At 61.8% G+C, this 52,296-nt stretch carries 51 protein-coding genes, 1 tRNA gene and 1 pseudogene (1 of these 53 only partly in view); 36 read left to right on the top strand and 17 right to left on the bottom strand.

Going from position 1 to position 52,296, the window contains the following annotated elements; translation table 11 throughout:
• Positions 1–1,198 (top strand): CTP synthase (locus tag AAC029_RS06340; protein ID WP_339745253.1); only part of this gene is annotated, 1,198 nt, incomplete at its 5' end.
• A 124-nt stretch (positions 1,199–1,322) separates the two neighbouring features.
• Positions 1,323–1,964: a head GIN domain-containing protein gene (locus AAC029_RS06335; protein ID WP_339745251.1), complete on the top strand. Its 642-nt coding sequence runs from the start codon at positions 1,323–1,325 to the stop codon at positions 1,962–1,964.
• Here AAC029_RS06335 and AAC029_RS06330 read toward each other — a convergent pair.
• Positions 1,961–3,358 carry a pyridoxal-dependent decarboxylase gene (locus AAC029_RS06330; RefSeq protein ID WP_339745248.1) on the bottom strand — a complete coding sequence of 466 codons (1,398 nt, stop codon included), beginning with the start codon at positions 3,356–3,358 and terminating at the stop codon, positions 1,961–1,963. The genes AAC029_RS06335 and AAC029_RS06330 overlap by 4 nt on opposite strands.
• Positions 3,359–3,743: 385 nt before the next feature.
• Entirely contained in the window at positions 3,744–4,118 is a 375-nt protein-coding gene (locus tag AAC029_RS06325; protein WP_339745246.1) for a hypothetical protein, read from the bottom strand.
• Between the two features lie 75 nt (positions 4,119–4,193).
• Here AAC029_RS06325 and AAC029_RS06320 point away from each other — a divergent pair, with 75 nt between their 5' ends.
• The 12 genes and pseudogenes from AAC029_RS06320 (at position 4,194) to AAC029_RS06265 (ending at position 13,931) form a co-directional block, all read left to right on the top strand.
• Positions 4,194–4,430 (top strand): hypothetical protein, encoded by a 237-nt coding sequence (locus AAC029_RS06320; protein ID WP_339745244.1) that lies wholly within the window; start codon positions 4,194–4,196, stop codon positions 4,428–4,430.
• Between the two features lie 195 nt (positions 4,431–4,625).
• Entirely contained in the window at positions 4,626–4,808 is a 183-nt protein-coding gene (gene rpmF, locus AAC029_RS06315; RefSeq protein ID WP_091767016.1) for a 50S ribosomal protein L32, read from the top strand.
• A gap of 183 nt (positions 4,809–4,991) precedes the next feature.
• Positions 4,992–6,263 carry a phosphopyruvate hydratase gene (gene eno, locus AAC029_RS06310; protein ID WP_339745242.1) on the top strand — a complete coding sequence of 424 codons (1,272 nt, stop codon included), beginning with the start codon at positions 4,992–4,994 and terminating at the stop codon, positions 6,261–6,263.
• 27 nt (positions 6,264–6,290) lie between these two features.
• On the top strand, positions 6,291–7,073 hold the full coding sequence (locus AAC029_RS06305; protein WP_339745239.1) for a class I SAM-dependent methyltransferase: 783 nt from the start codon (positions 6,291–6,293) through the stop codon (positions 7,071–7,073).
• A 193-nt stretch (positions 7,074–7,266) separates the two neighbouring features.
• On the top strand, positions 7,267–7,572 hold the full coding sequence (locus AAC029_RS06300; protein WP_339745237.1) for a septum formation initiator family protein: 306 nt from the start codon (positions 7,267–7,269) through the stop codon (positions 7,570–7,572).
• Positions 7,573–7,825: 253 nt separating this feature from the next.
• Positions 7,826–8,842: a pyruvate dehydrogenase (acetyl-transferring) E1 component subunit alpha gene (gene pdhA / locus AAC029_RS06295; protein ID WP_339745235.1), complete on the top strand. Its 1,017-nt coding sequence runs from the start codon at positions 7,826–7,828 to the stop codon at positions 8,840–8,842.
• A 2-nt stretch (positions 8,843–8,844) separates the two neighbouring features.
• Positions 8,845–9,255, top strand: coding sequence for a hypothetical protein (locus tag AAC029_RS06290; protein ID WP_339745233.1), 411 nt, complete (start codon positions 8,845–8,847; stop codon positions 9,253–9,255).
• A gap of 38 nt (positions 9,256–9,293) precedes the next feature.
• A complete protein-coding gene (locus AAC029_RS06285; RefSeq protein ID WP_339745230.1) occupies positions 9,294–10,670 on the top strand; it encodes a pyruvate dehydrogenase complex E1 component subunit beta in 1,377 nt (458 codons plus the stop codon).
• 517 nt (positions 10,671–11,187) lie between these two features.
• The gene (locus tag AAC029_RS06280; protein ID WP_339745228.1) at positions 11,188–11,610 is read left to right on the top strand and encodes a GFA family protein; all 423 of its coding nucleotides are present in this window, start codon (positions 11,188–11,190) and stop codon (positions 11,608–11,610) included.
• 15 nt (positions 11,611–11,625) lie between these two features.
• Positions 11,626–11,796: pseudogene (locus tag AAC029_RS06275) on the top strand (biotin/lipoyl-containing protein); the annotation flags it as partial.
• 197 nt (positions 11,797–11,993) lie between these two features.
• A complete protein-coding gene (locus tag AAC029_RS06270) occupies positions 11,994–12,911 on the top strand; it encodes a 2-oxo acid dehydrogenase subunit E2 (RefSeq protein ID WP_339745226.1) in 918 nt (305 codons plus the stop codon).
• Between the two features lie 237 nt (positions 12,912–13,148).
• A complete protein-coding gene (locus tag AAC029_RS06265) occupies positions 13,149–13,931 on the top strand; it encodes a hotdog domain-containing protein (protein ID WP_339745224.1) in 783 nt (260 codons plus the stop codon).
• 74 nt (positions 13,932–14,005) lie between these two features.
• On the opposite strand, the gene AAC029_RS06260 is transcribed toward AAC029_RS06265, so the two are convergent.
• Positions 14,006–14,425 carry a phage tail protein gene (locus AAC029_RS06260; RefSeq protein ID WP_339745222.1) on the bottom strand — a complete coding sequence of 140 codons (420 nt, stop codon included), beginning with the start codon at positions 14,423–14,425 and terminating at the stop codon, positions 14,006–14,008.
• 98 nt (positions 14,426–14,523) lie between these two features.
• Entirely contained in the window at positions 14,524–15,204 is a 681-nt protein-coding gene (locus AAC029_RS06255) for a 2OG-Fe(II) oxygenase (protein ID WP_339745220.1), read from the bottom strand.
• A 141-nt stretch (positions 15,205–15,345) separates the two neighbouring features.
• On the opposite strand from AAC029_RS06255, the gene AAC029_RS06250 reads away from it, so the two are divergent.
• From AAC029_RS06250 to AAC029_RS06235, 4 genes are all read left to right on the top strand, one after another.
• Positions 15,346–15,717: a cupin domain-containing protein gene (locus AAC029_RS06250; RefSeq protein WP_339745217.1), complete on the top strand. Its 372-nt coding sequence runs from the start codon at positions 15,346–15,348 to the stop codon at positions 15,715–15,717.
• Positions 15,718–15,786: 69 nt separating this feature from the next.
• Positions 15,787–16,374, top strand: a complete 588-nt coding sequence (locus AAC029_RS06245; RefSeq protein WP_339745215.1) for an HD domain-containing protein — start codon at positions 15,787–15,789, stop codon at positions 16,372–16,374.
• Between the two features lie 90 nt (positions 16,375–16,464).
• Positions 16,465–17,865 (top strand): dihydrolipoyl dehydrogenase, encoded by a 1,401-nt coding sequence (gene lpdA / locus AAC029_RS06240; RefSeq protein WP_339745213.1) that lies wholly within the window; start codon positions 16,465–16,467, stop codon positions 17,863–17,865.
• Between the two features lie 99 nt (positions 17,866–17,964).
• Entirely contained in the window at positions 17,965–18,645 is a 681-nt protein-coding gene (locus tag AAC029_RS06235; RefSeq protein WP_339745210.1) for a hypothetical protein, read from the top strand.
• Positions 18,646–18,684: 39 nt separating this feature from the next.
• Here AAC029_RS06235 and AAC029_RS06230 read toward each other — a convergent pair whose 3' ends face one another.
• Positions 18,685–20,343 carry an AMP-binding protein gene (locus AAC029_RS06230; RefSeq protein ID WP_339745208.1) on the bottom strand — a complete coding sequence of 553 codons (1,659 nt, stop codon included), beginning with the start codon at positions 20,341–20,343 and terminating at the stop codon, positions 18,685–18,687.
• A gap of 257 nt (positions 20,344–20,600) precedes the next feature.
• On the opposite strand from AAC029_RS06230, the gene AAC029_RS06225 reads away from it, so the two are divergent.
• The 4 genes from AAC029_RS06225 (at position 20,601) to AAC029_RS06210 (ending at position 25,813) form a co-directional block, all read left to right on the top strand.
• Complete coding sequence (locus AAC029_RS06225) at positions 20,601–21,383, top strand: hypothetical protein (protein ID WP_339745206.1); 783 nt, start codon at positions 20,601–20,603, stop codon at positions 21,381–21,383.
• A 72-nt stretch (positions 21,384–21,455) separates the two neighbouring features.
• On the top strand, positions 21,456–22,793 hold the full coding sequence (locus AAC029_RS06220; RefSeq protein ID WP_339745204.1) for a hypothetical protein: 1,338 nt from the start codon (positions 21,456–21,458) through the stop codon (positions 22,791–22,793).
• 66 nt (positions 22,794–22,859) lie between these two features.
• The gene (locus tag AAC029_RS06215) at positions 22,860–25,295 is read left to right on the top strand and encodes a M1 family metallopeptidase (RefSeq protein WP_339745202.1); all 2,436 of its coding nucleotides are present in this window, start codon (positions 22,860–22,862) and stop codon (positions 25,293–25,295) included.
• Positions 25,296–25,297: 2 nt separating this feature from the next.
• Positions 25,298–25,813, top strand: a complete 516-nt coding sequence (locus AAC029_RS06210; RefSeq protein ID WP_339745200.1) for a DUF6702 family protein — start codon at positions 25,298–25,300, stop codon at positions 25,811–25,813.
• On the opposite strand, the gene AAC029_RS06205 is transcribed toward AAC029_RS06210, so the two are convergent.
• Positions 25,810–26,997: a GGDEF domain-containing protein gene (locus AAC029_RS06205; RefSeq protein ID WP_339745198.1), complete on the bottom strand. Its 1,188-nt coding sequence runs from the start codon at positions 26,995–26,997 to the stop codon at positions 25,810–25,812. The genes AAC029_RS06210 and AAC029_RS06205 overlap by 4 nt on opposite strands.
• 149 nt (positions 26,998–27,146) lie before the next feature.
• Positions 27,147–28,334 carry a GGDEF domain-containing protein gene (locus tag AAC029_RS06200; RefSeq protein ID WP_339745196.1) on the bottom strand — a complete coding sequence of 396 codons (1,188 nt, stop codon included), beginning with the start codon at positions 28,332–28,334 and terminating at the stop codon, positions 27,147–27,149.
• Between the two features lie 264 nt (positions 28,335–28,598).
• Between AAC029_RS06200 and lipA the strand changes: the two genes are divergently transcribed.
• Together lipA and AAC029_RS06190 are read left to right on the top strand one after the other, a co-directional pair.
• Positions 28,599–29,606 (top strand): lipoyl synthase, encoded by a 1,008-nt coding sequence (gene lipA, locus AAC029_RS06195; protein ID WP_339745259.1) that lies wholly within the window; start codon positions 28,599–28,601, stop codon positions 29,604–29,606.
• On the top strand, positions 29,603–30,106 hold the full coding sequence (locus AAC029_RS06190) for a type II toxin-antitoxin system RatA family toxin (protein ID WP_339745194.1): 504 nt from the start codon (positions 29,603–29,605) through the stop codon (positions 30,104–30,106). The genes lipA and AAC029_RS06190 overlap by 4 nt, the downstream gene beginning before the upstream one ends.
• Here AAC029_RS06190 and AAC029_RS06185 read toward each other — a convergent pair.
• Both AAC029_RS06185 and AAC029_RS06180 read right to left on the bottom strand, forming a co-directional pair.
• Positions 30,068–30,574 (bottom strand): CinA family protein, encoded by a 507-nt coding sequence (locus tag AAC029_RS06185; RefSeq protein WP_339745192.1) that lies wholly within the window; start codon positions 30,572–30,574, stop codon positions 30,068–30,070. The two genes, AAC029_RS06190 and AAC029_RS06185, sit on opposite strands and share 39 nt — an antisense overlap.
• Positions 30,571–31,725 carry a bifunctional 2-C-methyl-D-erythritol 4-phosphate cytidylyltransferase/2-C-methyl-D-erythritol 2,4-cyclodiphosphate synthase gene (locus AAC029_RS06180; protein ID WP_339745190.1) on the bottom strand — a complete coding sequence of 385 codons (1,155 nt, stop codon included), beginning with the start codon at positions 31,723–31,725 and terminating at the stop codon, positions 30,571–30,573. Before AAC029_RS06180 ends, AAC029_RS06185 begins: the two co-directional genes overlap by 4 nt.
• An 84-nt stretch (positions 31,726–31,809) precedes the next feature.
• Here AAC029_RS06180 and dusB point away from each other — a divergent pair, with 84 nt between their 5' ends.
• The 10 genes from dusB to hflX all read left to right on the top strand — a co-directional run bounded on the left by dusB (position 31,810) and on the right by hflX (position 44,210).
• On the top strand, positions 31,810–32,814 hold the full coding sequence (dusB, locus tag AAC029_RS06175) for a tRNA dihydrouridine synthase DusB (protein WP_339745187.1): 1,005 nt from the start codon (positions 31,810–31,812) through the stop codon (positions 32,812–32,814).
• Positions 32,811–33,866, top strand: coding sequence for an ATP-binding protein (locus AAC029_RS06170; protein ID WP_339745185.1), 1,056 nt, complete (start codon positions 32,811–32,813; stop codon positions 33,864–33,866). Before dusB ends, AAC029_RS06170 begins: the two co-directional genes overlap by 4 nt.
• The gene (locus tag AAC029_RS06165) at positions 33,863–35,119 is read left to right on the top strand and encodes a response regulator (protein ID WP_339745183.1); all 1,257 of its coding nucleotides are present in this window, start codon (positions 33,863–33,865) and stop codon (positions 35,117–35,119) included. Before AAC029_RS06170 ends, AAC029_RS06165 begins: the two co-directional genes overlap by 4 nt.
• Before the next feature lie 81 nt (positions 35,120–35,200).
• Positions 35,201–37,438 carry an ATP-binding protein gene (locus AAC029_RS06160; protein ID WP_339745181.1) on the top strand — a complete coding sequence of 746 codons (2,238 nt, stop codon included), beginning with the start codon at positions 35,201–35,203 and terminating at the stop codon, positions 37,436–37,438.
• A 3-nt stretch (positions 37,439–37,441) separates the two neighbouring features.
• Positions 37,442–38,854 (top strand): sigma-54 dependent transcriptional regulator, encoded by a 1,413-nt coding sequence (locus tag AAC029_RS06155; RefSeq protein ID WP_339745179.1) that lies wholly within the window; start codon positions 37,442–37,444, stop codon positions 38,852–38,854.
• Positions 38,851–40,224, top strand: a complete 1,374-nt coding sequence (gene trkA / locus AAC029_RS06150; protein WP_339745177.1) for a Trk system potassium transporter TrkA — start codon at positions 38,851–38,853, stop codon at positions 40,222–40,224. Before AAC029_RS06155 ends, trkA begins: the two co-directional genes overlap by 4 nt.
• Positions 40,225–40,229: 5 nt before the next feature.
• Entirely contained in the window at positions 40,230–41,633 is a 1,404-nt protein-coding gene (locus tag AAC029_RS06145; RefSeq protein ID WP_339745174.1) for a potassium transporter TrkG, read from the top strand.
• Between the two features lie 4 nt (positions 41,634–41,637).
• The gene (locus AAC029_RS06140; protein WP_339745171.1) at positions 41,638–42,486 is read left to right on the top strand and encodes a D-amino-acid transaminase; all 849 of its coding nucleotides are present in this window, start codon (positions 41,638–41,640) and stop codon (positions 42,484–42,486) included.
• A gap of 108 nt (positions 42,487–42,594) precedes the next feature.
• Entirely contained in the window at positions 42,595–42,870 is a 276-nt protein-coding gene (gene hfq, locus AAC029_RS06135) for an RNA chaperone Hfq (protein ID WP_339745168.1), read from the top strand.
• Positions 42,867–44,210 carry a GTPase HflX gene (gene hflX / locus AAC029_RS06130; RefSeq protein WP_339745166.1) on the top strand — a complete coding sequence of 448 codons (1,344 nt, stop codon included), beginning with the start codon at positions 42,867–42,869 and terminating at the stop codon, positions 44,208–44,210. Before hfq ends, hflX begins: the two co-directional genes overlap by 4 nt.
• On the opposite strand, the gene mazG is transcribed toward hflX, so the two are convergent.
• On the bottom strand, positions 44,207–45,034 hold the full coding sequence (gene mazG / locus AAC029_RS06125) for a nucleoside triphosphate pyrophosphohydrolase (protein ID WP_339745164.1): 828 nt from the start codon (positions 45,032–45,034) through the stop codon (positions 44,207–44,209). The two genes, hflX and mazG, sit on opposite strands and share 4 nt — an antisense overlap.
• Positions 45,035–45,096: 62 nt before the next feature.
• Here mazG and AAC029_RS06120 point away from each other — a divergent pair, with 62 nt between their 5' ends.
• A complete protein-coding gene (locus AAC029_RS06120; protein WP_339745162.1) occupies positions 45,097–46,146 on the top strand; it encodes a CPBP family intramembrane glutamic endopeptidase in 1,050 nt (349 codons plus the stop codon).
• Positions 46,147–46,248: 102 nt separating this feature from the next.
• Here the strand turns inward: AAC029_RS06120 and AAC029_RS06115 are convergent, their stop codons facing one another.
• The 6 genes from AAC029_RS06115 to AAC029_RS06090 form a co-directional block, all read right to left on the bottom strand.
• On the bottom strand, positions 46,249–47,103 hold the full coding sequence (locus AAC029_RS06115) for an MBL fold metallo-hydrolase (RefSeq protein ID WP_339745160.1): 855 nt from the start codon (positions 47,101–47,103) through the stop codon (positions 46,249–46,251).
• Positions 47,100–47,882, bottom strand: coding sequence for a TatD family hydrolase (locus AAC029_RS06110; protein ID WP_339745157.1), 783 nt, complete (start codon positions 47,880–47,882; stop codon positions 47,100–47,102). Before AAC029_RS06110 ends, AAC029_RS06115 begins: the two co-directional genes overlap by 4 nt.
• A gap of 8 nt (positions 47,883–47,890) precedes the next feature.
• Entirely contained in the window at positions 47,891–48,937 is a 1,047-nt protein-coding gene (locus tag AAC029_RS06105) for a DNA polymerase III subunit delta' (protein ID WP_339745155.1), read from the bottom strand.
• Positions 48,934–49,569 (bottom strand): dTMP kinase, encoded by a 636-nt coding sequence (gene tmk / locus AAC029_RS06100; protein WP_339745153.1) that lies wholly within the window; start codon positions 49,567–49,569, stop codon positions 48,934–48,936. Before tmk ends, AAC029_RS06105 begins: the two co-directional genes overlap by 4 nt.
• Position 49,570: 1 nt before the next feature.
• The gene (locus AAC029_RS06095) at positions 49,571–50,740 is read right to left on the bottom strand and encodes a D-alanyl-D-alanine carboxypeptidase family protein (RefSeq protein WP_339745151.1); all 1,170 of its coding nucleotides are present in this window, start codon (positions 50,738–50,740) and stop codon (positions 49,571–49,573) included.
• 132 nt (positions 50,741–50,872) lie between these two features.
• Positions 50,873–51,775, bottom strand: a complete 903-nt coding sequence (locus tag AAC029_RS06090) for a septal ring lytic transglycosylase RlpA family protein (protein WP_339745148.1) — start codon at positions 51,773–51,775, stop codon at positions 50,873–50,875.
• Positions 51,776–51,902: 127 nt separating this feature from the next.
• Here AAC029_RS06090 and AAC029_RS06085 point away from each other — a divergent pair.
• Positions 51,903–51,990 (top strand) — tRNA-Ser (locus AAC029_RS06085).
• Between the two features lie 11 nt (positions 51,991–52,001).
• On the opposite strand, the gene AAC029_RS06080 is transcribed toward AAC029_RS06085, so the two are convergent.
• Positions 52,002–52,296, bottom strand: the 3' end of a protein-coding gene (locus AAC029_RS06080) for an AraC family transcriptional regulator (RefSeq protein WP_339745146.1). The gene runs 878 nt beyond the window's last position; the window shows 295 of its 1,173 coding nt (coding positions 879–1,173); its start codon lies beyond the right edge, outside the window; its stop codon occupies positions 52,002–52,004.

The raw sequence follows: 52,296 nt of genomic DNA, 5'->3' as shown, positions 1-52,296 counted from the left end.
CGGCGATATCGAGGGCCTGCCTTTCTTCGAGGCGATCCGCCAGCTCGGCCAGGAACTCGGCCATGAACGCGCCGTCTTCGTCCACGTAACCCTGCTGCCTTTCATCAAGGTTGCCGGAGAGATGAAGACCAAGCCGACCCAGCACTCGGTCAAGGAATTGCGCTCGATCGGCATTCAGCCCGATATCCTGCTCTGCCGCTGTGAAATGCCGATTCCCGCTGGCGACAAACGCAAGATCGGCCTGTTCTGCAATGTGCGCGAAAGCGCCGTCATCGAAGGCATGGATGCATCCTCGCTGTATGACGTCCCACTAGCCTACCACAAGGAAGGCCTGGATCGCGAAGTGCTGCGATGCTTTGGCATTGCCGATGCACCCGCGCCGGATCTGACCAAATGGCTGAAGATCTCCAAGACGATCGCTGAACCTGACGGCGAAGTGACGATCGGGATTGTCGGCAAATATGTTGGCCTGCTCGACGCCTATAAATCCTTGATTGAGGCGCTCGCCCATGGCGGCATCGCCAATGGCGTCAAGGTCAAGCTGAGATGGCTCGATAGCGAGCAGTTTGAAAAAGATGATCCGTTCGGCCCACTCGAGGATGTACATGCTGTGCTGGTGCCCGGCGGCTTTGGTGGCCGCGGCGCTGAAGGCAAGGTCGCCGCAGCGCGCTTTGCCCGTGAACGCAAAGTGCCCTTCTTCGGGATTTGCTACGGCATGCAGATGGCGGTGCTCGAAGCGGCGCGCGATCTCGCGGGTATTCCCGATGCCACCTCTAGCGAATTTGGTGACGGCGGCGAAGCGATTGTCGGCCTGTTGACCGAATGGTCACGCGGCAATGAAGTCGAGACCCGCTCGGAAGCCGACGACAAGGGCGGCACGATGCGGCTTGGCGCCTATCCGGCTGTGTTGGCCGAGGGCAGCCATGTGCGCGAGATCTATGGCACCAGCCATATCGAAGAGCGCCATCGCCATCGCTATGAAGTGAATATTGCGTACAAGCAGCAGCTTGAAGACGCTGGCTTGGTCTTCTCCGGCATGTCGCCCGATGGCATCCTGCCGGAGATCGTCGAGATCAAGGATCATCCTTGGTATATCGGCGTGCAATTCCATCCCGAGCTGAAATCGCGTCCGTTCGAGCCGCATCCGCTGTTTGCCAGCTTCATCGCTGCCGCGCTTGAACAGAGCCGGATGGTTTAGGCCGCATCGCGCCAGAGCGACCCTGCGCCTCCTTTCGGGCGGGATGCATCCAAACACGATCCCACATGCATCAAGGGTGATGGATGATAGTGTGTTCCTCATGGACACGCGATGGGAGACGCAAATGCGCAATATGATTTTAGCGGCCCTGGGCGCCGCAGCATTCTCGGCTGGTCTGGCTTCGGCCGAGGACGTGCAGCCGCTTGATCTGACCGGATTCGACCGCATCAATGCGGGCGGCGGTTATCACTTGGTCGTCACGGTCGGCGAGAGCTGGTCGGTCGATCTTGAGGGCGATGCGGATGATTTCGATCAGCTTGAATCGCGGGTCAGCGATGGTGAATTGGTGCTGCGTCAGCACAACCGGATGTTTCGCCAACGTCGTGAGCTCGACCTGACTGTGCGGGTCACCCTGCCAGCCGTTGAGGCGCTTGATTTCCACCGCGGTATCAAAACTGAAGTTTCCGGTATCGCGGCCGGCGCGCTTGAAGCCGATGTCAGCACCGGCGCCGAAGTGACGATGTCCGGCACGTGCGGCGCGCTGGCGTTGGATCTGTCGACCGGCGGCGTGCTGCGGGCGGGCGATCTGGTCTGCCAATCGGTCGATATCGACTCTTCAACCGGCGGCGAAGCCCGTGTTTTTGCCAGCGACAGCGCCAAAGTCCGCGCTTCGACCGGAGCCGTAGTGCGGATATTCGGCTCACCAACCCATCGCGACACCCGATCCTCAATGGGCGGCGATATCCGCTTTGATGCCGGTAACTAAGCCGTCAGCTCAGCCAGTACATCGACGGCCATCATCACGTCCTCGCGGTTGCAATCGAACTGGCCGACCTGAAAGCGGATGACGAACTGGTCGTTATGCACGGTCTGGGTCAGATAGGTGCGGCCATCGGCATTGACGCGGTCGAGCAGGTTTCGCGTTGCCGCGGCGGACTGGTAGGCGAAGGTGAACAGCGAGAAGCGGCACGGCGTCACAAGCCGAAAGCCGGGCAGGGCGGCGATTGCGGTCGCGGCCTCATTCGCCCAAGCGATATGGTTGCGGATGCGGGTGCGCAGGCCTTCCAGCCCGTAGGCGCGGATCAGGAACCAGAGCTTGAGCGCGCGGAAACGGCGCCCGAGTGGCACGGTCCATTCGCTGTAATTGACCAGCCCCTCCGCCCCGCCATCATCAAGACCGGGCGTTTCGAGATAATCCGGCCGCAGACCGAGCGTGCGCACTTGCGGGCCCGGGTCGGCGAGGAATTGGATTGAGCAATCAAATTGCGCGCCGAGCCATTTGTGGGGATTGAAGACGATGGAGTCGGCGCCCTCCACGTCGGCCCAGATGTCGCGCAATTCCGGACAGATCATCGCCGATCCCGCCCAAGCCGCGTCAACATGGCTGTAGAGGCCTTCGGCGGCGGCGATGGCGAGGATGGCGGCAATCGGGTCAGAGGCGCCCACCGAGGTCCCACCGACGCACAACACCACTCCGGCGGGCGTATATCCGGCGGCGCGGTCGGCAGCGATGGCGGCGCTCAGGGCGTTCGGGCGCATCGAATCATCCTCATCGGTGGCGATCCTGACCAGATTGTCCTGGCCGATGCCGGCAATACGCACCGCCTTGTCGATCGAGGAATGCGCTTGGGCCGAGGCGTAGATTCGCAGGCGGGGCTGGCTGGACAGACCGGCGGTATTGCCAGACCAGCCAAGGGCACGCTCGCGCATGGTCAGGATAGCGGCGAGGGTGGCCGAGGAAGCGCTGTCCTGGATGACGCCGCGAAAGCCGTCCGGCAGGCCGAGCGCTTGGCGCATCCAGTCGACCATGCGGGTTTCCATTTCGGTCGCCGCCGGTGAGGTCTGCCACAGCATGCATTGCGCGCCCATCGCGGCGGTGATCTGTTCGGCCAGCATCGAGGCGGGAGCCACATTGGCGGGGAAATAGGCGAAAAAGCGCGGATGCTGCCAATGCGTCATGCCGTCAGGCACGATGGCCTCGAAATCGGCGAAGATGCGCTCCATCGTTTCAGCGCCTTCCGGCGGCGCGGCGGGGAGCTGGCGCAAGATGTCGCCCGGCTGCGTCTGGGCCCGCACCGGGCGATCACGCAAATTGGCGAGGTAATCGACCGTCCAGTCGGCGATCCGCTTGGCCCAAAGGTCGTATTGTTCCAGATCCATGGCCTGTCCTGCCTGTGACGGTGTCTCTTGGGCCCAATTCGCAAAATTGGAATCGGTTGGGTGAGGGGTCTTACTACTACTATGACTACAGCGAGGATGCGTAGAGGGCAGCGCGCTGATGCCGGACGGGTGGACGCAATCCGGCGGGGATTGAGTTTGGGCTAACGATGTCAAAGAGCGATGTTGGGGAGAGTATAGCCTGGTGCGGCGGGGGGCGGATAAGCGCGAGGATGGCACGGGGGAGACATCCGTATCCGCGGGCCGCGGCGGGATTGGAAATTCAATCGATCTTATGGATGCTTGGCTTTTGGAAATGGGTGCCGGTCACCACTTTTTTGATGTGCGCTAACTGTGCCTGTCTCAATTTCTTCAGCCATTTAAATTGCTACCAATAGGGCTCAAGGCCATTTCTGTGCCTTCTAAAAATCGCAAAAAGCGCTAACAAGTACAAGACGGATGCTACCCCGGTTCCCCACCAATAGGGCGCTGAAACCGCAACACCACCTTGCTCAAGCATCGACTGCACACGATGTGAGAACACCACATAGCCAAAAACCGTGAATTGCAACGCATAGGCTTGACGGCCGCCTTTAAAAAGCAGCTCAATTACGACCACTGACACAGCCGCGTATATGACCAACACCCAGATAACGCCAGCCCAATTCAGGTAGCCAGCGATTGTTATCAGGATAAAGCATGATTTCTGGAGAATCGTAGCTATCCCGACGACGCTCAAAAACTCCAATATCTTGGCTTTCATCAGACACCGCTCCTACGTTGACATTTTGGAACCCAGAATAGCGTCCACTCGCGCAATGCTGACTATCTGAATTAATTGGGACAGACACAATTATCAGGGCAGCGAGGACAGATTAATTGTGTCTGCCCCGATTATTTCCGCGAGGCCGTCACCATCTCCGTCGCTTTCGGCGACACCTCTTCCATCAAGGAAGAGGAGGGCGATAGTGGTGGCCGCAAAGCGGCCGGAGCTGGTGACGATGGCGGACGCAACGGACCTGATCCGGCACATATTGAGGAGAAAAAGGGCGGCGTCGTTCTGCAGTCGACCTAAGTTCAATGAGTGTTCGTGTCTCGTGATCGTGCGGTCTGCGGCGTCGCCCACAAAAGGTTAATACGCCTGTTGGCCGCGAATGTCACGAACAAGCGTCCCGAACGCTTGCGTGGCCAGTTCGAAGCGGCTATATGGCGCGGCTCTAACGGGTGGTTCGCACCATCTCTAACCGTATTTAGCATCGTGGAGAGCCTGATGGCCGTCCCTAAAAGAAAAACTACGCCGTCCAAGCGCGGCATGCGCCGCAGCCACGACGCCCTGTCCAACCCTGTCTATGTCGAAGACAAGGATTCCGGCGAGCTGCGTCGTCCGCACCATGTCGATCTGAAGTCCGGCATGTATCGCGGCCGCCAGATCCTCGACGTCAAGGACGACTGATTCGTATCGCCGCAGCGCCGCTGGTGCTGTGGGCATGAATTTCCACAGGCGCGTTCCGGAAACCGGGACGCGCCTGTTGCGTTTCAGCCCCGATTGGACCGGGCCTGCCAAGTTGGGCTTTGCCTGACGCCCGGCTTTGTCTATGAAGCGCCTCAACGCCATCCGCCCCGGAGCCTGACCCTCATGACCGCCATCACCGATATTCTCGCCCGTGAAATCCTCGACAGCCGCGGCAATCCAACCGTTGAAGTCGATGTGCTGCTGGAGGATGGCAGTTTTGGCCGCGCCGCTGTGCCTTCCGGCGCTTCGACCGGCAAGCATGAAGCGGTCGAGATGCGCGATGGCGGGGATCGCTATGGCGGCAAAGGCGTGCTCAAGGCGATCGCGGCCATCGAAGGCGAGATTTTCGAGACCATTGGCGGCTTTGATGCCGAAAATCAGCGCCGGATCGATGCCGCCCTGATCGAGCTCGACGGCACGCCCAACAAGGCGCGGCTCGGCGCCAATGCGACCCTGGGCGTCTCGCTCGCTGTGGCGCGCGCCGCAGCGGAGAGCTTTGGCCAGCCGCTCTATCGCTATATCGGCGGGCTCAATGCCCGCGTTTTGCCGACGCCGATGATGAATATCATCAATGGCGGCGCCCATGCCGACAATCCGATCGACTTCCAGGAATTCATGATCATGCCGGTCGGCATGGAAAGCTTTTCCGAAGCTTTGCGTTGCGGCGCCGAGGTTTTCCACGCCCTCAAGGCGCGTCTGAAGGCCGACGGCCTCAACACCAATGTCGGCGATGAGGGCGGTTTCGCCCCCGATATCGCCACCGCTGAACAGGCGCTCGACGTGATCATGAAAGCCATCGAATCAGCCGGTTACAAGCCGGGCGAGGATGTCGCCCTGGCGCTCGACCTCGCTTCGACCGAGTTTTACAAGGACGGCAAATATGTGCTGGCCGGCTCCGGCAAGACACATGATTCCGAGAGCTTCTCGGCCTATCTCGAAACCCTGGTCAACAACTACCCGATCATCTCGATCGAAGACGGCATGGCCGAGGATGACTGGGAGGGCTGGAAAGCCCTGACGACGCGCCTCGATGGCCGCTGCCAGCTGGTCGGCGATGATCTCTTCGTCACCAATCCGGAACGCCTCGCCCACGGCATTGAAGTGGGCGCCGCCAATTCCATCCTCGTCAAGGTCAACCAGATCGGCACGCTGTCGGAAACCCTCGATGCCGTCGATATGGCACTGCGCTCCGGTTATTCCGCCGTGATGTCACACCGTTCCGGCGAGACCGAGGATTCGATCATTGCCGATCTCGCCGTCGCGACCAATTGCGGGCAGATCAAGACCGGATCGCTGGCCCGCTCCGACCGTACCGCCAAATACAACCAGCTGCTGCGGATCGAATCCGAGCTGGGCGATATGGGCGTTTATGCCGGCGGCAGCGCGATCAGCTGAGGCTGCGCCGGGCATTGGAGGGTGCGCATGGATATTCACCGCCACAATGCGTCCGCTTGGAATACTGAATCCGATCGCGGAGACAGTCCCTGGTGCCAACCGGTCAGTGCCGACGTGATCGCTGCGGCACGGCGCGGCGAATGGTCGGTGATTCTGACGCCTAACAAATCCGTCCCGCGTGACTGGTTCGGTCCGCTGCAGGGCGCGCGTGTACTCTGCTTGGCCGGGTCGGGCGGGCAGCAGGCTCCGGTGCTCGCAGCGGCGGGGGCCGATGTGACCGTGTTGGATATTTCCGCGGCGCAACTGGCCAAGGACGTGTTTGTGGCCCAGCGCGACGGCCTCGACCTGACTGTGACCGAAGCGGATATGACGCGCCTGTCCGAGCATGTCAGCGGCGGGTTCGATCTGATCTTCCACCCCACCTCCAATCTCTTCATTGCCGACCTTGCGCCAGTCTGGCGGCAGTGCGCGGAAGTCCTCAAGCCGGGCGGGCGATTGCTTTCGGGTTTCGTCAATCCGGATTTCTGGTTGTTTGATCATGCTGCGGTCGAGGGCGGGGCTGCGTTGCAGGTTCGCTATAAATTGCCGTTTAACGCGGCGCGGGATCTGCCCGAGGCGCAGGTCCAGGCCCGAATCGAACAGCGAGAGGCGTTGGAATTCAGCCACAGCCTCGAATCCCAGATCGGTGGGCAGATCGAGGCGGGTCTCCTGATTGCCGGTTTCTACCAGGATGACTGGTCTGACGAGGCTACGCCGCTCAACGCCTATATGCCGACCAGTTTCGCCACGCTGGCGCTCAAGCCGGGTTGATCGATCAGCATGATGCCCATCCATGCCGGTCCCAACGCGCCTGGCAGAACCGGTGATGATGGCGATTTCTGCCGCATTTGCGGCCCGTATCTTACCGGGGCCTGAATCCCGGATTCACGCTTCCTAAAGCCTGATCGTGTTCAATCATCCTCATCGAACAGGCCGAAAAGGCCGAAGATCAGGGTGTGTGGCATTGGACGCGATCAAGCGTATTCTTCCCAGCTGTTTCCTCGCGGTCGCGATTGCCTATTTCGGCTATCACGCGCTGACGGGCGAGCAGGGGGTGCTCAACTGGATCGTCGTCAAGAACGATCTCCACGCCGCCGAAATCGAACTCGCCGAAGCCCAATTCGAACGCGAGGCGCTTGAAACCACCGCAGCGCGCCTGCGCTCTGACAGTCTCGACCTCGACTATGTCGAGGAACGCGCCCGCACCATCCTCAATGTCGCCCATCCGCGCGACTTTATCGTCGAGATCACCACTGACGACGGCCGCTGAGCGGGCTTCCACCCGCTTCCCCTCATCCTCACCAAACATGTTCGTCTTCCTGACGTAAGTCAGGACCTCGATATCATTGAGCTCTACGGCGTCGAGCTCCTGACTTACGTCAGGAAGACGCAGTGGTTGTTGCAGGCCTGCGGGCCGCTCAGCTTTCCCCGCACTGGCGAGATGTCGCGCCGCCGCTTGCCCCTGACAGGCGATTTCTGATACATGGCGATAGCGACAAAGAGGAGCGCGAAACATCTGTTTCGTGTACGAAATAATGGCCGCCAAGCGCAAAACCGCCACGACCACCGTTAAAGCTGCCGGCAAGGACCAGCTGCTGCAATACTATTCGGAAATGCTGCTGATGCGGCGTTTCGAGGAAAAGGCCGGCCAGCTTTATGGCATGGGTCTGATTGCCGGCTTCTGCCATTTGTATATCGGCCAGGAGGCCGTGGTGGTCGGCGTCCAGGCGGCGCTTGAAGAGGGCGACCAGGTCATCACCGGCTATCGCGACCACGCCCACATGCTCGCCAAGGGCATGGACCCCAATGGCGTGATGGCCGAGCTAACCGGGCGCGCCGGCGGCTATTCGCGCGGCAAGGGCGGCTCGATGCACATGTTCTCTCGCGAGAAGCATTTCTATGGCGGCCACGGCATTGTTGGTGCCCAGGTCTCGCTCGGCACCGGCCTCGCCTTCGCGGATCGCTACAAGGACAACGGCAAGATCTCGGTCGCCTATTTCGGCGATGGCGCCGCCAATCAGGGCCAGGTCTATGAAAGCTTCAACATGGCCCAGCTCTGGCGTCTGCCGGTGGTCTATGTGATCGAAAATAATCAGTACGCGATGGGTACTTCGGTCGGACGCGCTTCGTCCGAGACCAAGCTGCACAAACGCGGCGCCTCCTTCGGTATTCCCGGCATTGAAGTCGACGGCATGGATGTCGAGGCCGTTCGCACGGCTGCCGAGATGGCCGCCAAACACGCCCGCTCCGGCGACGGGCCCTTCATTCTGGAAATGAAAACCTATCGCTATCGCGGTCACTCGATGTCGGATCCGGCCAAATACCGCACCCGCGAGGAAGTCGACGATATCCGCAGCCATCACGACCCGATCGATCTGATCAAGAAACGCCTCATCGAAGGCGGTCACGCGACCGAAGACGATCTCAAGGCGCTCGACAAGGAGGTCAAGGTCATCGTCAACGCCGCCGCCGAATTCGCCAAAACCTCGCCGGAGCCCGATCCGAGCGAGTTGTGGACTGACGTGTTGGTGGAGGCGTGAGCATGACCCCGCAAGTGAAGCATTTCATCGAGAACTGGCATGCCGCCGTGCGCGACCGCGACCGGGCCAAGCTGGCCTCGATTGTCGCCGAAGGCTGTGAGCTGCACTCGCCGGTGATCTGGAAGCCGTCGGACGACAAGCATTACATCCTGCATATCCTGATGGGCGTGATCTCGATCGTCGAGGATTTCGACTATCGCCAGCAATGGGTTGACGGCAATGAGGTGATCCTCGAATTCACCGGCACGGTCGACGGCATGGGCCTGGTCGGGTTTGACCGCATCACCGTCAATGACAATGGCGAAATGGCGCGGATCGAAGTTCTGATCCGCCCGCTCAACACGCTGATCGAATTTGCCAATCGCATGCGCACCCACGCGCTGCGCTACAAGCCGGAAGCGGCCAATAATTGAGCGCCTCGCTCGCTCTGACCACTGACAGGAATTGACCGATGTCGATTGAAATCCTCATGCCCGCCCTTTCGCCGACCATGGAAGAGGGCACGCTCGCCAAGTGGAATATCAAGGAGGGCGATAGCGTCACCTCCGGCATGGTGATCGCCGAAATCGAGACCGACAAGGCGACGATGGAAGTCGAAGCCGTCGAGGAGGGCGTGGTCGCCAAATTGCTCGTCGCCGAGGGCACCGAGAATGTGAAGGTCAATGCCGTGATCGCCGTTCTGGCCGAAGAGGGCGAGGATGCGAGCGCTGTCGAGGCGGCGCCGGAGACCAAGTCGGCACCCGCTTCCGCCGAGCCCAAAGCCGCTGCAGCACCGGCCGAGGCGCAATCTGCACCCGCCGCAGCGCCGGCCATGCACGATCCCGAAATTCCCGCCGGCACCAAGATGACCTCGACCACCGTGCGCGACGCCCTGCGTGACGCCATGGCGGAGGAAATGCGCCGCGACGAGACCGTCTTCGTGATGGGCGAGGAAGTGGCCGAATACCAGGGTGCCTACAAGGTCACGCGTGGCCTACTCGATGAATTCGGCGCCCGCCGCGTCGTCGACACGCCGATCACCGAGCATGGCTTTGCCGGCCTTGGCGTTGGTGCGGCCTTCAACGGTCTTCGCCCCGTGGTTGAATTCATGACCTTCAATTTCGCCATGCAGGCGATTGACCACATCATCAATTCCGCCGCCAAAACGCTCTACATGTCCGGCGGCCAGATGGGCTGCCCGATCGTCTTCCGTGGCCCCAATGGCGCTGCCAGCCGGGTCGGTGCCCAGCACAGCCATGATTACGCGTCCTGGTATGCCAATGTGCCGGGCCTGAAAGTCGTCGCGCCCTATGATGCCGCCGACGCCAAGGGCCTGCTCAAGGCCGCGATCCGTGATCCCAATCCGGTTGTCTTCCTCGAGCATGAAATGATTTATGGCGAGAGCTTCGATGTACCGGATCTGGACGACTGGATCGTCCCGATCGGCAAGGCCAAAGTGCGCCGTGAAGGCACAGACGTGACGATCACCGCACACAGCCGGATGGTGGGATACGCCCTGCAGGCCGCTGAGATCCTCAGCCAGGAGGGCATCTCCGCCGAAGTGATCGATCTGCGCACCCTGCGTCCGCTCGACACGGATACCGTCGTCGCCAGCGTCAAGAAAACCAATCGCATCGTCTGCGCCGAAGAGGGCTGGGGCCGGATGGGCGTCGGGGCCGAGATTGCCGCCGTCGTCACCGCCGAAACCTTCGATTATCTCGACGCCCCGCCAGCGCGCGTACACCAGAAAGACGTGCCTTTGCCCTATGCCGGCAATCTGGAAAAGCTCTCGCTTCCGGGCGTTGAGGATATCGTGCAGGCGGTGAGGGCCGTCTGCTATACGGAGTAGGGGCGGTGTCAGAAATTGGACTTATCGAGAAACGTTTGGGTGATCGATGCGATGCGATCATCGCTTTACCCTTGGCCGGCGAAGTCGGACCTGAGCTCCTCTTGGAGTTGGATCAGGATAGAGTCTTGCTTGGCGGAGGAGCGGCCGTCCGATTTGAATCCGGGGAATACCTATATTTTACTTGGGCGAATACGAACGATCACCATCTGGCGGTAACCGCGACGCTGGACGGGTGGCGTGAGGACAGCTTGGCCCGACTTCCGTTGGGTGGTCGTGGTGAGTGGCACAGGTTTGTAGGCGCGTCACTCATGACTATTCGAACTATCGGCGCTGAGAGCCTGTTTGGCGTCGAGCTGGATTTCCTTCGCGAGGGAGTGAGTTCTCAGCTGATGATCGCCACCGGGGCAGGTGAAGCGCGTCCCACCCATTCGGATGATATCATACTTAGCAATGGCTGTGCGAGGCCAATCGATTGGATTTGCGCGCCGGAAGTTTTCCGAACCTTGGCAGTTTCCTCATGACCAACTCCCAAGCCAAACGCCCTCGTCACGGCGGCTGCCATTGCGGCGCGGTGCGCTTTGCGGCCATCCTGCCGGACAATGTCGTGGCGTTGTCGTGCAATTGTTCGATCTGCGCCAAGGCGGGCTTTATCCATGTCATCACGCCGGGCGCGGACTTCCGCATCATGCACGGCGAGGACATGCTGACCGAATACCGTTTCAACACCGGCACGGCGAAGCATTATTTCTGCCGCCAGTGCGGCGTGGAAGCGTTTAACGTGCCGCGTTCGCATCCCGACGACTGGTCGGTCAATTTGCGCTGTTTCGATGCCGATGCCGGGCTTTTGCCCCGCTTCCAGGAATTCGACGGCGCCAATTGGGAAGCCCATGTCGCGACCATCAATCCAGAACTGGCCCCCGATGGGGCCAATGACGCCTGAGGCGAGGATCCAATCATGTCGATCGAAATCACCATGCCCGCCCTGTCGCCCACGATGGAAGAGGGCATTCTCGCCAAATGGCACGTCAAAGAGGGCGACAAGGTTGAGAGCGGCATGGTTCTGGCCGAGATCGAGACCGACAAGGCAACGATGGAAGTCGAGGCCGTCGATGAGGGCGTGATTGGCAAGATCGTGGTCGCTGAAGGCACGGAAGGCGTCAAGGTCAATGCCGTGATCGCCATTCTGCTCGAGGACGGTGAGGACAAAAGCGCGATGGACAAGGCGCCCGCTGCCGCGCCTGCCCCTGCGGCCCCCCGGCAAGCCGAGGAGGAAGTGCTGACAAGCCAGTTTCTTCCCCCATTTCCGGGGGAAGTGGCCACGCAGTGGCCGATGGGGGCGACCGTCTCAAAGCCTCCCCACTCGCCAAACGCATCGCCGCCGAGAAAGGCCTCGACCTCTCAGCGATCACTGGCTCAGGCCCACATGGCCGCATCGTCAAGCGCGATGTCGAGAACGTGGCGCCCGGCGCTGCCAAGCAAGCCGCTGCACCCGCCGCAGCCCCGGTCGAGATCGATCACGACGCGCCGCTGGCCCGCTATGGCATCGCCGCTGACCGCTATGACGTCGTCAAGGCCGATGGCATCACCAAGATCGCTGCCAAACGCTTGTCGGAAAGCTTCCGCGACATCCCGCACTTCCCGCTCAATGTCGATTGCCGCATCGATGCGCTGCTCGATTTCCGCAAGCGCATCAATGAAGCCGCCGGCGAGGGCGTGAAGATTTCGGTCAATGATATCCTGATCAAGGCAGCCGGGCTGGCGCTGAAGAAAGTGCCCGCCGCCAATGCCTCCTGGATCGAGGATGGCCGTATCGCCCTGCACAAGCATGCCGATGTCTCGATGGCCGTGGCGATCGAGGGCGGGCTGATCACCCCGATCATTTTCGACGCCGACACCAAGGGCCTGGTCCAGATCTCGACCGAGAGCAAGGATCTCGCGGCCCGCGCCCGGAGCCGCAAGCTCAAGCCGGAAGAATTTCAGGGCGGCACCTTCTCCCTGTCCAATCTGGGCATGTTCGGCATCCAGTCCTTCTCCTCCATCATCAACCCGCCTCAGGGCATGATCCTCTCGGTCGGCGCCGGCGAACAGCGCCCGGTGGTCAAGAATGGCGCCCTGGCAATCGCCACCGTGATGACGGTGACGCTGACCTGCGATCACCGGGTTGTGGACGGCGCGACCGGCGCCAAATGGATCGCGGCGTTTAGAACCTTCGTTGAAGATCCGATGACCATGCTGATGTAGGGCACCACCCCTCATCAAAACAAACCCTTGTCATCCCTGACGGATGCCCCGCGAATGCGGGGCGCAGATCAGGGACCCAGACGCCCGACGTATCGCAATCCAGACGTCGTCGCACCGAATTTCGCCCACCCAGCCAGCTGGTTTTGCCTTGGCGTTTCTGGGTCCCTGATCTCCGCCCCCGATCAAGTCGGGGGCATCCGTCAGGGATGACAGCGTAAATTGGAGTAGGATAGCGTCATGACCCAATCCGCCCAACTCGGTGAAATCCGCCATGTCGATCTGGTCCAGCCCAACCAGGCCAATCATCTGGGCAGCTATTTCGGCGGCGCCGCGATGGCGCAGATGGACAAGATCGCCTCGCTCGTGGCGGCGCGGCATGCCCGGCGGCCCTTCGTCACGGCGTCCTGCGACCGGATCGATTTTCGCGCACCGGTCTTTGTCGGCAATCTGATCGAGCTGACCGGGCGGGTGAATTTGGTCGGGCGCACCTCGCTGGTGGTCGATGTCGAACTCTCCGCCGAAGACATGGCGACGGGCGAGCGTCACATCTGCACCCAGGGCGCCTTCACCATGGTCGCCCAGGACCGCAAGACCAATCCGGAGCGCCTGCCACCCGCACCCGACCGGCTGATCGATTTCGCGGCCTCGCCAGCGGGATCAGCGCGGGTGCTGGAGCTCGTCTTCCCCGGCGACACCAATTCGCTCGGCCAATTGCTCGGCGGCAATGCGATGTCGTTGATGGGCAAGGCGGCGCAGATCGCCGCGTCGCGCCACACCCGCAGCCAGGTTGGCATGGCGGCGTCCAACAAGATCGACTTCATCGCTTCGACGTTGGAGGGCGAATTGCTCGATGTCACCGGCCAGGTGATCTCGGTCGGACGCACCTCGATGCGCGTGGCGGTGCGCGCCAACGCGGAAAATCTGATGTCCGGCGAGCGCCGCCTGGTCGGTGAGGCGGAATATGTGATGGTAGCGCTGGATGAAGCAGGGCGCCCGACGCCGGCAAAGCCGCTGGGCTAGATTTCGGATCAGCCTGTCCAGCTGCGGCACCCGGCCGGCCGCACGCTGCGGGGCCGGGTGCACAGATGTTGAGGCTAGTTCCGTGTCGGAAATTCACCGCGAACCGCGATGCAGTTGAGCAGCGCCAGGGTTGGCGTCGCCAGTGCACCGCCGGTGTCGCCGGTTCCACCGCCGATCTCACCCGCTTGACCCTGCCGGATCGACATCCGCCCCGGCGAGTTGCCAGCGTCGAGCACGGCGCGTCCGCGCGTGTCCGGCAGGCGGAACGTGTTGACGTTGTCGCCGCCATACCGATTGCCCAACAGGGAGTGCAGTGCTGCATTGGTCGAGACGGCCATCAATTGCCCATGCATGGGAACCCAATTGCGCGGGCAGAACTGCGCCGCGGTGGTCATGACCTGGCCGAGATAGGCGTGCGTCTGAGCCCCAGCGGATTGAGTTGTGCCGACCATGGCGCACAGCCCCACTGCCAGTGTGGCGAAAAAATGTTTCATGATATCCTCAAGATGGCCGGCACGAACTGTGCGAGCCAAGAGGGGTAGCACCGCTCCGCCGGTCGAGGAAATCTAATCGCGAAGCGCTGCGGGACCGGTCATGCCGCCGCGATCGGCAGCACCTTGGCCTGCAGCGCCGGGGCGCGGCCGAGATCATTACAGCGATGCCAGCCGGCAATGGAGAAGCGCGGGGCGAGGGCGGGCGTCACCTCGTGCGGGATTTCCTCGCTCAGGAAGACGGCGAAAGTGCCGAATTCGGGCACGATATCGGTGATGACGTGTTCATCGCCCTCATCATAGAGCCGCAACAGTCCGCCATTTCTGCTCTTCCAGCCGGGATTGAGGTAGAGCACCGAGGACAGGATACGATTGCGCGCCCCGCGAAAGCTGTCGAGATGTTTGCGATAGAAACCGCCCGGCTCGTAAACGGCGTAATGCGCCTCAAAGGAAAACAGGCCGAGCGCCAGGCGTTGGTTGAGGTCAAGACGCAGGTCCTCGGCGAAATCGAGCCAGCCGCGCTGGGCCGGGCTGGCGCCGTCGAACCAGCGCGTTTTGTCGCGGCGGATCTCGCGCACCAGCTCATGATCGCTGGCTCGGCCGATACCGGCCCGGTGCAAGGCATCCGCGCGCCACAGGGCCTCGGCTTCATCGCGCAGGGCTGTGAGCAGGGCGGTATCGGTCAGGCTTTGCTGCGACCAGCCCTGCCGGGTGAGATCCGCACACAGGCTCGCGACATCGAAGGCGGGGAGGCCAGGCGGGATGGCGGTCTGCAGGGTCAAGATCAAGGGTCCGATCAGTGGGAGCGCGGCGCTTAAGCCCGCCATGAGTGCGGGTCAATCGAATTGTGTGACAGCGCGCGACTTGCCTCGCTCCCCACCACGCGGGACTGTAGCGTAAGATAGTTCGAATCGGAGGGGTTCATGGCGGTTGAAACGATTTCCCTGGTGGGTAAGCATGCTTTGTTTGACGATGTCTGGGCGCCCAAACGCATCGCAAAGCTCGATAATTACGAGGTCAAGCTGGCCAAGGGGACAGGCGCGTTCGACTGGCACACTCATACTGATGCCGACGAGTTGTTTCTGGTAACGCGCGGCAATCTGCGCATCGAGATCGATGGCCAGGACCCGATTATTCTCGGGCCGGGTGAGCTGTGTGTGATCCCCAAGGGCGTGCGGCACCGGCCGGTCTGCCTGACCGATGAGGTTCACCTGATGCTGCTCGAGAAAGCCGGGATCGTGAATACCGGCGACAATCCCGACAGCGATCTGACCCAGACGATCGAGGATATCTGACTTGCCGCCGGGCTTGATCGTTGGCCAAGCGGCGCGCAATCTGGCTGGACGATAACGGGAGAGCAAAGCATGGACGACGCTTCAGGGCCGCAGGCCAAATTTCGTGCCATGCAAGAGGGCACCGCCGAAGATTGGGCCGCGATTGCCGGCGCGTTCGGACCGTTCGCCTCGGCCTTGCCGGACCGGGTCTTGACGCATTTGCGCCTGCTCGACGGCGATTATGGCGGCTTCCCGATCGACCGGCTGCAACACTCGCTGCAAACCGCGACGCGGGCCCATCGCGATGGCCGCGACGAGGAATATGTCGTGATGGCGCTGCTGCACGATATCGGCGACACGCTGGGCAGCTATAATCACCCCGATATCGCCGCCGCCATCCTGGCACCCTTCCTGTCGGAGGAAAATAACTGGATCGTTGCCAAGCACGGGATTTTCCAGGGCTATTATTTCTTCCACCATCTCGGCATGGACCGCGATATGCGCGAGCAATTCCGCGACCACAAATATTTCGCGGCCTGCCAGCAATTCTGCGAAAAATACGACCAGTCCGCTTTCGATCCCGATTACGCCAGCGAGACGCTGGAATTCTTCGAGCCCATGGTGCGCCGGGTGATGGCGGCTCCGAAACGCTCCATCTATGCCGCAGCGCTGGAATAGTCAGGCGAGATTGATCCGGCCGCGGGCAAATGATACGCCGCAAGCTTGGAACATCCAGCCGTTTCGCAAGCGAATGAAAGAGGCCCGCGCATGACCGCCAACAGTTTCGACCTCATCGTGATCGGCAGCGGTCCGGGCGGCTATGTCGCGGCGATCCGGGCGGCCCAGCTGGGTCTCAAGACAGCGATTATCGAGCGCTCCGAACTCGGCGGCATCTGTCTCAACTGGGGTTGTATCCCGACCAAGGCGCTGCTGCGAACCTCGGAAGTCTATCATCTGATGCACAATGCCGAGGCCTTCGGGCTGAAAGCAGAAAAGATCAGCTTCGACATCGAAGCCATCGTCAAACGCTCACGCGGCGTCGCCGGGCGGCTGTCGGGCGGGATCGCGATGCTGATGAAAAAGAACAAGATCACGGTCATCAAGGGCGAAGCCAAGCTGGAAAAGGGCAAGGATGCCCCGACCGTTGTCGTTGGTGGCGACCGCTACACGGCCAAACACGTGATTCTCGCCACCGGTGCCCGCGCCCGCACGGTTCCCGCTGCGGGCCTGGAGCCCGATGGCGACAAGATCTGGACCTATCGCGAAGCCATGGTGCCGACCGCTATGCCGAAATCCCTGCTGGTGATCGGCTCCGGCGCCATCGGCATTGAATTCGCCAGCTTCTACCGCACCATGGGTGCCGAAGTGACCGTGGTCGAGATGATGGACCGGGTCGTGCCGGTTGAGGATGCGGAAATCTCTGCCTTCGCCGCCAAGGCCTTCAAGAAGCAGGGCATGACATTGATGCTCTCCTCCCAGGTCGAAAAACTCGAAAAGACCGCGAAATCGGTCAAGGTCTCCGTCAAGGACGCCAAGGACAAGATCACCGTGGTCGAAGTCGAGAAAGTCATCCTCGCGATTGGCATTGATGCCAATATCGAAAACCTTGGCCTCGAGCCCTTGGGCGTCAAGATTGATCGCGGCCATGTCGTCAATGACGGCTTTGGCCGCACCAATGTCAAAGGCCTCTACGCCATCGGCGATGTCGCCGGACCGCCCTGGCTGGCCCACAAGGCGAGCCATGAGGGCGTTGTCTGCGTCGAGAAGATCGCCGGCAATGATGTCCACGCCTTCGAGACCTCCAATATCCCCGGCTGCACCTATTGCCACCCGCAAATCGCCTCGGTCGGCCTGACCGAAGCGAAAGCCAAGGAAGCCGGACATGACGTCAAGGTCGGCCGCTTCCCCTTCGTCGGCAATGGCAAGGCGATCGCGCTCGGTGACGACCAGGGCTTGGTCAAGACCGTGTTCGACGCCAAGACTGGCGAATTGCTCGGCGCCCACATGATTGGGGCCGAAGTGACCGAACTGATCCAGGGCTATGCCGTCGCGCGCCAGCTGGAGACCACCGAGGCCGAGCTGATGCACACCGTCTTCCCGCACCCGACCCTGTCGGAAATGATGCATGAGAGCGTGCTCGACGCCTATGGCAAGGCGCTGCATATCTAACGGGACTGCCCGGCACATGATCCCTGCATCCAATTTCCCCCGCTCAGGCATCATAGCGTCAGAGATGACGCGATCTCAGATCGCCCGGGAGAGATGAACATGCACAAACTGATCCTGTTGGCAGGCTGCGCCCTGGCCGTGACCGGTTGTACCAATTCCACCTATGGCCCGGCGGAAAACCGCTCGACCGAGAGCGCGGGCCTGATTGCCTCGCGCCATGTCGATGTTACTGGCGATGCCGAATTTTCCGGCATGATGGTCCGTGCCGATGGCAATGTCGGCCGCGATCTTGACCTGGCCGGGGCATCGGTACGGTCCAACGCAGCCGTCGGCGGCAATCTTTCAGCAGCCGGCGCATCGGTCCGCTTCACCGGGTCGGTCGGCGGTAATGCCGAAATTGCTGCGGCGACCACTTGGCTCGATGCCGATTTCGGTGGCGATCTGGAAATTGCTGGCGCCCGCGTCACGCTTGATGGCCGCGTCGCTGGCCGGCTCGATCTGCACGGCGCACGGATGAATTTGAAGGGCGAGTTCCTCGGTCCGGTCGAAGTGATCGGCGCGGGCCGCGAGACTGAAAACCGTCACCGCAATGGCCGCGCCATCTTGGCCGGCAATTTCCACCAGGGCGGTTTTGTCTGCGCCACCCATGTCGAGATCCGGCGCTCGGCGCAATTTGGCGGCGAGATGCGGGTCATCGCCAGCGAGCGTCCCGAAGGCGGCCAAGCCGGATACAGCTTCGAGCCGCTGGATGGCCGCGATTGCGACAAGATTGATCTCTGAGGACGGTGGCGGCGGGAGCCCTGTGCTCCCGCCCGCACCTTATTCCACGGCTTCCGGCATCACCGCTGATTCTTCAGGCTCGCCCACCAGCTCGACGACCATGCGTTGGACCTGACCGTAATCGGTCTTGCCGGTGCCAAGCACGGGGATCGATTCGACATGGATGATCTTGCGCGGGATCGACAGCTCATTGATGCCGTGATTGCGCGCGAAAGCGATCAGATCGGCGCGGTCTGCCTTGGCGTATTCTGTTAGCAGGATGATTTGCTCGCCCTTGCGCTTGTCGGGCAGGGCGGCGGCGGCGTGCAGGCAATCGGGCCAGAGCGAGGTGGCGCAATTTTCCACCACGGCGAGGGAGACCATTTCCCCGCCCAGCTTGGCGAAGCGTTTGACGCGGCCGCGAATGCGCAGATAGCCACCTTCATCGACGGTGACGATATCGCCGGTATCATGCCAGCCATCGGCCGGCGCCTCCAGCACGAGTGGCGCGCTCGGGCGGATATAACCCTTCATGATATTCGGTCCGCGAATATGTAATTGTCCGCCCTCGGTAATGCCCTCGACGTGGACCAGTTTGGCCTCACAGCCGCCCATCAACTGGCCAACCGTGCCGGGGTGATTATTCTGTGGCTGATTGACGGCAAGGACCGGTGAGGCCTCCGTCAGCCCATAACCCTCGACGATTTCCACGTTGAACTTGCGCCGCAAAGTCGCACGCGTTTCATCCTTGACGCGTTCGGCACCGCAGACCGCAAAGCGCAGCGAGCTCAGTTCGCCATTGGTCGCCGCGCGCGCGTATTGATTGATGAAAGTGTCGGTCGCGAACAGGATGGTGGAACCGGTCTCGGCAATGCGTTTGACGATGGTTTTTGCCTGCAGCGGTGTGGGATGGCAGATCGTCGGCACGCCCAGGCCCAGCGGCACCAGCACGCCGCCGGTCAGACCAAAACAATGGAAGGTTGGCAGCGGGTTGAAGACCTTGTCGGTCGGCAGGATTTTGACGTGGTCACGGACCTGCTCGACATTCGCCAACAGATTGGCATGGCTGAGCACGACGCCCTTGGGATCGCCCTCGGTGCCGGAGGTAAAGAGATAGACGCCAGCGGCGTCTGGCGACGGCCAAGCCCGGATCGCCCAAGGGAAAATCGTGCCGATGCCGGCGGCGACCTTGTCCATCAGTGACAGGTTCTCGCGCACGTCTTCGAGATAGATAATCTCGTGATCCACAGCGAGCATCGCCTCAAGCTCGTGCAGTTCGCCCAGTTCGATGAAGCGGCGCGCGGTGACGATGCGCTTGCACTTGCACGCCCGGCACGCGGCTTTCAGCGCCCGCTCGCCGGCGGTGAAGTTGAGCATCGCCGGCACGCGGCCATAAGCCGAGATGGCGTAGAAGGAGATGATCGATCCGACGCCGGTCGGCAACAATATTCCGACCGCCTCACCTGATTGGGTGCCTTGCTTGAGGGCATGCCCGAGCGCGAAGGCGGCTTTGACGATATCGCCATAGCTCAATTCGCGGCCATCGGCGTCGATGGCTGCAATTTTCTTGCTGCCGAATCGGCCGCGCGCTTGCAGCAGTGCTGCAAAAACCGATTTTCGGATCCGGCGCAGATCGAAATCCGCGCCGCGATAATGGGTGTTCGCCGAAATATCCGCCGTCTGGACCGTGGCGGCTTGGGCGACTGATGTGTCAGCCATACATGCTCTCCCGGGGGCGTCTTTTGCTGGTGACGCTCGCTATTACTGCGATCTTACCTGTCCGCGCGCGAGAGGAAAGCGATTTGGCGGAACCAGACCCACGATTTCTGGGCAAGATTCGTTGAAAGACGGAAATAATTTATCGATAAACAAAAAATCGCTTGATATCGTTTTTCGATAATGTATGGTCAGTTGGAACGTTGGGGAGCGTGAAATTCATCCTGCCGCCGGGCAGGGGACCAGTTCTGGAGACCGAAATGCGCAAAGCATTGGCAATGACCGCAGCCCTGGCTGCCGCGATGACGACCGCAGGCTGCGTGATTGTCGTCGGCGATGATGGCGAGACAAAAATGCGCTATGGCGAACATTCGTCGGGCGGCTATGTCACGCTTGATCGTGACGGCGATTACAGCCGTATTGGCGGCGACATTAATCTGCGGGGCCGCTTGGGCGGCGATCTCAGCCTGGTTGCCGGCGATGTCGATGCCGACCGTCTTGACGTTGGCGGCGATGTCTCGATCGCAGCCGGTGATATCAATTATGCCGGCCGGGTTGGTGGGGACGCCTCAGTCGCCGGCGGCGATATTGACTGGGCAGCCGATGTCGGTGACGAGCTCAGCCTCGCAGCCGGATCGCTTGCGGTAAGCGGCCGCATTGGCGGCGAAGCCTCGATCGCGGCGGCCGATATGAATTCCAGAGCAGTCTATACCCACGGTCTCAATGCGAATGGCAATGATATCCACTTGGCCGGCAGCATCGCTGGCCCGCTGAAAATCGTCGCGGTTGGTGAGATTCGCCGGCGCCGGGACTATCACGATGATGACGGCCGCGTTTCACTGGCCGGTGCGATCCATGATGGCGGCGATATCTGCAGTCGTTCAGTGATTATCCGGTCCTCAGCTCGCATCTCGGGCACATTGCGCGTTTGGGCCGAAACCGAACCGCAAATCGAAGCCGGAGCCCAGGCGGGCAACGTCGTTTTCGTTGCGCGCGACGGCCGTGACTGTGACGATGTCGATAATGTTTTCGATCATTCCTGAACCGGAGCGGTCCGTCCGGGCCGCCTCATTAATCCATCCACCTGACCGCCGGGGGGCGCTGGGAGAGTCGTGATGAATATGTTCAAGCAAATAATGGCCGCGGGGCTGGCCTTTTTCGCAATATCCGTGGCTGCCCATGCGCAGACAATCGGCGGCGAGGTCAATATCGACGGCAGTCGCGATGACGTTACCTTTATTGGTGGCGAACTGAGCATTCGCGGCGATATCGATGGCGATATCTTTGCCATTTCAGGCAATGGTCGGATTGATGCCGTTGTCCATGGCGATGTCCAATATTTCGGCGGAGATATTGATCTTAGCGGTACAGTCGATGGCAGCGTCGAGATTGCTGGCGGCGACGTCAATATCTCGGCCCGCATCGGGCAGGACCTCAATGCAGCCGGCGGTGATGTCACCATCGAGGGCGAGACTGGCGGCGACATGCATGCGGCTGGCGGCAGTGTCAGGATTACCGTCCTTGTTGGCGGCGATCTGAACGCCGCTGGCGGCGATGTCGTGATCGAGGCTGGCACGGAGGTCGCCGGCGAAAGCAAGGTCGTGGCCGGCCATGTCCATTATGCTGGTGCCGCGCATGGCAATGCCGATATCGAAGGCGGTCAGGTGACCTTGAGCGGCACATTCGACGGTGATGTCGAGGTGAGGGCGGAAGAGGTCATTCTCCTCTCCACCGCGCGCGTTGCAGGGCTCTTGACCGTTCGCAGCCCGGGCGAGCCGGAGATCGCCGACGGGGCGATGGTCGGATCATCGGATTATCAGATCGAACCGTTCAATTTCGGCACCAAACATTTCAATGATCTCGATTTCGATACGGACGGCCCCTGGATGCACGGCCCATGGAATGTGATTGGCGCGCCCTTCCGCTTTCTCGGCGGCGCCTTCGCTGGCAGTGCCTTCCTGCTTGGCCTGTTGGCGGTCCTGCTGGCGCCGCGTGGCGTGGCGGGTGTGGCGGCGGCCTTCCGGCGCCGGCCTCTGAGTGCCGGTGTGATCGGCTTCATCAGCTTGGCAATGTCGCCGGTCGTCGTGGTCATGGTCACGATCCTGCTCGCCTTGACCGTGGTCGGCGCCCTGCTGATCCCGCTGCTGTGGCTGCTCTATCTGCCGATCCTTTTCCTGGCCTTCGCTTTTGGCGGCGTTGCGTTCGGAGATCTGATCTTCAATCGGGCCGGCAACGGGCTTGGTTTCGGGATGCGGGCGCTGTCTTTGCTGGTCGTCATGGCGGCGGGATTCGCCCTCGGCGTCGTGCCCGGACTGGGCGCGATGATGGGGCTGGTTCTGCTCTGCGTCGGGCTGGGTGCCTGGATACTGGCCATCGGCTACCGCCCTGGCCGTGATGCGGAACCGATGCGCGCTTCCACACTGAAAGATGACAATACCGTAACGCAGGGGTGACCGGAGCCGCTGCGCGCGGTAATTCTACCCCAAATGGGTTTGGCCATCAGGGCCGGGGGATAGACCATGCGCGCTTTACCACTGATCGTATTGGCTGTGGCGGCTGCGACCTTGAACGTCGCGGCCGCCCAACCGATCCAGCAGACCGTCAATGATTGGCGCGACGCGTTCCGCCAGTTGGAAGGCGAGGACTGGCCGACGCCAAACCGCGAGCGCCGCGCGACCGGCGCTCCTGGACCGGACTACTGGCAGCAGCAAGTCGATTACGATATCCGTATCCACCTCGACGAGCGCGAGAAGACGCTGACCGGCTCGGCCAGTATCAGCTACACCAATAACGCCCCGGACACGCTCGATTTCCTCTGGTTCCAGCTGGAGCAGAACCGCTTCCGTCCCGATTCCATCGCCGTCATGACAGAGACCGTCGGCGGCGGTGGACGCTCGGCCGATGACAGCTCCGCCGAGCTCCCGGAAGGCGTCAGTAGCGCTTCGCTGCGGCGCCGGCACCAAATCGCACAAGACGGTTATGGCTATAATATCCGTTCGGTGACCGATGCCGACGGCAATGCCGTGCCCTTCACCGTCGTCGACACGCTGATGCGGGTCGATCTCGACGATGCGCTGGAGACCGGCGAATCGGTAATTTTGAACATTGAATGGGATTACCGTCTGATCGAAACCAGCGTCGTCGGTGGGCGCGCCGGTTGGGAGTGCTTCGAGGAGACCGAAACCACCGGTGGAGATTGTATTTTCCAGGTCGCGCAATTCTTCCCGCGCGCCGCCGTCTTCTCCGATTATGAAGGCTGGCACAACAAGGCCTTCCTCGGCCGCGGTGAGTTTACGCTGGAATTCGGCGATTATGATGTCGCCATCACTGTGCCGCAGGACTTCCTCGTCGCCGCGACCGGTGAGTTGCAAAACCCCGAAGACGTGCTCACCCAAGCCCAGCGGGATCGGCTCGAACAGGCCCGCACCGCCAGCGATCCGGTCTTTATCCAGACCCCGGCTGAAGCGCGTGCCAATGAGCGGCGCGGTACACGCTCGGAGGCCACGTGGCATTTCCACGCTGACAATGTCCGCGATTTCGCCTGGGCCGGCTCACGTAAATTCATCTGGGACGCGATGGGCGTCAGCCAAGAGGGTGAGGGCATTGCGCCCGATACCGTGATGGCGATGTCTTTCTACCCCAACGAGGCCGAACCGCTCTGGTCGACGTTTTCGACCCGCACCGTCGCGCACACGCTGGCGGTCTATTCCTCCTTCTCCTTCCCCTATTCCTATCCGGTGGCGCAATCGATCGCAGGGCCGCAGGGCGGAATGGAATATCCGATGATCACCTTCAATGGTGGTACATACGGTCGTCCGGTTGTCGGTGAAGACGGCAATCTGACTTATTCGCGCACCGCCAAACGCGGCCTGATTGGCGTCATCATTCATGAAATCGGCCACATCTATTTCCCGATGACGGTCAATTCCGATGAACGGCAATGGACCTGGATGGATGAGGGGCTCAACACCTTCCTGCAATACCAGGCCGAGCAGCAATGGGAGGCCGGTTTCCCCTCGCGCCGCGGCGACCCGCGCCTGGCAACCGACTACATGACCTCCACCGGCCAAGTCCCGATCATGACCCAGTCAGATTCGGTGCTGGAGTTCGGCAATAATGCCTATGGCAAGCCTGCCACCGCACTGGTGGTGCTGCGCGAGACCATCCTCGGGCGCGAATTGTTTGACGAAGCTTTCCGCACCTATGCCCGCCGTTGGCGCTTCAAGCGTCCGACGCCCTATGATTTCTTCCGCACGATGGAAGAAGTTTCCGGCGTTGATCTCGACTGGTTCTGGCGCGGCTGGTTCTATTCCACCGACCATGTCGACATCTCGCTCGACCGCGTCATCGAGGGCACATTGGATACCCAGAATCCGACGGTCGAGAATGCCCGCGAGCGTGCCGAGCTGGCCGCCTTACCCGAGGGCCTCACCCCGAGCCGCAATCGCCAAGCAGGGATCTCCACCTATGCCAGCGAGCATCCGCAAGTGGTTGAGTTCTATTCCGCCAATGATGCCCAGACGGTCACCGCGCGCGAGCGTGAGGCCTATGCGAGCTATCGCGCCGGGCTGGAGGATTGGGAAACCGACATGCTGGCCAGCGGCGAGCGCGTCTATTATCTCGACTTCACCAATCAGGGCGGCGTCGTGATGCCGATCATCCTGGAGTTCACCTTCGCCGATGGCTCCACCGAAATGGTGCGCATCCCGGCCGAGGTCTGGCGCTATGATTCGCGCCACGTCACCTGGAGCTATCTGACCAATCGCGAAGTAGTCTCCGTCGAGCTTGATCCTCTGCTGGAAACCGCCGATTCCGACCGGTCGGATAATTACTTCCCGCCGCGGATCGAACCGACACGGCTTGAACTCTATCGCGCCGACGCGCCAAGCTCGAACATGATGGCCGATCAGGACCAGCGCGTCAGCCGAGATTCGATCCGGGCACGGCCGGAATAGCCATGCAGGCTGCGTTCCGGGCTCTTATTCTCGCTTTCGCCGGTGCCTGCCTGATGGCAGCACCGGCGGCAGCGCACCGGGTCCATGCCGGCGTCACAGAGGTTGTGATTTCGGCCACCACCGGTGAATTGCAGATCAGTCACCGCGTCTACAGCCATGATTTGATCGCAGCGCTTGGCGCGGAGGTTGCCGATGAAGAGGCCTGGTTCGCCTCTCCCGAAGGTGTTGCTGAAGCTGGCGCCTATGCGGCGGCGCATTTTCGCATCGGCGAGGGTGATGGCCGCCTGATCGAGCCCGTCTATGTCGGCGCCGAGCTGGATGGCGAATTGGCTTGGATCTATTTCGCGGCGCCGGCCCCGGCCGATATCTCAGCCTTCGTGGTCGATAACGATCTGCTCTCCGACGAATTCGAGGATCAGGTGATGATGACGAATATTACGATCAATAGCCTCGTGCGTACCGCGATGCAGGGGCCGGGGCGGCGTGATCCGGTGCGGCTGCGCTTTTCAGACGATTAGGCCGCCAATTCGAGCCGCTCGACTTCGCCGACGACCACCTGGTTCCGCCCTGCAGCCTTGGCTTGGTAGAGCGCTTGGTCGGCGGCGCGGTAAAGCTGGCCAAAATCCAGTCCTGGCACGGATTGGGCCAGCACGGCGCCGACCGAGACAGTGACCGCGATTTCAGTCTCGTCGAGCTTGATACGCTCGATCTCGACGGCGACCCTGAGCCGGTTGGCGGCGGTCACCAGTTCGGCCGCGTCCTCAACTTCGAAGATCACCGCAAACTCTTCGCCGCCGACGCGGGCGAGAAAATCACGCGGCCGCACCGCCTGTGCCGCAACGGTGCCGAGATGGCGCAGCACGGCATCGCCAGCATCATGGCCATGCTTGTCATTGACCTGTTTGAAGTGATCGATATCGAAAATCGCCAGCGCGATCAGCCGGTCATGCTTGCGCGCCGAGTTGAGCCGCTGCGCGATTTCCTGCTCGAAGGCGCGCCGGTTGGGCAGATCGGTGAGGGCATCGCAATGCGCCAGTCGTTCCAGCCGCGCCTGCGAATGACCGGCGCTGAGCAAGAGATAGCCGAAAATCGCCGTACTCTCCGAGGCCAACAGGCCGAGCATGGCCAGCGGTATCACCGGCGTAGGATCGTAAAGACTGCCCAAGGCCGGCTGGGTCATCAATTGCCAGACGACCAGACCCGACATCATCACCATCGTGCTGCTCAGTGAGGTGCCAAGCACGAAAACACTCGCCATGCCGTCCCGGCGTGCGATGTAAAACAAGCGCGTCAGGGTGAGCAGATAGGTCAATTGCAGCGAGGCGGCGAAGACTACGACGCGCATGGTGATTGAATCATCGACCGTCGCAAACCAGCCCAACCCGATCGCCGAGAAGCTGCCGATGACGAGGTAGACGGACAGAGGAAAGGGGCGCTCGGCAAAGGTGGCGGTGCCATGAACCAGCATCAAGCTGCCGCACAGCGACAGCATATTGATGGCGACCACACAAAGTGGGTCATGGACCGCCAGGGTGTTCTCCCAGAAGGACAGCGTCAGCCCGGCGGTATGGACAGCGAGGCCCAGAGCCCACCACTTCACGCCGACACTGTCGCGATGGATGCGCCAGTTGACGATGTGCAGCGTGCACCCGATCACGAGGATCAGGACGAGGGCTGTTGCGAGGGATTTCGTATCCAACATGCGACCAGTATCGCCCGAAAGCCGTGAATTTCGGGTAGCCGAAGCCCCTTCAACCGGCCGGAATGGCCTGAAATTTGAAGGCAAGGTTAACGTCACCCCAAGGCGAACATTAGAATTGCAGCGAAAAAATCAGGCCCGTAACGGTGCGATCAGGCGGCGAGTTGGACGGGTTCGACCTCGCCGACGATGACGCGATTGCGGCCTGAGGCCTTGGCGCTATAGAGCGCTTGGTCGGCGGCGCGGTAGAGACCATTGAACTCCAGCCAAGGCTCGGACAGGGCCAGCACCGCCCCGACCGAGACGGTCAAGGGGATGGCAGTCTCGTCGATCCGCGGCCGGTTGATCTCGATCGCCAGCCGCAGCCGGTTGGCGGCGGTCACCAGCTCCGCCGCATCGTCGACTTCGAACAATACCGCGAATTCCTCGCCACCAACGCGGGCGACAAAATCATGCGGCCGCACTGCAGCCGCTGCGACGCCTGCGAGATGTCGCAACACTTCATCGCCGGCATCATGGCCCAGGCTGTCATTGATTTGCTTGAAATGATCGACATCGAAAATGGCCAGGGCGATCAGCCGGTCATGCTTGCGCGCCGAATTCAGCCGCTGGGCAACGGCCTCTTCGAAGGCGCGCCGGTTGGGCAGGCCTGTCAGGGCATCGCTCAGGGCCAATTGTTGCAGGCGCGCCTGTGAATAGCCGGTGCTGAGCAGGAGATAGCCGAAAATCATGGTCGTCTTGCAGGCAATCAGGGTCAGCATAGCCGGCACCAACACGGCGCTGTCGCCAAACAGACCCGTAATCTCTGGCTGGGTCAGCAACTGCCAGATCACCAGGCTTCCCATCAACAGGAACAGGCTCGCCACCGAGGCGGCCAGCACCACCACACCCATCGCGCCGTCACGGCGCGCGATATGGCCAAGCCGCGACAGGATCAGCCCATTGGCGACCAATTGTACCAGGCCGAAAACCACCAGCCGCATTGTTGTCGATGGCTCGATCAGTGTGGCCCAGCCCATGCCGCCCAGGATCAGGCCGATCAGCCCGGCATAGACGGCTCGCGGCAGCGCCCGTTCGGCAAAACGGGCAGTGCCATAGACCAGCATCACAATGCCGCCGAGCGCGAGGGTATTGACCAGCAGGAGCACCGGCATCGCGGGCTCGCCTCGCGCATTGACCACCGCTGTCGCGATCACGCCCACGGTCTGCACGCAGAGCCCGAGCGTCCACCATTTGGCACCGCGGCTCTGGCGGTGCATGCGCCAATTCACCAGATGCAAGGCGCACCCGATGATCAGGATCAAAATCAGAGCTACCGAAAGGGTCTTCGTGTCGAGCATGCTTCAAACTGGCATGGAAACGTGAAGAGGCCGTGTCCGAAATGCCGAAACTTTCGCTCAAGCTATTGAGGAACTAGCACAAATTGCAATCTTGATTCTAATGCGGCTTGGGGTTGTTATCGCTGGTTCGACGCTTTCGCATGATAATGGCGAGGGCTGGTCGGGAAGCCATGCTTTCTTCCCGACGCCCGGGGAAGAAGGAACGGCCCCCTCAAACCGCAGCGCCAGCTTGATCCCTCCGGCGCTCCGGCTTACATGGCGGACATGGCCAATCTGATCGACACTACCGCTTCGTCCGGCGCTGCATCCACCGCCGCCGCCACCGCTTCGGAAACACGCGCTGCGCGGCATCCAGAGAAGCAAAAGCGCGCCGATACGCCTGTGCTGCGCAAGCCGGACTGGATCCGTGTTCGCGCGCCAATCGGCAAAGTGTTCTCCGAGACCCAGAAGATCGTCACTGAGGGCGCGCTCGTCACGGTCTGCCAAGAGGCGGGCTGTCCCAATATCGGCGAGTGCTGGGAGCAGAAACACGCCACCTTTATGGTGCTCGGCGATACCTGCACCCGCGCCTGTTCCTTCTGCAATGTCAAAACCGGTCTGCCCGGGCCGGTCGATCATGACGAGCCCCGCCGTGTCGCCGAAGCCGTCGCCAAGATGGGGCTGAAGCATGTCGTCATCACCTCGGTCGACCGCGATGATCTCGCCGATGGCGGTGCGCAACATTTCGTCGATGTGATCGAGGCGATCCGCAGCGCAGCGCCCGGCACAACCATCGAGATCCTCACCCCCGATTTTCTGCGCAAACCCGGTGCCGCCGAAGCGGTGATCGATGCGCGCCCGGACGTCTTCAACCATAATCTGGAAACCGTACCGCGGCTCTATCTGTCGATCCGGCCCGGTGCGCGCTATTTCCATTCCCTGCGGCTACTGGAGCGCGTCAAGGAACGCGATCCGGAGCAATTCACCAAATCCGGCATCATGGTCGGGCTCGGCGAGGGCAAGGAAGAGGTCATGCAGGTGATGGATGATATGCGCTCGGCCGGGATCGATTTCCTCACCATCGGCCAATATCTGCAGCCAACGCGGAAACACGCCGCCGTTGAACGCTTCGTCACGCCCGACGAGTTCAAGGCCTATGAGACCATCGCCCGCGCCAAGGGCTTCCTGATGGTCTCGGCGACACCGCTGACGCGCTCCAGCTATCATGCCGGCGATGACTTCGCCCGCCTGCGTGCCGCCCGCAATGCCGCTCTTGCCCAGGGGCGCGTGTGACGGTCGTCCTGACCGAGACGCTGCGGCTCTATCATGATGCCGACGATCTGTTCGAGCTGGTTTCGGACGTCCGGCGCTATCCAGACTTTATCCATCAGATCACCGCGATGCGGGTTGTGAAGGAAAAGAAGGACGGTGCCGTCACCCAACTGACCGCCGAGGCCCGGATCCGCTATAAATTCGTCACCGAACGTTTCACCAGCGCGGTGAGGGCAGATGCCGATGCGCGCACGATTGATGTCAGCTTCGTCTCCGGCCCCTTCCGGGTGCTGGAGAACAGCTGGCGCTTTGATCCACTCTCCGACGGCTCAACCCTGGTGAAATTTCACATCAAGGCGGCGTTCAGGAATATCGTTCTGCAAATGCTGCTCGACAGCCAGCGCGAGCGTGCCGCCCATATTCTGGTCAAACGCTTTTCCGACGAGGCCAATCGGCGCTTCGCTATCACCGGCGATCCGGCGCTAGCGCTGCGCGATGAGATCGACGCCCTCACTCAATAGATCCAGCGCCGTTTCGACTGCTGCGAGCCGGACTTCATTGCGGCCACGATCGCCAAAGCGCTTGCAGACGACGCGCACCGGATGGTCGCGAACAGCAAGACCGAAATAGACCAGGCCGGCCGGTTTGTGGCTGTCGCTGCCGGGGCCGGCAATCCCGGTCACCGAGATCGCGATATCGGCGTTTGATTTCAACAGGCATTGCACCGCCATTCGCTTGGCGATCTCAGCCGAGACGGCGCCATTGGCCTGGATGATCGCGGCCGGAATGCCGAGCAGCTCGCTCTTGGCCTCATTGGTGTAGGTGATGAAGCCACGCTCATAGACGTCGGAGGCTCCGGCGATACTGGTGATCAGCGCGCCAATCAGCCCGCCGGTACAGCTCTCCGCGCTCGCGGCCATGACCCCGGCGGTACGGGCGTGGTCAAGGAATCGTTCCGCGTTTTCAGTTAATTGCTGTGAAAACATCATGCTATCCTTGCTGTCACGACCGCCTGGGCCGCCAGACCTTCACCGCGGCCGGTAAAGCCGAGCCCCTCGGTCGTCGTCGCCTTGATATTGACCCGCTTGGGATCGAGACCCAATAGCTCGGCGACGCGCTGTCGCATCGCGTCGCGGTGCGGGCCGACCTTGGGGCGTTCCCCGATCAGCGTGATGTCGGCATGCAGCAGAATGCCGCCGGATTGTTGCAGTAATTCAAGTGCATGACTGACGAATTGATGCGAGGCCGCGCCTTTCCAGCGCGCATCGTTCGGACTGAAATGCTGGCCAATATCGCCCATGCCCGCCGCGCCGAGAATGGCGTCGGTCAAGGCATGCAGGCCAACATCGGCGTCGGAATGCCCGACCAGGCCCAGCCCGTCACGGATTTCGACGCCGCAGAGCATCATGGATGGTGCCGCTTCAAGCCGGTGAACATCAAAGCCTTGGCCGGTCACGGTGATTGACGTTTCTGTTCCCAGCATCGCTTCCGCCCGTGCAAAATCATCCAGAGTAGTCAGTTTGAAATTGCCGCTCTCACCGGCAATCGTCTGCACCTGCAGGCCGGCGCGCAAGGCGACGGCGGCATCATCGGGCAGGGTGGTCTCGCCGAGAGCGCCATAGGCCGACATCAAGGGCGCGTAGTGAAAAGCCTGGGGTGTTTGCGCTCCGGCATAAAACGCGCGGTCGACCGCCGCGATTATCCGTCCCGCGCCATCCTGTTGAATCATTGCATCGACGCTGGCCACGACCGGAATGACGGCCTTTTGGGATTCCAGGGCTTCGGCGATGCGGCCAATCAGGGCGGCGCTGATGAAGGGCCGCGCCGCATCATGGATCATCACGGCGTCGGGGCAATGTTCTCCCAGCGCCTGCAGGCCCGCCCACACCGAAGCCGTGCGCGTCGCACCACCCGTCACGGTCTCGACCGGGCCGGACAGGCGCGGGGCAAGGGCTTCAAATCGTTGATCATCTTCCGCACCGATCACAACGACGACGGGTCCGATCGCCGGATGCGACAGGAAAGCCTCCAGCGTTCGCGCCAGCACCGGGCGTCCGCCGATCTCGCGATACTGTTTGGGAATTTCCCCGCCCGCCCGGGTGCCGCGTCCGGCCGCAACGATGATCGCACCGATTTTCATATACAGGCCTCGTCCATTGCCGCAGCGCAGCAAGATCGCTAGCTTGCCCGGCTTACGCTGCAACCGGTTGAATTGTCCAGACGCATGAGTTTCTTCATCGGCCCCCACGAGATCGCGATTCCCGCGGTGCTGGCACCCATGTCCGGCGTCACCGATCTGCCATTTCGCCGTCTGGCCCAGCGTTTCGGCGCCGGCATGGTGGTGTCTGAAATGGTGGCCAGTGACGCTCTGGCGCGTGGGCGCATCGATATGGTGCGCAAGGCCGCCGCCGATGCCAGCCTCGCCCCGCGCGTGATCCAGCTGGCCGGGCGCCAGGCCGAGTGGATGGCCGAAGGCGCGCGCATTGCCCAGGCTGCCGGCGCCGACATCGTCGATATCAATATGGGTTGCCCGGCACGCCAAGTGACCAAGGGCCTGTCCGGCTCGGCCCTGATGCGCGATCTCGACCACGCGATGACCTTGATCGAGGCGACCTTGGCCGCCGTGACGATCCCGGTGACGCTGAAAATGCGCCTTGGCTGGGATCATGATTGTCTCAACGCACCAGAACTGGCGCGCCGCGCCGTTGATGCCGGCATTGCGATGATCACGGTGCATGGCCGCACCCGGCAGCAATTCTATACCGGCACAGCCGACTGGGCCGCGATCCGCGCCGTGCGCGAGACGGTTGATGTGCCACTGCTGGTCAATGGCGATATCGCGACTTTGGATCAGGCGCGCGCAGCGCTGGATCTTTCCGGCGCTGATGGCGTGATGATCGGGCGGGCAGCCCAGGGACGGCCCTGGCTGGTTGGCGAGATCGGCGCCGGGCTGGTTACCGGCGTCATGCCGGTCACGCCCTGGAATGACAAGATTGCCGCCCTGAGCGATCAGGCCGCCGAAGCCTATGGCTTTTATGGCGAAGCACTCGGCATCCGCATGATGCGCAAGCATTTCGCCTCCTTCCTCGAGCTCGATGGCGGACATGTTCCGCCCGACGTGCTGGCCGCTGCGCGCGATGTGCTGTGCCGCTCCAAGGATCCAGCCGCCGTCCACACAGCGCTCGACAGTTTGCTGGAGTACCAGCCCGACCGGCGGATTGCGGCATGACAGACCCGGTGCGGACCGCGACCGACTGGGCGCTGTGTGCCGCCGAGCAGGCCGCAATCCCGGTTTTCGTCTTTACCGTCGACGCCAAGCTGGTCTGGGCCAATCTGCAGGCGCAGGAATGGTTCGGCCTGTCCTTGCGCACCCTGCAACGCACCGACCTGCGCCAAGCCTCGCCGCGCAGTGCCCGTTTGCTCGATTGCGTCGAACAGGCCGTCGCCACTCGGCGCACCGTGGTCGCCATGGGTGAGGCGCTCGGGCAGGGCGGTGTCAGTGATCTGCATGCGCGCTGGGCCGAGGATTTTGAAACCGTGACACTGTCCATCCTACCGCATAGTGAGCCTAGCCCGCGCGCTTCGCAGGCTGCGGCGCTCGGTTTTGGCCGCATGTTGGCGCATGAGTTGAAAAACCCGCTCGCCAGCATTCGTGGTGCGGCCCAGTTGATCGCTCGCGAGGATGACCGGCATGCTGCGGGCGAGATGGCGCGGCTCATCGTGCATGATGTCGACCGCATCACCCGTTTGGCCGATCACTGGAGCGGCGTCGGCGATATCCAGATTGGCTCGCCAGCGCCGGTCAATCTCAACCGGCTGGCGGTCAACGCCATTGAAAGCGTAACGCGCGCAAATCCAGCCCATGGAGGCATCATCAAGCACGGCTTCGATCCCTCGCTGCCTGACGCTTGTGGCAATGCCGACCTGCTGCATCAGACCGTGGTTAATCTGTTGCAGAACGCCCTCGATGCTGTCGCCGGACACCGTGAGCCCTCCATCACCGTCTCGACCCGTTTCGACACCGGCCCCCGCAGCCGCAATGGCGACGTCGCCACCCCGCTTGTGCTCTGCGTGACGGATAATGGCGCCGGGGTGCCGGAGACGATCGGGGCCGGCATCTTCACCCCCTTCGTAACGACCAAGCCCGCTGGCGAAGGCCTTGGTCTGGCGTTTTCGGCGCGGATCATCGCCCTGCATGACGGTCAGCTCGATTATGATTGCGAACCGGGGCGCACACGCTTCAATTTGCGGCTGCCGGTTTTGACGGAGGGGCCGAGATGAGTGCGCGCATCCTGTTGCTCGAAGATGATGAGAGCCTGAAGCTGATCCTGTCGCGGGCGCTGAGTTCGGCCGGCTATCAGGTGCGGGCGACGGCCTCGATTGATGCCGTCCTCAACTGGGTCCGCACCGGCGAGGGTGATCTCCTGCTCGCCGATGTCCTGCTCGACGGCGCCAGCTTCCTCGACAGCATCGCAATGGTCAAACGCCTACGCGCCGAACTGCCGGTCATCGTCATGAGCGCCCAGACCACGGCGAGCACCGCGATCGATGCCGAGAAGGGCGGCGTCTATGAATATCTGCCCAAACCCTTCGATCTCGATCAGATGCTCGTCAGCGTCGCGGCGGCGCTCGGTGAGGTTTCGATCCGGCGTCCGGAAAAGTCAGCGGCCGAGCCGAGCGGCTTCATCGGTCAGTCGGCGGCGATGCAATCGACCTTCAAATCCATCGCCCGCGCCGCGACCAGTCGCGCGCATGTGGTGATTAACGGTGAGCCAGGAGCAGGCAAACGGCAGGCGGCCGATGCTCTAATACGGGCCCGGCAGGCATCTAGCGAGCCTGTTGTACTGATCACACCATCCCATTCAATCCAGGAGGTTTTCGCCTCGACCGCATCGTCGGTTCAGGCGCTGTGGCTGCATCTCGATGAATGGAGCACCCAACAACAAAACGCCGCCCGCGACGCCCTCGATGCCGGACCCGGCCGGGTGATCGCAACCGTCTCCACTCCAGTCAGACAAGGCCTCGACGCCCGCCTGCTGGCGCGCCTGTCGGAATGCGTGATCACCGTCCCACCCTTGCGTGAACGACGCAGCGACATCGCCGCCCTGTGCGAAACCTTCCTCGCCGAGTTCGCGCAGCGGGACCGCCAACCCCTGCTGCAGCTCGCGCCGGCGGCACTGACCCTGATCGAAAGCGCCGCTTGGCCAGGTAATGTCGCTGAACTGCGCTCAGTCCTGTCACGACTGACACTTGCGACCCGCGGCCGCCTCGCCGCGCCCGACGATGTATCCCGCGCCATCCAGACCGACACCGCCGAACGGCCCGGTCAATTGGCCGACCGCGCCGCCAGCCTGGCCAGTTCAGCCTTGACTGAAAAGAATGCGCGCCAACTGGCAATCGACGCCCTGGATCGAGCCCTGTTTGCACAGGCCTTGGCACGTGCTGATGGCAATCGATCACGCGCCGCCCAATTGCTCGGTCTCAACCGCAATACACTGGCGCGTCGCTTGGCTGAACTCGGTAATGATTCCTGAGGTTTGGGGCTGCTGCGGCGCAGGTGTTGATTTGATGCAACAATGAGGCAATGATACCGCAACAGGCCAAAGGAAAAGCGGTTGAAAGCGTCTCAGTCAGCGCCATTGATCAAGAATGTGTCGCCACGCTCGGCGGCGCTTTTCGGCATCGGTTTCCTGCTATCACTGGCGATTGTGATCCTGACATCGATCGCCATCCTGGGCGATGGAGCGGTGCTCGAACCGGGCGACCGGCTGACGCTGGCGATTCTGGTCGGCAATCTTCTGCTCTTGATCGCGCTCGCCTCGATCGTCTTCATCCGCTTGCGGCGTCGGGTGCGCGGACGGCGTTTTGGCGAGCCGGCGCCGCGGCTACATTTGCGCTTTGTCGGTCTGTTTTCCCTGGCAGCAACAGCTCCGGCGATTTTCGCAGCCTTCTTTCTCGGACTGATCCTGACCCGCGGTGTCGAATACTGGTTCGGCGAGCGCGTCAGCAGCTTTGTCGAGACCGCGTCTCGCACCGCGCAGGACGTTTATTACCAAGAGGCCAATGTGACGCGAACGCGGCTGACCGCGCTCGTCAACGCAATTGATAATGAAGAAGCCGCGACGCTCTTCACCTCCAGCCGGATCCAATACAACACTGTGTTTTCCAACTATGTAGCACGCTCGCTTCTGGCGGCCGCCTATATCGTTGACGCCCGCGGTGCCCGGCTCGCGGAAACCGAATTTCGCGCAAACGAAGTCTATATTCCGCCAACGCCCGACCTATATGAAGGCGCCGACGAGGGCGGTGTCGGAACGACCGGGCCGCTCTTCGCCAACCGCGCCGGCATCGAAGGCAGCGCCGATGCGATGCGCATGCTGTTCAAGCTGGAACATTATGAGGGCGCCTATCTCTACGTCTCGCGTGAGATGGATATGAGCCTGTGGCGCGAGATCCTGAATGCCAGTGAATCGCTGCGCTCCGTGCGCGAGCATGAAGGTGAAGCGCGGGTCGTCTTCTTCCTGCTCTACGCCGAAGTGGTGGCACTGATCATGATCGGGTCGCTCTGGCTGGCATTGTCGGCGGCGACGCGGGTTGTGACGCCGATCTCCCGTCTGGTCTCAGCGGCCGAGCGGGTGCGCCGGGGCGACCTCGACGCCCGCGTCCAGATGGGCCGCGAGGATGACGAGATCTCGGCGCTTGGCCGTGCGTTCAACCGGATGACGCGGCAATTGCGCAGCCAGCGCCGTGAACTGATCGCTTCGCACGCAGAATCCGAGCAGAGACGGGCCTTTATCGAAGCTGTTCTGGCTGGGGTCAGCGCCGGCGTGGTCGGCGTCGACAGCGAAAACCGGGTCCGGCTTATCAATCGCTCCGCCGTTGGTCATCTCGGCCCGGGCACGGATGATCTGGTCGGCGCGCGGCTCGAAGATGTCGCCCCGGAACTCAGTGAAATCGTTGAACAGGCGCGTCGCCGGCCCGGCTATGTCGCCGAGGCGCAGATCGACCTCAATAGCGGCGACGAACAGGTCCGTTATCTCTCGGCGCGCGCGACGATGGATGAAGAGGCTGGTCTCATCATCACTTTTGACGACGTCACCCGCCTCGTCACCGCCCAGCGCAATGCGGCCTGGCGCGAAGTCGCGCGGCGGATCGCGCACGAAATCAAGAACCCGCTGACCCCGATCCAGCTCTCTGCTGAGCGGATCAAGCGCAAATACCGCAAGGAAATCGTCTCCGATGTCGAAACCTTCGACCGCTGCACCGACACCATTATCCGTCAGGTGAGCGATATCGGCCGCATGGTCGACGAATTTTCCTCCTTCGCGCGCATGCCTGAACCGAAAGTCGAACCGGTAGAGATGGGTGAGCTTACCCAAGCCGCGACCTTTGCCCGGCGGGTGGCTTCACCGACGGTCGATACCAGTTTCAAGCGGCCGGAAAGCCCGATCTACGCCTTGTGCGACGCACGTCTGTCCAGTCAGGCGATGGCCAATATCCTCAAGAATGCCTCCGAGAGCGTCATCGCCCGGGTCGAAGCCGATGCCGGCGGGGGCGAGCCCGGCACGATCCGCGTCGAGCTGCGCGAGGAGGAAGGCTTTGCCGTTATCGAAGTGCGCGATAACGGGCTCGGCTGGCCGACTGCCAATCGCGAACGTTTGACCGAACCCTATATGACCACGCGCGAAAAGGGCACGGGCCTCGGCCTGGCCATCGTCAAGCGCGTGATGGAAGACCATAAAGGCCGGCTCGAGCTCGGCCTGCCGGAGAGCGGACGCGGTGCCGTTGTCCGCCTGGTCTTCCCGCTGGCTGATGACACTGCGCCCAAATTAAATTCTGACATGGAGGCCTGACCGATGGCACGTGACATCCTGATTGTGGATGACGAAGCGGATATCCGGGACCTGATTGGTGGTCTGCTCGAGGATGAGGGCTATGAGACGCGCGGCGCGGCCGATTCCGACGGCGCATTGAAGGAATTTCAAGCCCGTCAGCCTTCCCTGATCATCCTTGACGTCTGGTTGCAGGGAAGCCGTCTGGACGGGCTTGAATTGCTTGATGAGTTTCGCGCGATCGATCCCGATCTGCCGATCATCGTCATTTCCGGCCACGGCACGATTGAGACCGCCGTGGCGGCTATCCGCAAGGGCGCCTATGACTTCATCGAAAAGCCGTTCAAGAGTGACAAGCTGCTGCTGACCCTGTCACGGGCGTTGGAGACCAGCCGCTTGCGGTCTGAAAATGCGCAATTGCGCGCCCGCAGCGATGTCCAGGACACGTTGATCGGAACCTCGACTCTGATCGTCCAGATGCGACAATTGATCGAACGGGTGGGGCCGACCAATAGCCGCGTTCTGATCAAGGGGCCCTCGGGCGCTGGCAAGGAATTGGTCGCGCGTCTGATACACGAAAAATCACCCCGCGCCGGTGCTGATTTCGTCGCCGTCAGCGCGCCGGGCATGTCGCCCGACGAGTTCGAGGAAGAATTGTTCGGCCGCGAGAATGCGGATGGCAGCATCAAACGGGTCGGTTTGCTTGAACGCGCCCATGGCGGCACGCTGTTTCTCGATGAGATCGCCGACATGCCGCGCGAGACCCAGTCGAAACTGCTGCGGCTGCTGGTCGAACAGCGCTTCCGCCGCATCGGCGGGGCCGCGGATGTCATGGTCAATGTCCGCGTCATATCCAGTTCGTCGCAGGAATTGCGCACCCGGATTGAGGCGGGCGCCTTCCGCGAGGATCTTTACCATCGCCTGGCCGTCGTCCCGGTCGTCGTGCCGCCTCTGGCCGATCGGCGCGAGGATATCCCCGAACTCGTGGGCCATTTTGTCGGCCGCCTGACCCATTCGGCGGGCCTGCCGAGACGGGAGTTTGGCGACGATGTGATGGCAGCGCTCCAGGCGCACGGCTGGCCGGGCAATGTGCGTCAGTTGCGCAATAATATCGAACGCCTGCTAATCTTGGCGACGGGGTCACAATCGGCACCGATCACGCTGGATTCGTTGCCGTCAGAAGTCGTGACCCGCGACTCGACGGAAGCCGGTTTCGACGCGGAGAAGATGATTGCCCTGTCGCTGCGCGAAGCGCGCGAGAATTTCGAACGTGAATATCTGCGCGCTCAAATCGACCGTTTCGGTGGCAATATCTCGCGAACTGCGGCATTCATCGGGATGGAGCGCTCGGCGCTGCACCGGAAATTGAAATCACTCAGCGTCGGCGGCAATCTGCGTGAGCCGGCAGCGAGCGGGCCAACGGACAGGACATCATGAAGGCGATCGTTTGCGGAGCAGGGCAGGTCGGCGTCGGGATTGCCCGCGCCCTGGCCCGCGAGGGCAATGCGGTGACTGTGGTCGACTGGTCACCGCGGCTGATCGACAGTGTCGTCACCGAGCTGGATGTGCGCGGCGTGGTCGGGCACGGCTCCCATCCTGACGTGCTGCAACGGGCTGGGGCTGCAGAAGCCGATCTTCTGGTCGCCGTGACCCATTCTGACGAAACCAATATGGTCGCCTGCCAGGTCGCCCATTCCCTGTTCAACACCCCGATGCGGATCGCACGGGTACGGGCCCAAAACTATCTCGACCCGGCTTGGGGTGATCTGTTCAGCACCGGCAATCTGCCGGTCGATGTCGTGATCTCGCCAGAGCTGGAGGTCGGACGCGCCATCCTGCAACGGGTCGAGACGCCGGGCGCCTTCAACACCGCCGTCTTCTCCGGCGGACGGGTACAATTGCTCGGTCTGCGGCTGGACGAGAATTCGCCCGTCGCCGGTTCGACGACCGAACAATTGATGGAATTATTTCCCGATCTGCGCGTCGCCGTGGTCGGCGTGCAGCGCGAACAGACCCTATTCATCCCGAAACGGACCGATCCGCTCTTGGCGGGCGATGACGTTTATGTCGTCACCGAGAGCGCGCATGTCAAACGCATGCTCGATATTTTCGGCCGCAGCGCTGAAAAAATTCGCCGCGTCGTGGTGATCGGAGCTGGCAATATCGGCGTTTATGTCGCCCGCGCGCTCGAACGGGCCGACGGCGTCAAGGTGCGGCTGGTCGAAGCCAGCAAGGAACACGCGGAATTTGCCGCCGAGAAGCTCAAGAAAACCGTTGTCCTGCACGGCGATGGACTCGATGCCCGGCTGATGCGTGAAGCCGGCGTTCCCGATGCCGAGCTCGTCGTTTGCGTCACCAATGACGACAAGGTCAACTTGCTGTCCGCGGTCATGGCCAAGCGCGAGGGCGCCAAGCGGGCCCTGAGCCTGGTCAATGAACGCGCGTTTGAATCGCTGCGCGAAGCGCTGGGTATCGACGTGCTGATCGATCCGCGAGCAACCACCGTCTCGATCATCCTGCAGCACATCCGCCGTGGCCGGATTACCGGTCTGCAGAGCCTCGGTGGCGGACTGGCCGAAGCGCTTGAGGGCATCGCCCTGTCAACATCACCACTGGTCGGAAAATCGCTCGACACGCTGGAGCTGCCCGATGGCGTGGCGCTGTGCGCTGTCGTGCGTGGTGATCGAGTCATCTTGCCTTGTGACGAGGGCCGGATCCGCGAAAATGACCGCGTATTGCTGTTCTGCAATACCGCTCTGATCCCGAAGGTCGAACACCTGTTTCGGGTCAGCTTGGAATATTTCTAGCCGCCATGTCCCTGGCCGCGCTTCTTCGCCCGCTCGCAGCGCTCTGGGTCGCCCTTGGGCTGGTGGCTGCCCTCGTCGGGTTGGCGGCCTTCGGGCTGGGCGAACGGCATCTCGCTCCGCTGTTTGGGGTGACGACCGTTCTCGGTCTCGTACCAGGCTTCCTCGTCCTGGCGGCGACACGCAGCATGCCCGGCGGCGCGAGTGCGCTCGACGCATTGGTTCTGGGCCTGTTGGCCTGGATCACCATCCCTTTGCTGGCGGCAGTTCCCTTCTTCCTGTCGGGCTATTTCGACCCAGTCGATTCCCTGTTCGAGGCCTATTCATCGGTGACCACGACCGGTGCCATCCTGCTGCCGCCGGAAGATCTGCCCCGCTCGCTGGTGCTGTGGCGCGCCGTCCTGTCCTGGTTGGGCGGATTTGCGACGGTCCTGCTGGCAATCGCCGTTTTCGCCGCGCTTGATCGCGAGATTCCGGCGATACGCCGCTCGACCCTGCTAACGATCCGGCCCGATGACGTCTTCTCGCATCTGCGCATCGCCGCATCGCGGATTTTCCTGGTCTATTCCGTGCTGACGAGCGTGATCTGGCTCGGGCTGGTGCTGGCGGGCAATGGCGCCTTCCCGGCGATTGTTCTGGCCTTCGGCTCAATCTCGACCGGTGGCTATGCGCCTTTCTCTGGCGGGTTGGAGGCGCATCTGGGCGCCGTCTCGGTCCTGTTGGTGATGGGGGGCTGTCTGATCGGGGCGGTGAACTTGTCACTATTCTGGGATGCCTTGCGCGACCGCAAAGCCTGGGGCGATCCGGATCTGGCCGGTCTGGGTATCATGGTGGCGGTGCTGGCTGGCTTCTTCATTCTCGCCAGCCCGGGAGATGTCTTTCAGGACCTGGCCCGATCAGTGTTTGTCGTCACCACAAGCGGCTATGCCTATGGTGCTGCCGAGATGCCGGTTTTGGTGGCCGCGATTTTCATGGCGATGATCGGGGGTGCTGCCGGATCGACGACGGGCGGGATCAAAATCTCCCGCATCATGCTGCTATGGAAGCGGATGGGGGCCGAGCTGGCGCGGCTGGCGGATCCTTCAATCGTGCAGTCGATGCAGTTTCGCGACCGGCCGGCTCCGGATCGGGCCCTGATCGCGATCTGGTCCTATGTCCTGGCATTCCTGTTTGCGCTGGGAATTGGCACCGTCCTGTTGACTTTGGCCGGGCTCGACTTCGAACATAGCTTTATCGCCATGGCTGCGGCGCTGGCGAATATCGGGCCGCTCTATCAGGAAGCGGCGATTGGCTGGGATTGGGAGATGATGACCGACGCGGCGAAACTCGTCCTCATTCCGGCCATGATTTTGGGGCGTTTGGAAGTGCTGGCGGCCTTGGCGGCCGTGTGGGCACTGTTTATCAGGAAGTGAGCCAGTGACGCGTTTTGCCTATGTAGACGGGCGTTTCCTGCCCCATGACGAGGCGGTGGTCCATGTCGAGGATCGCGGCTTTCAATTTGGCGATGCGATTTATGAGGTCTGGAGCGTGCGCGACGGCCAATTGCTCGATGCCGATGGGCATTTCGCGCGTCTTGAGCGTTCGCTCGGCGAATTGCGCATTGCCAATCCGAAATCACGCGCTGGCTATCAGTTATTGATCGGCGAGCTTTTACGGCGCAACCGCCTGCGTGACGGCCTGGTTTATCTGCAAATATCGCGTGGCCGCGCCCGCCGTGATCATGCCTTTCCGGCCGCCGGAACACGCCCGACACTCGTCTTGACCTCAAAGCGGCTGGACAGGGTGGCCGCCCAGCTCCGCGCCGATGCCGGGGTAGGGGTCATCACCACGCCCGACCTGCGATGGGGTCGCTGCGATATCAAGACCGTCAATCTCTTGCCCAATGTCTTGGCCAAGCAGGCCGCCATCGAGGCGGGCGCTGTCGAGGCTTGGCTTGTCGATAGCAGCGGGCTTGTGACCGAAGGTAGCTCGACCAATGCCTGGATCGTCACAGCGGACGGCCGCCTGGTGACGCGCCAGGCCGACCAGGGCATTTTGCACGGCATCACCCGCGCAAGTTTGATGAGACAGGCTGAAGAACTCGGTTATGTGATTGAAGAGCGAGCGTTTTCTGTCGACGAGGCGGTGTCGGCGCGCGAGGCCTTCATGACCTCTGCCACCTCCTATGTCACGCCCATCGTACGGATCGACGGCCGGCCGGTTGGCAATGGTGCGCCGGGTTCGGTCGCGACAGCGCTGCGGCAAGCTTATCTCGACAGCGCCTGAACCGCTTGTTAGGTCGGGCGGTTGCAACGGGGCGGTTGCAGCTAAGGCCTTGCCTTGTATAGGCTGACAGCCGAATCGCTATTATGGTGCGGTGCACGCGGAGCAAACATGTCTCAAGATAAAAAACAAAACCTTCAGGACGTCTTCCTCAATTCAGTGCGCAAGACGAAAACGCCGCTGACCATTTTTCTCATCAATGGCGTAAAGCTACAGGGTGTGGTAACGTGGTTCGATAATTTCTGCGTCCTGCTTCGCCGGGACGGCTTATCGCAGCTGGTATACAAGCACGCCATTTCGACCATCATGCCAGCCCAGCCGGTCTCTCTGTTCGAGGCCGAGCGGACCGATGATGACGAAGCAGAGCCCGAGAGCTTCACCGATTGATTGAACGCGAGGCGCCACCTATCCGCGCCATTATTATTCATCCCGTCACCCGGGATCGACTGGCACGCTCCGAAGCGCGCCTGGAGGAGGCTTGTGGCTTGGCCGAGGCGCTCGACCTCGTCGTGGCCGAAGCTTTTGTTACGCCTCTGCGCAAGATTGAATCCTCGCGCTATTTCGGATCCGGCAAGGTTGAAGAATTGCGCGAGCGGATCGTCGCTGGCGAAGCAAGCGTGGCCGTCGTCGATGCCAGCCTCTCGCCGGTGCAACAGCGCAATCTCGAGAAGTCCTGGGATGTGAAGGTCATTGACCGCACCGGGCTGATCCTCGAAATCTTCGGCCAGCGCGCCCGCACCAAGGAGGGCGGTCTGCAGGTTGAACTGGCGCGGCTCTCCTATGAGCGATCGCGCCTGGTTCGTACCTGGACACACCTCGAACGCCAGCGCGGCGGCGGTGGGGTCATGTCCGGCCCCGGTGAAACCCAGATCGAAACCGACCGGCGCATCATTGACGACAAGATGGTCAAGCTGCGCCGTGCGCTCGACGAGGTGCGCCGGACCCGCAATCTGCACCGCTCCAAGCGCCAGGAAGTGCCGATCCCGGTCATCGCTTTGGTCGGTTATACCAATACCGGCAAATCGACCCTGTTCAATCGCCTGACCGGCGCGGATGTTCTCGCGCAGGACATGCCGTTCGCCACGCTCGATCCGACGGTGAGGGCGCTGGAATTGCCGCGCGGCACCAAGGTTTTACTCTCGGACACGGTCGGCTTCATCACCGATCTGCCGACCGAGCTGATTGCCGCATTCCGCGCGACCTTGGAAGAAGTGCGTGAGGCTGATCTGTTGGTTCACGTGATCGATGCTTCTGATCCCGACCGCGACGGCCGCATCGGCGATGTCGAAAGCGTGCTCGACGAAATCGAAGCCGGACCGGATCATGATCAGCGCATGATCGAGGCTTGGAACAAGATTGATCGCCTCGATGCCGAGGCCAATGATGATGTGACGCTCAGGCTCGAGATTGCCAATACCAAGGCCGGCCTGCCGGTAAAGCTGGCAACGTCCGCGGTTGACGGCACCGGGCTTGAAGCCTTGCTCACCGCCATCGAGACCGCACTGGCTGCCGATTCCGAGATCCTGCAATTGCTCTTGGCACCGCACCAGGCGAAAGCTTTGGCCTGGTTGCACCAGCATGGCGAAGTTGTCGGCGATACGATGGACAGCGAAACCGGCGAGACGACGATGCGGGTGCGATTGTCACCCTCCGATGCCGGCCGTTTCAGAGCCCTGTTTCCCGAGCTGGCGGGCTTTCTGCCGCCGCTGGAAACCGAGGACTATTAAGCGGGGCGGTTCTTGCTGGCCTTGTCGATCTGCTTCGCTTCATCCCAGAGCGCTTCCATCTCCTCCAGTGACGCATCGTCCGGCCGCCGGCCCTTGGCCGCGAGACGGCGTTCGATATAGTTGAAACGGCGCTCGAATTTGGCGTTGGCACTGCGCGTTGCGGCTTCGACGTTTACATTCAGTTTGCGGCCCAAATTCGTGCAAACAAACATCAAATCCCCAATTTCCTCGGCGATTTCTTCCGGATCATTTAACCGAATCGCCGCTTTGACCTCGCCGATCTCTTCGTCGATTTTATCGAACACCTGCTCGGCATTGGGCCAATCAAACCCGACCCGTGCCGCGCGCGCCTGCAGTTTCTGGGCCCGTTTGACGGCCGGCAAGGCGAGGGGGATATCGGCCAGAACGCCATCGCCCTTGGGGCTGGCGGCTCGTTCGCGCGCCTTTTGCGCCTCCCATTCGACAGTCTGCGCCACGCTGTCACGCTCAACCGCATCGCCAAACACGTGCGGATGACGCCGGATCATCTTGTCATTGATCGCGGCCGCAACCCCGTCGAAGTCAAACAGGCCGGCTTCCTGCGCCATGCGGGCATGGAAGACGACCTGGAGCAAAAGATCACCGAGCTCGTCCTTGAGTTCGTCATATTGCCCGCGCTCGATGGCATCCGCGACTTCATAGGCTTCCTCCACCGTGTATGCGGCGATGGATTTGAAGTCCTGCTCCAGATCCCAAGGGCAGCCACTGGCCGGATCGCGCAGACACGCCATGATCTCAATCAAGCGGTCAATCGGAACGAGGGCGGCGTCTGGCGTTTGGGTCATGGCGAAAGCGACTCGATTGGCTGGTGATGCGCCAGCCTAGCCCGGATCGGGTGGGAAATTCGATGCCCGATGACCGGGATGGCCGAGGATTAACTGGAAAGGCACGCCGGGATACTTCAAGCTCCAATAAAATTAACACCCGACGTACCGAAGCTTTTGAATTCAGAGAGCGGAATATCATGCGGAAACTATTGACTTTTTATTTTCTGTGTTTTGCCTGGCTCGGTGTGATTCCGGTGATCGATTTGCTGGCCGGCGGTGGATTGATGGATTTTGAGCGCATGGGGAGGGCTGCCTCCGCGCAGACTGGAATCCCATGGACATCCAGCCTGGTCGACATGGTGAGGCTCGCCGCTGTCGAGCCGGGGCTCTGGCTTTTGCTGCTCGGCTCGGCAGCACCGCTGCTGGCTGGACTGACAACAATGGTGATTTGGCCCGACCGTTCGGGCGCGTTGCAGCAATGGCTCAAGCGGTTCTCGCCCATCGGAGCCGGAGCGACGATTAAGGGCTCGGTCCTGGCCTATTTCGCCGTCATCGCTTTGTGCCTGCTGGCTCTGGCAGGGTCGGCTGCGCTCGGCCAAGGCTCGGCTACACCGGGGCTGACTGCGCCTGCCACAGCTGGGTTTTTGACTATATTCCCAGCGGTATTGCTGTCGGCCTTGCTCGATCAGGGCGCTTTGTTGGAGGAGGGTGGTTGGCGCGGTTTTGCATCGCCACAGCTGGAAATTCGCTATTCGCCGGCGCTGGCGGCGCTGATTGTGGGCATCGCATGGGGTCTCTGGCACCTGCCACGCGACGTCACGACTGGCGTGATCGAGCGGCTTGGCGTGGTTGAATATGCGCTGGCCTATCTGCCGAGCTTCCTGTTGGGCACGATCGCCGTGTCGTTGATTGCCAGCTGGGGGATGATGCGTTGCGGCGGTAGCCTGTGGCCGGCTATCCTTGCACACGGGCTTTCCAATGACGCATTCGGCCTGACAGGCCACGTCACCATCATCGAGGCGCTGACGCCAGAGCATCAATTGACGCGCGGCGTTCCGCTTTTACTTGCGGGAGGCGTACTGTTAGCTATCGACCGCAGGCTGATGTTTTCACGACCAGAACCGAAATAGGGCTGAGACGGATTGGTCGGTTTTTGGATATCAATATGGCGCATAATAAATATTATGAGAAATACGGGATCAGTAATCTCGTGAAATCACGGCAATCCGCGTTCAACCGCCCTCAAAGCGAATTTCATCCCCGACGGCTAAAATCCGCATTCCATCATGGGCGCAGCTGACTGTAGCCGGCAGACGCGTGCTCAGAGCGTCGTGATCGAGCGTAATGTGCAAATTGGTCAGCACGGCGGCTTTAGCGCCTACGCGCTCGATCTCGCGCAAGGCGTCAGGGACACCGAAGTGCGTCGGATGCGGTTCCTCACGCAAGGCATCAACCACCCAGCAGCCGACATTCTTGAGCACATCGGCGCTGGCCTGCGGCAATGCGCTGATGTCAGCGGAATACGCCAGCGCGCCGACCCGAAAGCCAACCGAGCGGATCGAGCCGTGTTCCTGGTCAAATGGAATAATGCCAATCGGACCGCCGGCGCCATCAATCACCAGCTCCGTCCCGAAATCCGGCATGGCGTGCTGATCGAGAATGGCGGGATAAGGCGATCCCGGCCGCGCCTTGAAGGCATAGCTGAAGCGGTTGGTCAGCGTTTTTGCCGTCGCGGCGTCCATCCAGACCGGCATGCGCTGGCGCTGCAACAGAGCAAAGGCGCGCAAATCATCGATGCCGTGGGTCTGGTCGGCGTGATCATGGGTGATCAGCACGGCATCAAGGCGCGGAACCTTGGCGCTGAGCATTTGTTCGCGGAAATCCGGCGAGGTATCGATCACCACGCGGGTCACAGCCTGCCCGGCCTCCAGCGCCGCGAGATCGGCGGCTTGTTCGATCAGGGCCGAACAGCGCCGACGGCGGTTCTTCGGATTGGCAGGATCGCACATGCCCCAATCGCCATTGGAACGCGGCACGCCGCCGGAGGATCCACAGCCCAGGATCGTCAAACGCGTGACACCGTTCATGGCCGCGGCACCCGGTCAAACAGATCGAAGAAATTATTCGTTGTCCGCGTCGCGCACTCCGCCTCGCTCCAGCCTTTGACTGTGGCGAGCCCAGCGGCGACGGCGGGCAGAAAGCTGGGCTCGCAGCGCTGACCGCGATGCGGCATCGGCGCGAGATAGGGGCAATCGGTCTCGATAATCACCTTGTCGTCGGGCACTTCATCGCGAAACACGGCGCGGACATCATCGGCTTTCCTGAAGGTGATAATGCCGGACGCGGCAAACCAGCAGCCCAGCTTGGCCGCGCGCCGGGCCAGCATCGCGCCGCCGGTATAGCAGTGCAGCAGGGCCTTGAAGGCCCCCTTCCCCATTTCATCCTCGAGCAAATCCGCCATCGCTTCATCGGCCTCGCGGCAGTGCAGGATCAGCGGCAAACCACTGAGCCGCGCCGCTTCGATATGGGCGGACAGACTGGCGAACTGATCCTCGCGCCCGCTGTAATTATAGTGAAAATCCAGCCCCGTTTCCCCGATTCCAACGACTTTTGGATGGCGCGCCATTTCGAGCAATTCGTCGCTGGTGATATCGGGCCTATCCTTGGCGTGATGCGGATGGGCGCCGACCGAGCACCAGATATCATCATAGCGCTCAGAAATGGCTGAAACTGCAGGGAAATCAGCTAATTGGCAGCAAATTGTTACCATGCGTGCGACACCGGCGGCGCGGGCACGCTCGATCACCGCATCGAGATCATCGGCGAAGTGTTCGCCGTGCAGATTGACGTGGCTGTCGACAAGCATGGTCAGGCTCAAACGCTTTGTTGGCGCGCGGCGTCGCGGGCATAGCCCAACGCGGCCAGCGCGGTTTGTTTCGGGTCGAGATAAAGGCCGTCGGCCTCACCGGCCAGCGTATTGACCTCGCGCCAAGCCTTCAGCCAAGGCATTGGATCAACCTGGTTTTCCGCTTGAGCGCGGGCGGCGGCGTGGATCGCATTCGACAGAGCCGTGTAGAAGACCGAGCGAAGGCCCTCGCTGCCCTTGCGGGACACGCGTTCAGCCAGGGCTCGGACATCACTGTCACTGGCGGCAGCGCCGCGCGCGACAATCGCATCCACCTGGCTCGCCAGCTCGACGCCGCCTGAAGCGCACAGAGCCAAGGCCCGTCCGGGCGCACCGCCGGCCAGGCGCGAGGCGGCCATCGCCGTCGGCAGATCATTGGCAGCACCCTGTTCGACCAGCCAGGCAGCGGTCGCCTCGACCTCTGGCGGCCGTAGCACCAGCGTGCGACAGCGCGACCGGATCGTCGCGGGCAAGCGACCGGGCGAATGGGCGACGAGCAGAATCACGCCCCTTTGTGGCGGCTCTTCAAGCGTTTTGAGCAAGGCGTTGACGGCATTGCGGTTCATTTCATCGACGCTATCGACCAGGCAGACGCGCCACCCACCATTGGCATGGGCGCTCTTCTCGAAGAAATGCGGCGCCTTGCGGGATTCCTCGACGGTGATTTCACCACGCCAGCGCTTGCGCTTGTCGTCCCATGGCCGGCGCAGCAAAAGCAGATCCGCACAGGCATTCGCTTCGATCAATTGGCAGACCGGATCGGCAGGGCTGGCGCCGAGCGCACCGAATTGCGGGGCCGCCGAGGCGCCCAGAACACGCCGCACCGCGCGCCAGGCGAATGTTGCCTTGCCGACGCCGCGCGGACCGGTGATAAGCCAGGCATGGTGCATGCGGCCGCTGGCGAGCGCGGTGGCAAGGTCGGTCTCGGCCGCCTCATGCCCGAACAGGTCATAATTTTGGCGCGGCGCGAGGCAGCCGGGCTGTACGTCGGAACCGAGATCGGGGTCGGTGCTCACTGCAAGCCTGCTTCCAGATGCGTATCAATCAGATCGACAGCGCGGCGGAACACGTTTTCAGCCGTCTCGCTACCATCAATGACCACGCAGCGTTCCGGATCGTCATCGGCGAGATCGAGAAAGGCGCGGCGCAGACGGCCGTGAAAGCCGGGGTCGAAACGTTCGAACCGGGTCGCATCCTCACCGCGGGCAATCGTCCGTTCAATCCCGATCTGCGGATTGACGTCGAGGATCAGCGTCAGATCGGGCTTGAAATTACCGAGCGCCGCTTGATGCAGCAGCTTGATCCGCTCGATCGGCACGCCGCCGGCTGCGCCCTGATAGGCAGTGGTGGAATCGGCAAAACGGTCGGACAAAACCCAGGTGCCGCGCTGCAGTGCCGGCGCGATCAGCCGTTCGACATGGTCGACTCGCGCCGCATACATCAAAAGGGCTTCCGTCATCGGCGACCAGCGATCAGTCGTACCGGTCAGCAGAATTTCGCGCAATATTTCCGCGCCGGGCGTTCCGCCCGGTTCGCGGGTCACGACGACGTCGAGGCCGGATGAGCGCAATTTTTCGGTCAGCGCCTTGATCAATGTCGTTTTACCGGCACCCTCTCCGCCTTCCAGGGTGATGAATCGTCCGCGCATACTAATTGCCGCCACGGATCATATGGGCCAGTGCAGCGCCGATACGGCCCATCATGCCCTTGCGGGCGACGCTTTCCGAGGCAAAGAGCGGGAAGTTTTGCGCCTCATAGCCCGGCGCTTCAACAACGAGATGGCCAATTTCCTGGCCCGCCTCGATCGGCGCCATCAGCGGTCCGTCATAGACGACGCTGACCGTCAGATTGCGGCGGGCACGACGTTGCAACGCCACCTGTACGGCCTCGCCAACCTGCAGGCCAACATCGTCGCTTTCGCCCATAAATACAGCCGCGCGCTGGTCGACCGAAGCGCCGGCAGCGAACAGATCATAGACCGCAAAGTCAGACATGGCGGCGCGCATCATGCGTTCTGCTTCGCTGCTGCGACCGCGAATGGAGGTCATGCCGTTGAAGACGATGATGCGGCGTTGCCCGTCGCGCACAGCGGTGCCAACAAGGCCATAGCCAGCATCTTCAGTGTGGCCGGTTTTCAATCCGTCGGCGCCAGCGAATGTGCCCAAGAGCGGGTTGCGATTATACTGGCGGATGCCGTTATAGGTGAATTCGCGCTCGGCCCAGATATCGTAATATTGCGGGTGATCACGGATCAGGATCCGCGCCAGCCGCGCCAGATCGAGGGCGCTGATCATGTGGTCCGGGTCGGGCCAACCGGTCGCATTGGCGAAATGTGCACTGGACAGGCCCAGCTCATGCGCCCGCGCCGTCATCGCATCGGCAAAGGCCGCTTCGCTGCCTGACAGCGCTTCGGCCAGCACGATGCAGGCATCGCCGCCGGACTGGATAATCACACCGCGCAACAGATCTTCGACGCTGGCATGGCTATTGAGTTCCAGAAACATGGTCGAGGAGCCCGAGGCGGCACCGCCCGTGCGCCAAGCATATTCAGAGACCGGCAATTCGTCGTCGAGCGACAGCGTGCCAGCATCAAGCGCTTCGAGCACCATCAGCACGGTCATCATCTTGCTCATCGAGGAGGGCGCCATTGGCGTCTCGGCATCCTTGGCAAACAGGACCTGCCCGGTGGCAAAATCCATGATCACCGCATGGGTGGCCTCGGTCTCGTAGCTGTCCTGGGCGTGGGCCCCGATCGGCGCCAGCACGAGCGCGGCGATGAAGGTGGCGATAAGGCTGAAATTCGAAATGAGTGCGCGCACGTCGATACGCTCCTGTCGGGAATCGGGAAGTTACCGTGACGAAGACGCCATACAAGCGCGGCAAGAGTGTGACGTCCAGCACTCAGGCGCGCTCAAGCCACAGACAATCTCAGTGCATAGCGAAAATCGGGCTTAATCCAGCGCAACGATACGGGCATCTCGGATGCCATAGCTGGCCAGACGGCTGCGGGCCGCATTGGCGCTGGAGCGATCAGGCCAGCGCCCGACGAGGACCCGGTAGAGCGTCTGCCCTCCGATTTCGACGGCCTCGACCCGGACATCGCCGGCACCGGATATGCGACTGGCAAGCCGATTGGCATTGTGCAGATCGGCGAATGCGCCCGCTTGCACCGTCAGCCCGTCGGCCGAGGGCTGCACCCAGGCCGGAGAAAGCGGCGCATCGCGCGCGACATCCTCCAACGCGGGTACCGTATCGGGACCGCCAATATCGGCCAGCTGATAACCGGGATCAGGCGGCTGTGCCCGCGGATAGGCCGGGCCGAGGTAACGCACCCTCACCCGCGCCAGACCATTGCTGCGATAACCCAGCTGGTCAGCAGCAGCGCGGCTGAGGTCGATCAGCCGGTCATCGACAAACGGGCCGCGATCATTGACGCGCACCACCACCTGGCGGCCATTTTCCAGATTGGTGACTTCAACAATCGACGGGATTGGCAGTGTGGTGTGTGCTGCTGTCATCGTATTTTGATCAAAGATCTCGCCATTGGCGGTCAACCGCCCATGAAAAGTCGGGCCATACCAGGATGCGATGCCAACCACGTCATAATGATCGTCGCGTTGCGGGACAAAACGTTGTCCGCCGACCGTGTAGGGGCTGCCGACCTTTTGATGATCGGTATCGCTGGCGATCAGGACAGAGGTATCGACGCGGGTCGCCAATTGCGCCGGCGCCACCGATGTCGCTGCAGGCAGAGGTGTCGTGGCCCGCGAAAACGGGCGCGCCGGCGTCGGTGTCGAGGCGCAGCCCGCCAGAAGAACAAAGGCCAGCGCGCTGGCAAGGACAGAATGACGCAAAACGGGACCTACCAGGCTCGGCCAACCCAAATTCACCACCAGACTATCGCGTAAAAGTGAAAGGAGGGTAAGCCGCTGCTGCGCACATATTGCGCTGCCCCCCCCTTGCCCGCTATTGGAGGCGATCGGAGAGGTGGCAGAGTGGTCGATTGCGGCGGTCTTGAAAACCGTTGAGCCGAAAGGTTCCGGGGGTTCGAATCCCTCCCTCTCCGCCACAACCTGCGAGTCACGCGCTCTGCCTGGAGTTTCGATATTCACTGGGTGTTTGGCCGGTTTCCCGTTTGAACGCTTTGTAGAATGATGATCGCGCATTGAAACCGACCGCCATCGCAATATCGAGAATGGTGTCAGAGCCCGCGGCGATTTTCGGTTCAGCGGCGCGGATTCGCCAAGCGTTGATATAGTCAAAAAAACAGGTGCCGAGCGTCTCGTTGAGAGTTTGTGAAATGTGGTTGGTCGGCGCCCCAATATGGCGCGCCAGGGCCGGCAGCGAGATCGTTGGGTCGAGATAAAGCTGATCG

Source organism: uncultured Maricaulis sp. (assembly GCF_963975345.1).
Taxonomy (GTDB): Bacteria; Pseudomonadota; Alphaproteobacteria; order Caulobacterales; family Maricaulaceae; genus Maricaulis.
The sequence above is the reverse complement of the archived record's forward strand: the minus strand, read 5'-3'. Positions and strand labels throughout refer to the sequence as shown.

What these genes read in the sequence shown, in the direction of transcription:
- AAC029_RS06155 (WP_339745179.1), top strand. Translation starts at nt 37,442, where the DNA reads ATGGCACGTGACATCCTGATTGTGGATGACGAAGCGGATATCCGGGAC.
- AAC029_RS06120 (WP_339745162.1), top strand. Translation starts at nt 45,097, where the DNA reads ATGCCCGATGACCGGGATGGCCGAGGATTAACTGGAAAGGCACGCCGG.
- lpdA (WP_339745213.1), top strand. Translation starts at nt 16,465, where the DNA reads ATGACCGCCAACAGTTTCGACCTCATCGTGATCGGCAGCGGTCCGGGC.
- AAC029_RS06265 (WP_339745224.1), top strand. Translation starts at nt 13,149, where the DNA reads ATGACCCAATCCGCCCAACTCGGTGAAATCCGCCATGTCGATCTGGTC.
- mazG (WP_339745164.1), bottom strand. Translation starts at nt 45,034, where the DNA reads ATGACCCAAACGCCAGACGCCGCCCTCGTTCCGATTGACCGCTTGATT.
- AAC029_RS06335 (WP_339745251.1), top strand. Translation starts at nt 1,323, where the DNA reads ATGCGCAATATGATTTTAGCGGCCCTGGGCGCCGCAGCATTCTCGGCT.
- AAC029_RS06225 (WP_339745206.1), top strand. Translation starts at nt 20,601, where the DNA reads ATGCGCAAAGCATTGGCAATGACCGCAGCCCTGGCTGCCGCGATGACG.
- AAC029_RS06210 (WP_339745200.1), top strand. Translation starts at nt 25,298, where the DNA reads ATGCAGGCTGCGTTCCGGGCTCTTATTCTCGCTTTCGCCGGTGCCTGC.
- AAC029_RS06200 (WP_339745196.1), bottom strand. Translation starts at nt 28,334, where the DNA reads ATGCTCGACACGAAGACCCTTTCGGTAGCTCTGATTTTGATCCTGATC.
- AAC029_RS06330 (WP_339745248.1), bottom strand. Translation starts at nt 3,358, where the DNA reads ATGGATCTGGAACAATACGACCTTTGGGCCAAGCGGATCGCCGACTGG.
- AAC029_RS06325 (WP_339745246.1), bottom strand. Translation starts at nt 4,118, where the DNA reads ATGAAAGCCAAGATATTGGAGTTTTTGAGCGTCGTCGGGATAGCTACG.
- AAC029_RS06220 (WP_339745204.1), top strand. Translation starts at nt 21,456, where the DNA reads ATGAATATGTTCAAGCAAATAATGGCCGCGGGGCTGGCCTTTTTCGCA.
- AAC029_RS06215 (WP_339745202.1), top strand. Translation starts at nt 22,860, where the DNA reads ATGCGCGCTTTACCACTGATCGTATTGGCTGTGGCGGCTGCGACCTTG.
- AAC029_RS06230 (WP_339745208.1), bottom strand. Translation starts at nt 20,343, where the DNA reads ATGGCTGACACATCAGTCGCCCAAGCCGCCACGGTCCAGACGGCGGAT.
- AAC029_RS06250 (WP_339745217.1), top strand. Translation starts at nt 15,346, where the DNA reads ATGGCGGTTGAAACGATTTCCCTGGTGGGTAAGCATGCTTTGTTTGAC.
- AAC029_RS06165 (WP_339745183.1), top strand. Translation starts at nt 33,863, where the DNA reads ATGAGTGCGCGCATCCTGTTGCTCGAAGATGATGAGAGCCTGAAGCTG.
- AAC029_RS06285 (WP_339745230.1), top strand. Translation starts at nt 9,294, where the DNA reads ATGTCGATTGAAATCCTCATGCCCGCCCTTTCGCCGACCATGGAAGAG.
- AAC029_RS06180 (WP_339745190.1), bottom strand. Translation starts at nt 31,725, where the DNA reads ATGAAAATCGGTGCGATCATCGTTGCGGCCGGACGCGGCACCCGGGCG.
- AAC029_RS06235 (WP_339745210.1), top strand. Translation starts at nt 17,965, where the DNA reads ATGCACAAACTGATCCTGTTGGCAGGCTGCGCCCTGGCCGTGACCGGT.
- trkA (WP_339745177.1), top strand. Translation starts at nt 38,851, where the DNA reads ATGAAGGCGATCGTTTGCGGAGCAGGGCAGGTCGGCGTCGGGATTGCC.
- AAC029_RS06260 (WP_339745222.1), bottom strand. Translation starts at nt 14,425, where the DNA reads ATGAAACATTTTTTCGCCACACTGGCAGTGGGGCTGTGCGCCATGGTC.
- AAC029_RS06245 (WP_339745215.1), top strand. Translation starts at nt 15,787, where the DNA reads ATGGACGACGCTTCAGGGCCGCAGGCCAAATTTCGTGCCATGCAAGAG.
- AAC029_RS06185 (WP_339745192.1), bottom strand. Translation starts at nt 30,574, where the DNA reads ATGATGTTTTCACAGCAATTAACTGAAAACGCGGAACGATTCCTTGAC.
- tmk (WP_339745153.1), bottom strand. Translation starts at nt 49,569, where the DNA reads ATGCGCGGACGATTCATCACCCTGGAAGGCGGAGAGGGTGCCGGTAAA.
- dusB (WP_339745187.1), top strand. Translation starts at nt 31,810, where the DNA reads ATGAGTTTCTTCATCGGCCCCCACGAGATCGCGATTCCCGCGGTGCTG.
- eno (WP_339745242.1), top strand. Translation starts at nt 4,992, where the DNA reads ATGACCGCCATCACCGATATTCTCGCCCGTGAAATCCTCGACAGCCGC.
- AAC029_RS06170 (WP_339745185.1), top strand. Translation starts at nt 32,811, where the DNA reads ATGACAGACCCGGTGCGGACCGCGACCGACTGGGCGCTGTGTGCCGCC.
- lipA (WP_339745259.1), top strand. Translation starts at nt 28,599, where the DNA reads ATGGCCAATCTGATCGACACTACCGCTTCGTCCGGCGCTGCATCCACC.
- hfq (WP_339745168.1), top strand. Translation starts at nt 42,595, where the DNA reads ATGTCTCAAGATAAAAAACAAAACCTTCAGGACGTCTTCCTCAATTCA.
- AAC029_RS06115 (WP_339745160.1), bottom strand. Translation starts at nt 47,103, where the DNA reads ATGAACGGTGTCACGCGTTTGACGATCCTGGGCTGTGGATCCTCCGGC.
- AAC029_RS06205 (WP_339745198.1), bottom strand. Translation starts at nt 26,997, where the DNA reads ATGTTGGATACGAAATCCCTCGCAACAGCCCTCGTCCTGATCCTCGTG.
- AAC029_RS06305 (WP_339745239.1), top strand. Translation starts at nt 6,291, where the DNA reads ATGGATATTCACCGCCACAATGCGTCCGCTTGGAATACTGAATCCGAT.
- AAC029_RS06280 (WP_339745228.1), top strand. Translation starts at nt 11,188, where the DNA reads ATGACCAACTCCCAAGCCAAACGCCCTCGTCACGGCGGCTGCCATTGC.
- rpmF (WP_091767016.1), top strand. Translation starts at nt 4,626, where the DNA reads ATGGCCGTCCCTAAAAGAAAAACTACGCCGTCCAAGCGCGGCATGCGC.
- AAC029_RS06145 (WP_339745174.1), top strand. Translation starts at nt 40,230, where the DNA reads ATGTCCCTGGCCGCGCTTCTTCGCCCGCTCGCAGCGCTCTGGGTCGCC.
- AAC029_RS06110 (WP_339745157.1), bottom strand. Translation starts at nt 47,882, where the DNA reads ATGCTTGTCGACAGCCACGTCAATCTGCACGGCGAACACTTCGCCGAT.
- AAC029_RS06290 (WP_339745233.1), top strand. Translation starts at nt 8,845, where the DNA reads ATGACCCCGCAAGTGAAGCATTTCATCGAGAACTGGCATGCCGCCGTG.